This is a genomic window from Streptomyces sp. NPDC024017 (assembly GCF_040638895.1).
Lineage (GTDB): Bacteria > Actinomycetota > Actinomycetes > Streptomycetales > Streptomycetaceae > Streptomyces.
Window position 1 is genome coordinate 115,344 of the sequence record NZ_JBEZYZ010000010.1, and the last position, 57,208, is coordinate 172,551.

General features: G+C 71.1%; 51 protein-coding genes, 1 tRNA gene and 2 pseudogenes (1 of these 54 running past the window's edge). 12 read left to right on the forward strand and 42 right to left on the reverse strand.

Features of this window, described 5'->3' with window-relative positions; genetic code table 11:
- Both AB0G20_RS26585 and pyrR read right to left on the reverse strand, forming a co-directional pair.
- Positions 1-596, reverse strand: the 5' portion of a protein-coding gene (locus AB0G20_RS26585) for an aspartate carbamoyltransferase catalytic subunit (protein ID WP_031138961.1). The gene continues 382 nt to the left of window position 1, outside the view; the window shows 596 of its 978 coding nt (coding positions 1-596); its start codon is at positions 594-596; the stop codon falls past the left edge of the window.
- 102 nt (positions 597-698) lie between these two features.
- Positions 699-1,265: a bifunctional pyr operon transcriptional regulator/uracil phosphoribosyltransferase PyrR gene (gene pyrR / locus AB0G20_RS26590; RefSeq protein ID WP_062925757.1), complete on the reverse strand. Its 567-nt coding sequence runs from the start codon at positions 1,263-1,265 to the stop codon at positions 699-701.
- Positions 1,266-1,531: 266 nt separating this feature from the next.
- On the opposite strand from pyrR, the gene bldD reads away from it, so the two are divergent.
- Positions 1,532-2,035 carry a transcriptional regulator BldD gene (bldD, locus tag AB0G20_RS26595; protein ID WP_018570201.1) on the forward strand — a complete coding sequence of 168 codons (504 nt, stop codon included), beginning with the start codon at positions 1,532-1,534 and terminating at the stop codon, positions 2,033-2,035.
- A 200-nt stretch (positions 2,036-2,235) separates the two neighbouring features.
- On the opposite strand, the gene nusB is transcribed toward bldD, so the two are convergent.
- From nusB to AB0G20_RS26680, 17 genes are all read right to left on the reverse strand, one after another.
- Positions 2,236-2,670: a transcription antitermination factor NusB gene (gene nusB, locus AB0G20_RS26600; protein ID WP_361306665.1), complete on the reverse strand. Its 435-nt coding sequence runs from the start codon at positions 2,668-2,670 to the stop codon at positions 2,236-2,238.
- Between the two features lie 2 nt (positions 2,671-2,672).
- On the reverse strand, positions 2,673-3,239 hold the full coding sequence (gene efp / locus AB0G20_RS26605; RefSeq protein WP_030843148.1) for an elongation factor P: 567 nt from the start codon (positions 3,237-3,239) through the stop codon (positions 2,673-2,675).
- Positions 3,240-3,292: 53 nt separating this feature from the next.
- Entirely contained in the window at positions 3,293-4,408 is a 1,116-nt protein-coding gene (locus AB0G20_RS26610; RefSeq protein WP_361306666.1) for an aminopeptidase P family protein, read from the reverse strand.
- 181 nt (positions 4,409-4,589) lie between these two features.
- Complete coding sequence (locus AB0G20_RS26615; protein WP_361306667.1) at positions 4,590-5,441, reverse strand: Pro-rich N-terminal domain-containing protein; 852 nt, start codon at positions 5,439-5,441, stop codon at positions 4,590-4,592.
- Positions 5,442-5,606: 165 nt separating this feature from the next.
- Positions 5,607-6,698: a 3-dehydroquinate synthase gene (aroB, locus tag AB0G20_RS26620; protein WP_361306668.1), complete on the reverse strand. Its 1,092-nt coding sequence runs from the start codon at positions 6,696-6,698 to the stop codon at positions 5,607-5,609.
- A complete protein-coding gene (locus tag AB0G20_RS26625) occupies positions 6,695-7,210 on the reverse strand; it encodes a shikimate kinase (protein WP_361306669.1) in 516 nt (171 codons plus the stop codon). Before AB0G20_RS26625 ends, aroB begins: the two co-directional genes overlap by 4 nt.
- Entirely contained in the window at positions 7,207-8,391 is a 1,185-nt protein-coding gene (gene aroC / locus AB0G20_RS26630) for a chorismate synthase (RefSeq protein WP_142165052.1), read from the reverse strand. The genes AB0G20_RS26625 and aroC overlap by 4 nt, the downstream gene beginning before the upstream one ends.
- Before the next feature lie 141 nt (positions 8,392-8,532).
- Positions 8,533-8,955, reverse strand: a complete 423-nt coding sequence (locus AB0G20_RS26635; protein ID WP_361306670.1) for a hypothetical protein — start codon at positions 8,953-8,955, stop codon at positions 8,533-8,535.
- Between the two features lie 51 nt (positions 8,956-9,006).
- Positions 9,007-9,834 (reverse strand): shikimate dehydrogenase, encoded by an 828-nt coding sequence (locus AB0G20_RS26640; protein WP_361306671.1) that lies wholly within the window; start codon positions 9,832-9,834, stop codon positions 9,007-9,009.
- Positions 9,835-9,845: 11 nt separating this feature from the next.
- A complete protein-coding gene (mltG, locus tag AB0G20_RS26645) occupies positions 9,846-11,558 on the reverse strand; it encodes an endolytic transglycosylase MltG (RefSeq protein WP_361306672.1) in 1,713 nt (570 codons plus the stop codon).
- A gap of 121 nt (positions 11,559-11,679) precedes the next feature.
- Entirely contained in the window at positions 11,680-12,144 is a 465-nt protein-coding gene (gene ruvX / locus AB0G20_RS26650; RefSeq protein ID WP_248508224.1) for a Holliday junction resolvase RuvX, read from the reverse strand.
- Positions 12,145-12,161: 17 nt separating this feature from the next.
- Positions 12,162-14,834, reverse strand: a complete 2,673-nt coding sequence (alaS, locus tag AB0G20_RS26655; protein WP_361306673.1) for an alanine--tRNA ligase — start codon at positions 14,832-14,834, stop codon at positions 12,162-12,164.
- Positions 14,834-15,187: a hypothetical protein gene (locus tag AB0G20_RS26660; RefSeq protein WP_306923142.1), complete on the reverse strand. Its 354-nt coding sequence runs from the start codon at positions 15,185-15,187 to the stop codon at positions 14,834-14,836. Before AB0G20_RS26660 ends, alaS begins: the two co-directional genes overlap by 1 nt.
- A 9-nt stretch (positions 15,188-15,196) precedes the next feature.
- Entirely contained in the window at positions 15,197-15,637 is a 441-nt protein-coding gene (locus AB0G20_RS26665; RefSeq protein WP_361306674.1) for a DUF948 domain-containing protein, read from the reverse strand.
- A gap of 353 nt (positions 15,638-15,990) precedes the next feature.
- On the reverse strand, positions 15,991-16,605 hold the full coding sequence (gene rpsD / locus AB0G20_RS26670) for a 30S ribosomal protein S4 (RefSeq protein WP_031104240.1): 615 nt from the start codon (positions 16,603-16,605) through the stop codon (positions 15,991-15,993).
- A gap of 304 nt (positions 16,606-16,909) precedes the next feature.
- Entirely contained in the window at positions 16,910-18,262 is a 1,353-nt protein-coding gene (locus tag AB0G20_RS26675; RefSeq protein WP_361306675.1) for a replication-associated recombination protein A, read from the reverse strand.
- Between the two features lie 56 nt (positions 18,263-18,318).
- Positions 18,319-18,975 carry a vitamin K epoxide reductase family protein gene (locus AB0G20_RS26680; protein WP_361306676.1) on the reverse strand — a complete coding sequence of 219 codons (657 nt, stop codon included), beginning with the start codon at positions 18,973-18,975 and terminating at the stop codon, positions 18,319-18,321.
- Positions 18,976-19,117: 142 nt separating this feature from the next.
- On the opposite strand from AB0G20_RS26680, the gene AB0G20_RS26685 reads away from it, so the two are divergent.
- The 4 genes and pseudogenes from AB0G20_RS26685 to AB0G20_RS26700 all read left to right on the forward strand — a co-directional run bounded on the left by AB0G20_RS26685 (position 19,118) and on the right by AB0G20_RS26700 (position 22,601).
- Positions 19,118-19,990, forward strand: coding sequence for an ABC transporter ATP-binding protein (locus tag AB0G20_RS26685; RefSeq protein WP_361306677.1), 873 nt, complete (start codon positions 19,118-19,120; stop codon positions 19,988-19,990).
- Positions 19,987-20,829 carry an ABC transporter permease gene (locus AB0G20_RS26690; protein WP_361306678.1) on the forward strand — a complete coding sequence of 281 codons (843 nt, stop codon included), beginning with the start codon at positions 19,987-19,989 and terminating at the stop codon, positions 20,827-20,829. Before AB0G20_RS26685 ends, AB0G20_RS26690 begins: the two co-directional genes overlap by 4 nt.
- Positions 20,826-22,028 (forward strand): annotated as a pseudogene (locus tag AB0G20_RS26695) (sensor histidine kinase). The gene AB0G20_RS26690 and the pseudogene AB0G20_RS26695 overlap by 4 nt, the downstream one beginning before the upstream one ends.
- Positions 22,025-22,601 (forward strand): annotated as a pseudogene (locus tag AB0G20_RS26700) (response regulator transcription factor). Before AB0G20_RS26695 ends, AB0G20_RS26700 begins: the two co-directional pseudogenes overlap by 4 nt.
- A 40-nt stretch (positions 22,602-22,641) precedes the next feature.
- On the opposite strand, the gene hisS reads toward AB0G20_RS26700, so the two are convergent.
- Both hisS and AB0G20_RS26710 read right to left on the reverse strand, forming a co-directional pair.
- Positions 22,642-23,904, reverse strand: coding sequence for a histidine--tRNA ligase (gene hisS / locus AB0G20_RS26705; protein ID WP_361306679.1), 1,263 nt, complete (start codon positions 23,902-23,904; stop codon positions 22,642-22,644).
- 11 nt (positions 23,905-23,915) lie between these two features.
- On the reverse strand, positions 23,916-24,623 hold the full coding sequence (locus AB0G20_RS26710) for an MBL fold metallo-hydrolase (RefSeq protein WP_361306680.1): 708 nt from the start codon (positions 24,621-24,623) through the stop codon (positions 23,916-23,918).
- A gap of 167 nt (positions 24,624-24,790) precedes the next feature.
- Here AB0G20_RS26710 and AB0G20_RS26715 point away from each other — a divergent pair, with 167 nt between their 5' ends.
- Together AB0G20_RS26715 and AB0G20_RS26720 are read left to right on the forward strand one after the other, a co-directional pair.
- Positions 24,791-25,636 carry a peptidylprolyl isomerase gene (locus AB0G20_RS26715; protein WP_361306681.1) on the forward strand — a complete coding sequence of 282 codons (846 nt, stop codon included), beginning with the start codon at positions 24,791-24,793 and terminating at the stop codon, positions 25,634-25,636.
- 135 nt (positions 25,637-25,771) lie between these two features.
- On the forward strand, positions 25,772-27,001 hold the full coding sequence (locus AB0G20_RS26720; protein ID WP_361306682.1) for a DUF349 domain-containing protein: 1,230 nt from the start codon (positions 25,772-25,774) through the stop codon (positions 26,999-27,001).
- A gap of 73 nt (positions 27,002-27,074) precedes the next feature.
- Here the strand turns inward: AB0G20_RS26720 and relA are convergent, their stop codons facing one another.
- From relA to pgsA, 15 genes are all read right to left on the reverse strand, one after another.
- Positions 27,075-29,594, reverse strand: a complete 2,520-nt coding sequence (gene relA, locus AB0G20_RS26725) for a GTP pyrophosphokinase (protein WP_361306683.1) — start codon at positions 29,592-29,594, stop codon at positions 27,075-27,077.
- 192 nt (positions 29,595-29,786) lie between these two features.
- The gene (locus tag AB0G20_RS26730; protein WP_361306684.1) at positions 29,787-30,326 is read right to left on the reverse strand and encodes an adenine phosphoribosyltransferase; all 540 of its coding nucleotides are present in this window, start codon (positions 30,324-30,326) and stop codon (positions 29,787-29,789) included.
- Positions 30,323-31,438, reverse strand: a complete 1,116-nt coding sequence (gene secF / locus AB0G20_RS26735) for a protein translocase subunit SecF (RefSeq protein WP_361306685.1) — start codon at positions 31,436-31,438, stop codon at positions 30,323-30,325. The genes AB0G20_RS26730 and secF overlap by 4 nt, the downstream gene beginning before the upstream one ends.
- Position 31,439: 1 nt before the next feature.
- Positions 31,440-33,209 (reverse strand): protein translocase subunit SecD, encoded by a 1,770-nt coding sequence (gene secD, locus AB0G20_RS26740; RefSeq protein ID WP_361306686.1) that lies wholly within the window; start codon positions 33,207-33,209, stop codon positions 31,440-31,442.
- A 132-nt stretch (positions 33,210-33,341) separates the two neighbouring features.
- Positions 33,342-33,833: a preprotein translocase subunit YajC gene (gene yajC / locus AB0G20_RS26745; protein WP_361306687.1), complete on the reverse strand. Its 492-nt coding sequence runs from the start codon at positions 33,831-33,833 to the stop codon at positions 33,342-33,344.
- Positions 33,834-34,018: 185 nt separating this feature from the next.
- Positions 34,019-35,089: a Holliday junction branch migration DNA helicase RuvB gene (gene ruvB / locus AB0G20_RS26750; RefSeq protein WP_361306688.1), complete on the reverse strand. Its 1,071-nt coding sequence runs from the start codon at positions 35,087-35,089 to the stop codon at positions 34,019-34,021.
- Positions 35,090-35,134: 45 nt separating this feature from the next.
- Entirely contained in the window at positions 35,135-35,740 is a 606-nt protein-coding gene (ruvA, locus tag AB0G20_RS26755; protein ID WP_361306689.1) for a Holliday junction branch migration protein RuvA, read from the reverse strand.
- Positions 35,737-36,276 (reverse strand): crossover junction endodeoxyribonuclease RuvC, encoded by a 540-nt coding sequence (gene ruvC / locus AB0G20_RS26760; RefSeq protein ID WP_361306690.1) that lies wholly within the window; start codon positions 36,274-36,276, stop codon positions 35,737-35,739. Before ruvC ends, ruvA begins: the two co-directional genes overlap by 4 nt.
- A gap of 111 nt (positions 36,277-36,387) precedes the next feature.
- Entirely contained in the window at positions 36,388-37,140 is a 753-nt protein-coding gene (locus AB0G20_RS26765) for a YebC/PmpR family DNA-binding transcriptional regulator (protein WP_361306691.1), read from the reverse strand.
- A gap of 48 nt (positions 37,141-37,188) precedes the next feature.
- Positions 37,189-37,797: a pyridoxal 5'-phosphate synthase glutaminase subunit PdxT gene (pdxT, locus tag AB0G20_RS26770; protein ID WP_361306692.1), complete on the reverse strand. Its 609-nt coding sequence runs from the start codon at positions 37,795-37,797 to the stop codon at positions 37,189-37,191.
- Positions 37,798-37,810: 13 nt separating this feature from the next.
- Positions 37,811-38,716, reverse strand: a complete 906-nt coding sequence (pdxS, locus tag AB0G20_RS26775) for a pyridoxal 5'-phosphate synthase lyase subunit PdxS (RefSeq protein ID WP_031139038.1) — start codon at positions 38,714-38,716, stop codon at positions 37,811-37,813.
- 136 nt (positions 38,717-38,852) lie between these two features.
- Positions 38,853-39,395, reverse strand: a complete 543-nt coding sequence (locus tag AB0G20_RS26780; RefSeq protein WP_142165028.1) for a hypothetical protein — start codon at positions 39,393-39,395, stop codon at positions 38,853-38,855.
- A gap of 144 nt (positions 39,396-39,539) precedes the next feature.
- Complete coding sequence (locus AB0G20_RS26785; protein ID WP_361306693.1) at positions 39,540-40,703, reverse strand: glycosyltransferase family 4 protein; 1,164 nt, start codon at positions 40,701-40,703, stop codon at positions 39,540-39,542.
- Entirely contained in the window at positions 40,700-41,608 is a 909-nt protein-coding gene (locus AB0G20_RS26790; RefSeq protein ID WP_361306694.1) for a phosphatidylinositol mannoside acyltransferase, read from the reverse strand. The genes AB0G20_RS26785 and AB0G20_RS26790 overlap by 4 nt, the downstream gene beginning before the upstream one ends.
- The gene (gene pgsA, locus AB0G20_RS26795) at positions 41,605-42,396 is read right to left on the reverse strand and encodes a phosphatidylinositol phosphate synthase (protein WP_361306695.1); all 792 of its coding nucleotides are present in this window, start codon (positions 42,394-42,396) and stop codon (positions 41,605-41,607) included. The genes AB0G20_RS26790 and pgsA overlap by 4 nt, the downstream gene beginning before the upstream one ends.
- Before the next feature lie 219 nt (positions 42,397-42,615).
- On the opposite strand from pgsA, the gene AB0G20_RS26800 reads away from it, so the two are divergent.
- Positions 42,616-44,814, forward strand: coding sequence for an elongation factor G-like protein EF-G2 (locus tag AB0G20_RS26800; protein ID WP_361306696.1), 2,199 nt, complete (start codon positions 42,616-42,618; stop codon positions 44,812-44,814).
- Positions 44,815-44,985: 171 nt separating this feature from the next.
- Entirely contained in the window at positions 44,986-46,653 is a 1,668-nt protein-coding gene (locus tag AB0G20_RS26805; RefSeq protein WP_361306697.1) for a hypothetical protein, read from the forward strand.
- A 139-nt stretch (positions 46,654-46,792) separates the two neighbouring features.
- On the opposite strand, the gene AB0G20_RS26810 is transcribed toward AB0G20_RS26805, so the two are convergent.
- The 4 genes from AB0G20_RS26810 to AB0G20_RS26825 all read right to left on the reverse strand — a co-directional run bounded on the left by AB0G20_RS26810 (position 46,793) and on the right by AB0G20_RS26825 (position 51,281).
- On the reverse strand, positions 46,793-47,353 hold the full coding sequence (locus AB0G20_RS26810) for an HIT domain-containing protein (protein WP_361306698.1): 561 nt from the start codon (positions 47,351-47,353) through the stop codon (positions 46,793-46,795).
- A 66-nt stretch (positions 47,354-47,419) separates the two neighbouring features.
- Complete coding sequence (gene thrS, locus AB0G20_RS26815; RefSeq protein ID WP_361306699.1) at positions 47,420-49,396, reverse strand: threonine--tRNA ligase; 1,977 nt, start codon at positions 49,394-49,396, stop codon at positions 47,420-47,422.
- Between the two features lie 92 nt (positions 49,397-49,488).
- A complete protein-coding gene (locus AB0G20_RS26820; RefSeq protein ID WP_361306700.1) occupies positions 49,489-50,718 on the reverse strand; it encodes a hypothetical protein in 1,230 nt (409 codons plus the stop codon).
- Positions 50,715-51,281: a DUF4365 domain-containing protein gene (locus AB0G20_RS26825; protein WP_361306701.1), complete on the reverse strand. Its 567-nt coding sequence runs from the start codon at positions 51,279-51,281 to the stop codon at positions 50,715-50,717. The genes AB0G20_RS26820 and AB0G20_RS26825 overlap by 4 nt, the downstream gene beginning before the upstream one ends.
- A gap of 169 nt (positions 51,282-51,450) precedes the next feature.
- Between AB0G20_RS26825 and AB0G20_RS26830 the strand changes: the two genes are divergently transcribed.
- On the forward strand, positions 51,451-52,179 hold the full coding sequence (locus tag AB0G20_RS26830) for a 3'-5' exonuclease (protein WP_361306874.1): 729 nt from the start codon (positions 51,451-51,453) through the stop codon (positions 52,177-52,179).
- A gap of 59 nt (positions 52,180-52,238) precedes the next feature.
- Here AB0G20_RS26830 and AB0G20_RS26835 read toward each other — a convergent pair.
- Both AB0G20_RS26835 and AB0G20_RS26840 read right to left on the reverse strand, forming a co-directional pair.
- A tRNA-Val gene (locus AB0G20_RS26835) sits at positions 52,239-52,310 on the reverse strand.
- A 39-nt stretch (positions 52,311-52,349) separates the two neighbouring features.
- Positions 52,350-52,796: an SRPBCC family protein gene (locus AB0G20_RS26840; RefSeq protein ID WP_361306702.1), complete on the reverse strand. Its 447-nt coding sequence runs from the start codon at positions 52,794-52,796 to the stop codon at positions 52,350-52,352.
- 61 nt (positions 52,797-52,857) lie between these two features.
- Here AB0G20_RS26840 and AB0G20_RS26845 point away from each other — a divergent pair, with 61 nt between their 5' ends.
- Positions 52,858-55,278, forward strand: coding sequence for a hypothetical protein (locus tag AB0G20_RS26845; protein ID WP_361306703.1), 2,421 nt, complete (start codon positions 52,858-52,860; stop codon positions 55,276-55,278).
- Between the two features lie 125 nt (positions 55,279-55,403).
- Positions 55,404-57,065, forward strand: a complete 1,662-nt coding sequence (locus tag AB0G20_RS26850) for a helix-turn-helix domain-containing protein (RefSeq protein ID WP_361306704.1) — start codon at positions 55,404-55,406, stop codon at positions 57,063-57,065.
- Positions 57,066-57,208 lie beyond the last annotated feature (143 nt).

The following is a 57,208-nucleotide window of genomic DNA, read 5'->3' on the forward strand; positions in this document are numbered from 1 at the left end:
GTCGGCGGGGCGACGAGGGTGACCTCGGCGCCGAGGGTGTGCAGCAGGTCGACGTTGGAGCGGGCGACCCGGCTGTGCAGGACGTCGCCGACGAGCGTGATGCGCTTGCCTTCGAGGTCCTGGCCGAGTCCGGCGTCCGGGCCGATCAGGCGGCGGCGCATGGTGAAGGCGTCGAGCAGCGCCTGTGTGGGGTGCTGGTGGGTGCCGTCGCCTGCGTTGACGACGACGGCGTCGATCCAGCCGGAGTTGGCGAGGCGGTACGGGGCTCCGGAGGCGCCGTGCCGGATGACGACGGCGTCGACGCCCATGGCCTCCAGGGTCTGGGCGGTGTCCTTGAGGGACTCGCCCTTGGAGACGCTGGAGCCCTTGGCGGAGAAGTTGATGACGTCCGCGGACAGCCGCTTCTCTGCGGCCTCGAAGGAGATCCGGGTCCGGGTGGAGTCCTCGAAGAAGAGGTTGACGATCGTGCGGCCGCGCAGGGTCGGCAGCTTCTTGATCGGCCGGTCGGCGACCCGGGCCATCTCCTCGGCGGTGTCGAGGATCAGGACGGCGTCGTCGCGGGTGAGGTCGGCGGCCGAGATGAGATGACGCTGCATCTGTCAGGCTCCGTAAGGCAGTTCATTCGGGAGATTCGGGGCAGACGGGCGCGCGGGTGCGCGCACTGAGCCGGCGTACGACAGCGGCGTACGCCTGGAGCGCTACCGGGGGGTCGGCTTGGCACCGAGCAGCACGGTGTCGCGACCGTCCTCCTCGGCGAGCTGGACCTTGACCGTCTCCCGCAACGACGTGGGGAGGTTCTTGCCGACGTAGTCGGCGCGGATGGGCAGTTCGCGGTGTCCGCGGTCGACGAGGACGGCGAGCTGTACCGCGCGCGGGCGCCCGAGGTCGTTCAGCGCGTCGAGGGCGGCGCGGATGGTGCGGCCGGAGAAGAGCACGTCGTCGACGAGGACGACGAGCTTGCCGTCGAGGCCGTCACCGGGGATCTCGGTGCGGGCCAGCGCACGCGGCGGGTGCATGCGCAGGTCGTCGCGGTACATGGTGATGTCGAGCGAGCCGCACGGAACCTTGCGCTCGGTGATCTGCTCGAGCTTGTCGGCGATCCGCCGGGCGAGGAAGACGCCCCGGGTCGGAATGCCGAGGAGCACCACGTCGTCGGCACCCTTGGCGCGTTCGACGATCTCGTGGGCGATGCGGGTCAGTACCCGCGCGATGTCGGGCCCTTCGAGAACGGGCCGGGCATCGGACTGCGTGTCGTGCGTGTCCATATGAAACGGACCTCCTTCTCCGCCTCACGGGACGGACCTTAAAGGACGTCGGGATTGCGCCATACACGGTAGCAGGTCCCCACGATCGCTCCGATGGCCCCCTCGGATCACCCACTCGGCCTAACGGAACGCCGATACCACGGAAGAGTCGGTGCGGACCATTCGGCTTGACGCGGCAGAGTAACGCTGCGTAACCTCACAGTGAGTTACCAGCCGCGCGGCCTGGCACCCACGCCAGACGCGTCGACACAGTGCCGGGGAGCTATATGTCCAGCGAATACGCCAAACAGCTCGGGGCCAAGCTCCGGGCGATCCGCACCCAGCAGGGCCTTTCCCTCCACGGTGTCGAGGAGAAGTCCCAGGGACGCTGGAAGGCGGTCGTGGTCGGTTCGTACGAGCGCGGCGACCGTGCCGTGACCGTGCAGCGCCTTGCCGAGCTGGCGGACTTCTACGGCGTTCCGGTGCAGGAGCTGCTGCCGGGCACGACCCCGGGCGGAGCCGCCGAGCCGCCGCCGAAGCTGGTCCTGGACCTGGAGCGGCTGGCCACGGTGCCGGCCGAGAAGGCGGGCCCTCTTCAGCGCTACGCGGCCACGATCCAGTCGCAGCGCGGTGACTACAACGGCAAGGTGCTGTCGATCCGCCAGGACGACCTGCGCACACTCGCCGTCATCTACGACCAGTCGCCGTCCGTCCTCACGGAGCAGCTGATCAGCTGGGGTGTCCTGGACGCGGACGCGCGTCGCGCGGTGGCGTCCCACGAGGAGGCCTGACCGCTCCGCGGGTCCAGCAGAAACGTGCCGCCGGGGTGGCCGAAACCGTATGGTTTCGGCCACCCCGGCGGCGTTGTGCGCCCCTGACGGAGCTCGGCCGCCCAAGGGGCCCGCTGAGGCCCAGGGAGGCCCAGGGACCCAGGGGAATGCCGGAGGGCCCGCAGCGGTGACGCTGCGGGCCCTCCGGCATGTGGTCTGTCTCAGACCTCGTCGCGGCGGAGCGAGGGCTTGAGGTCCTTCAGCCGGCCGAGCAGGCCGTTCACGAACGAGGGCGACTCGTCCGTGGAGAACTCCTTCGCCAGTTGCACCATCTCGTCGAGGACGACGGCGTCCGGCGTCGCATCGACCCAGATCAGCTCGTAGGCGCCGAGCCGCAGGAGGTTGCGGTCGACGACGGGCATCCGGTCGAGGGTCCAGCCGACGGAGTACTGCGCGATCAGCTCGTCGATGCGCTTCGCGTGCCCCGCGTAGCCCTCGACCAGCTCCATCGTGTACTCGCTGACCGGCGGCTGCCGGGTGTCGGCCCGGGAGAGCCGGACCCAGTCCGCGAGGACGGTCAGCACATCGGCGCCGCGCTGGTCCCCCTCGAAGAGGATCTGGAAGGCGCGCTTACGGGCCGTGTTGCGGGCAGCCACGGTTAGCTGTTCACCCGGCCGAGGTAGTCGCTGGTGCGCGTGTCGACCTTGATCTTCTCACCGGTGGTGATGAAGAGGGGCACGTTGATCTGGTGGCCGGTCTCCAGGATGGCGGGCTTGGTGCCGCCGGTGGAGCGGTCGCCCTGGACGCCCGGCTCGGTCTCCTGGATCACGAGCTCGACGGCGGCGGGCAGCTCGACGAAGAGCACCTCGCCCTCGTGCTGCGCGACGGTGGCGGTGAAGCCCTCGATCAGGAAGTTCGCGGCGTCGCCGACGGCCTTCTTGTCGACGTGCAGCTGGTCGTAGGTCTCCATGTCCATGAAGACGAAGTACTCGCCGTCCATGTAGGAGAACTGCATGTCGCGCTTGTCGACGGTGGCCGTTTCGACCTTGACGCCGGCGTTGAAGGTCTTGTCGACGACCTTGCCGGAGAGCACGTTCTTGAGCTTGGTGCGCACGAAGGCCGGGCCCTTGCCGGGCTTGACGTGCTGGAACTCGACGACGGACCAGAGCTGGCCGCCTTCGAGCTTGAGCACCATGCCGTTCTTGAGGTCGTTCGTGGAAGCCACGGTTGCGGAATCTCCTGGACTGACGTACGACCCCGGGGCACGCACCTGCCTACCTACAGGGCGAGCAGCTCCTTGGTCGTGATGGTGAGTAGCTCGGGTCCGCCGTCCGCCTCGGGGCGGACGACGAGCGTGTCATCGATCCTGACACCGCCCCGGCCCGGGAGGTGGACCCCCGGTTCGACGGTGACCGGCACGCAAGCGTCCAGTTTACCCATGGCCGCGGGACTCAATTGAGGGTCCTCGTCGATTTCGAGCCCGACACCGTGTCCGGTCAGGACCGTGAGGCCCTCCGTGTACCCCGCGGAGTCCAGGACCTGGCGGGCTGCGCGGTCGACGTCCCGGCAGGCGGCGCCGGGTACCAGGCTCTCACGCCCGGCCCGCTGGGCGGCGAAGACCAGGTCGTACAACTCGATCTGCCAGTCCGCGGGAGCGGTGCCGATGACGAACGTGCGGCCGATCTCGCAGCGGTATCCGCGGTATGTCGCGCCGAGGCAGACGGAGAGGAAGTCGCCCTCCTCGACGCGGCGGTCGGTGGGCCGGTGGCCGGGACGGCCGGCGTTCGGGCCGGTGGCCACGGACGTCGGGAAGGCCGGCCCGTCCGCCCCGTGGTCCACGAGTCGTCTCTCGAGTTCCAGGGCGAGATGGCGCTCGGTGCGGCCGACGAGGATCGACTCCAGCAGTTCACCGAGGGCCTGGTCGGCGATCTCGGCACCGATGCGCAGGCAGGAGATCTCCTCCTCGTCCTTGACGACCCTGAGCTGCTCGACGGCGCTGCCGAGGTTGGCCAGGCGCAGCCGGGGGACGACCGAGCCGAGGGCTCGGTGGCGGGCCACGGTGAGGTGGTGCTCCTCCACGGCGAGGGAGTCGGCGCCCTGGCCCGCGGCGCGGCCGGCGGCCGCGACGGCCGGGTCGCCGCCGCCCACTCCGGGTAGGGTCTGGACGCGCAGGGCCTCGTCGGGGCGCTCCTGCGTGGGGCGGTCGGCCGTAGGTCCGGCACAGACCAGGAGGTCCTCCTCCTCGGTCCTGCCGAGCAGCAGAACGGCGCCGTGCGGGGCGGCGCCCGCGAGATAGCGCACGTTGGCGGGGCGGGAGACCAGCGCCGCCGCGCTGCCGCCCGCGTTGCAGTATTCCCTCAGACGCGTCCGGCGGGCCGCGTACACCTCTGACATGACCCGAGCGTATGGGCTCCGCCGGTTCGGCGCCGGTTGAGGGCGTCTGAGTGGGCGGTGCCTGGTGTCTCCGGGTGGGTGGGGTGCCGTTCGGCGAGAGCGCGTGCCGCGCGGGGTCGTGTGCCGTCCGCGCGTGTGTGGGGGGGCTTGTCGCGCAGTTCCCCGCGCCCCTAGGGGGCGCTCACCACTGGGGTGGGCTGGCGATCGACCTTGCCAGGACGTCGTCCAGGACCCTCGCCGTCTCCGGCACGTCCAGCTGGGAGTTGTCGATGATCGGCAGGCCGGACCCGTACCACCCGGCCATGCGGCCGTGGATGCGGGCGACCTCCTCGTCCGACAGGCGTCGGTTGCCCGAGCGCTCCGCGTTGCGTTCGAGGACGATGTCCAGCCCGGGGAGGAGGACGACCGGCAGCAGGCCCGGCCCGACGTGGCGTTTCCAGCCTCCGAGGCCCACGACCGGGCGGTCGGGGAAGACCGCGTCGTCGAGGATGCAGGAGATGCCGTTGGCCAGGAAGTTGCGGGCGGCGAAGCCGCAGGTGCGGCGGGCCAGGCGGTACTGCGCCTCGGAGTTGTCGTTCCACCCGGACTGGGGGTCGGCGAAGCCGGAGCGGACCCACTCGCGTACGTCGTCGAGGCTGATGTGGGCCGTGGGGACCCGGCGGTGGTCCGCCCAGTACTTGGCGACGCTGGTCTTGCCCGCACCCGCGGGGCCGATGAGCAGCACCGCGAGCGTCGTACCGGCGGGATCGGGAACCGCCGTGGCGGGCGGAGCCATCGGCATGGCGACCGGGCCGCCGGGCGGCAGCGGCACATGGCCGGTGGTCTCCGGCGCCGGCGGGGCGGAAGCCGGGGTCGGTCCGGGCGGGGGCGCCGGATATCCCGGTGCCGGGGGCGGCGGGGGCACGGGCACGGGGCCCTGGTGCGCGCCCGCGTTCGGCGGGCCCGGGTGGTGTGCGGCCGGCGACCAGCCGGTGGCCGGTCCGTGCCCCGGCTGATGGGGCGGCGGCAGCGGAGAACCCACTGCGTGCTGCATCCGGTGCCACTCCGTCTCGTACAGGCGATGGTCGCTGACAGCGGGGGCGGAACCCGCGTGCTACCGAACGGTACCGCCCCCGGTCGTCGATGTGTGAACGGCCGAGGGCGGCCCGAAGTGCCCGGCCCCGTAAGGCGATTTCGGGCGGAAGGCTCGCCGGAGGACTTACTCGCCCACTTCGCCGTACGCGGCGAGCAGCACGGCCGGATCGGGTCCCTCCAGGACGGTGGGCTTGGCCAGACCGTCGAGGACGATGAAGCGCAGCAGGTCGCCGCGGGACTTCTTGTCGACCTTCATGGTCTCCAGCAACTTGGGCCACTGGTCGTGCCGGTAGTGCAGGGGCAGTCCGACCGCTTCGAGGATCGTGCGGTGGCGGTCGGCCGTCGCGTCGTCCAGCCGGCCTGCCAGACGCCCCAGTTCGGCGGCGAAGTGCATGCCGACCGAGACCGCCGCGCCGTGGCGCCACTTGTAGCGCTCGTTCTTCTCGATGGCGTGGCCGAGCGTGTGGCCGTAGTTGAGGATCTCGCGCAGGCCCGACTCCTTCAGGTCCGACGACACCACGTCGGCCTTGACCCGGATGGAGCGCTCGATGAGCTCGGCGGTGTGCGGGCCGGCCGGGGTGCGGGCGGCCGCGGGGTCGGACTCGATGAGGTCCAGGATCACCGGGTCGGCGATGAAGCCGGCTTTGATGACCTCCGCGAGCCCGGAGACGTAGTCGTTGACCGCCAGGGAGTCCAGTGCGGCCAGGTCGCAGAGCACACCGGCGGGCGGGTGGAAGGCGCCGACGAGGTTCTTGCCCTCGGCGGTGTTGATGCCGGTCTTGCCGCCGACGGCCGCGTCCACCATGGCGAGCACGGTGGTCGGGATGGCGATCCAGCGCACCCCGCGCAGCCAGGTGGCGGCCACGAACCCGGCGAGGTCCGTGGTGGCGCCGCCGCCGACGCCGACGATGACGTCCGTGCGCGTGAACCCGGACTGGCCCAGGGCCTTCCAGCAGTAGGCGGCGACCTCGGCGGTCTTGGCCTCCTCCGCGTTGGGCACCTGGATGGCGACGACCTCGTAACCCTGATCGGCCAGGTCGGCGCGCAGCGCGTCACCGGTCTCGGCCAGCGCCTCGGGGTGGAGGATCGCGACCCGCTTGGCCCTGTCCCCGATCAGTCCGCCGAGTTCACCCAGCAGTTGCCGGCCCACCAGGACCTCGTACGGGTCGGTGCCCGCGGTGCCGGCGACCTGGATCCGCGTCACTGCCTCGCTCATGCTTTCTTCAACTCCAGTGCGTCCAGGGCGGCTTCGGTGACCTCTTCGGGCGTACGGCCGTCAGTGGCGACGACGGCCGTGGCGACCCCCTCGTACAGGTGGCGGCGGGCCTCCATCAGCTCGCGCCACTGCTTGCGCGGGTTGACCGCGAGCAGCGGGCGGGCGGCGTTGAGGCCGGTGCGCTTGACCGCCTCCTCGACGTCCATCGACAGGTACGCCACGCGCTGCCCGGCGAGCAGTGCGCGGGTGTCGGCGTCGAGGATCGCTCCGCCGCCCAGGGCCAGGACGCCGTCGTGCTCGGCGAGCGCCCGGTGCACGGCCGCCTTCTCGATCGCGCGGAAGGCGGGCTCGCCCTCGTCGACGAAGATCTCGGCGATGGTCCGGCCCTGCTCGGCGACGATGTCGTCGTCGGTGTCCCGGTAGGAGACGCCGAGCCGCTCGGCCAGCAGCTGTCCGACGGTGGACTTGCCCACGCCCATCGGGCCGACCAGGACGACCAGCGGGCCGCTCATCGGATGGCGAGGTTGTCGAGGTACGACGTCACGTTGCGGCGGGTCTCGGCCACCGAGTCGCCGCCGAACTTCTCCGCCACCGCGTCCGCGAGCACCAAGGCCACCATGGCCTCGGCCACGATGCCGGCGGCCGGCACCGCGGACACGTCGGAGCGCTGGTGGTGGGCCTGCGCCGCCTCACCGGTGGTGACGTCCACGGTCTGCAGGGCGCGCGGCACGGTCGCGATCGGCTTCATCGCGGCGCGGACCCGCAGCAGCTCACCGGTGGTCAGACCGCCCTCGGTGCCGCCCGAGCGGCCGGTGGTGCGGCGGATGCCGTCGTCGGTCTTCACGATCTCGTCGTGCGCCTTGGAGCCGGGCACCCGCGCCAGCTCGAAGCCGTCGCCGATCTCGACGCCCTTGATCGCCTGGATGCCCATGAGGGCACCGGCGAGCCGGGCGTCCAGCTTGCGGTCCCAGTGCACATGCGAACCCAGGCCGACGGGTACGCCGTAGGCCAGGATCTCCACCACGCCGCCGAGGGTGTCGCCGTCCTTGTGGGCCTGGTCGATCTCGGCGACCATCGCCTTCGACGCGTCGGCGTCCAGGCAGCGCACGGGGTCCGCGTCCAGCTTCTCGACGTCGGCCGGGGTCGGGTAGACGCCCCGCGGAGCCTTCGCCGCGGCCAGCTCCACGACGTGGCTGACGATCTCGACCCCGGTCGTCTCCTTGAGGTACGACCGGGCCACCGCGCCCAGCGCGACGCGGGCGGCCGTCTCACGCGCCGAGGCGCGCTCCAGGATCGGCCGGGCCTCGTCGAAGCCGTACTTCTGCATGCCCGCGAGGTCGGCGTGGCCGGGGCGCGGCCGGGTCAGCGGGGCGTTGCGGGCGAGCCCGTCGAGGATCTCCGGGTCGACCGGGTCGGCGGCCATGACCTGTTCCCACTTCGGCCACTCGGTGTTGCCCACCATGACCGCGACCGGGGAACCGAGGGTGAGGCCGTGCCGGACGCCGCCGAGGAAGGTGACCTCGTCCCGCTCGAACTTCATCCGGGCACCGCGCCCATAGCCCAGGCGCCGCCTCGCGAGATGGTCCGCCACCATGTCCGTGGTGATCGGCACACCGGCGGGAAGACCCTCCAGCGTCGCCACGAGTGCGGGACCGTGGGACTCCCCCGCGGTCAGCCAGCGCAACCTGCTCAACGGTGCTCCTCAGTGCTCGCGCCCTGGTACTGCCCTGCGTACGCGCCTCGTCGCGTACGGCGACGGCGCGACCGGGTGCGCGGCCCGGTCCGCCATCTCCGATCCTCCCACGCCGGGGCCGACTGCCCGGCGGGCGGTCCATCAAGCGGACGCGTTCGCGGACGGACCGTCGGCCTGACGCTGCTGGGGCGCGTACGACCCGAGGAAGTCGGCACCACTCGGCTGCTGCGCGGGCTGGGCCTGCTGCGGGGCGTACGACCCGAGGTGGTCGGCCCCACTGCCCTGCTGCTGGGACGGCTGCGGCTGCTGCGTCTGCTGCGGCGCGTACTGCCCCAGGTAGTCCGCGCCGCGCCCCTGCCCGAACTGGGCCGCGGCGTGGACCGGCTGTCCGGTGCGGACGGCGCGCCGGTGGGCGATCTTGCGCTTGATCTTGACGACCCAGGACGCCACGACGGCGAGCACGATCAGGGCGAGCACCGTGATCTGCACCCAGTCGGGCAGGAATCCCAGCAGTGACTCGAATATCTGGGACTTGACGGACGCCTGGGACAGGCCTGCGGACATGACGGACGTTCCCCTCCCCTGTTCCGCCCCCTGCGGAACCGAGAGCGGATCTTATCGGGCCGCGAGAGCCCGCTCGCCCGCTTTTCGCATGGCGTCCAGGGGCGCCGGGGCCAGCCCCGTCATCTGCTCAACCTGGAGCACGGCCTGGTGAACCAGCAGGTCGAGACCGCTGACGACGGCACCGCCGTACGCCGACCAGCGTGCGGCGAGGTCGGTCGGCCAGGGATCGTAGAGGACGTCGAAGAGGGCCGCCGGACGCTCCGGCACGGACCGGGCGAGGGCGTCGGTGACACCGGCCGGCGTGGTGCTGATCACCAGGGGGGCACGCAGGGCCTGCTCGGCATCGGCCCAGTCGGCGATGCGGACGGCGACGTCGAGTCGCTCGGCCCACTGCCGCATCTCGGCGGCCCGGGCCTCGCTGCGCACGTACACGGTGATGTCGCCCGGGCAGATCCGGGACAGCGCGGCCAGCGCGGAGGAGGCGGTGGCGCCCGCGCCGAGGACGGCGGCGGCGTCGACCTTGTCGATGCCGTGCTCACGCAGGGCCGCGACCATGCCCGGGATATCGGTGTTGTCCCCGATCCTGCGGCCGTCCTCGGTACGGACGACGGTGTTGACGGCGTCGACCGAGGCCGCGGTCCGGCTGATCTCGTCGAGCAACGGGATCACGGCCCGCTTCAGCGGCATGGTCAGCGAGAGCCCGGCCCACTCGGGTCCGAGGGTCTCGAAGAACGCGGGCAGCCCGGCCTCGTCGACCTCGAACCTGTCGTACGTCCAGCCGGCCAGGCCCAACTCCTGGTAGGCGGCGCGGTGCAGGACCGGGGAGAGCGAGTGAGTGATCGGGGAGCCGAGTACGGCGGCTCGGCGCGGTGCGGCCATCAGGGTCTTCCTCAGTTGTTCCGCGAGGCGTTGAACTGGTCGACCAGCTTCTGGTGTTCGGCGTTCGTCTTCGTGAACTTGCTGGTCTTGCCGTCGAGCGAGATGAAGTAGTACCAGCCGTCGTCCGTGGGCTTGAGGGCGCCCTTGATCGCGTCCTCGCCCGGGTTGTCGATCGGACCGGGCGGCAGGCCCTTGTGGAAGTACGTGTTGTACGGGTTGTCGTACGTCCGCAGTTCTTGCAGAGTCAGGTCGATCTTGCTCTGGTTCTTGATGTAGTTGTAGGTGGAGTCGAACTCCAGCATGCCGTTGGTCTGGGGGTTCCCGGGCTTCATGCGGTTGTAGACGACCTCCGCCATCTTGCGGAAGTCGTCGTGGCTCGTTCCCTCGGCCTGGACCAGGCTGGCGATGGTGACCAGCTGCCACGGGTCCTCAAGGCCGAGGCTCTCGGCCTTCTTCTCCACGCCGTACTTCTCGTACGTCGCGGTGGCCCGCTTGACCATCTGCTTCAGGACGTCCTCGGGCTTCTGGCCTTCCCGCACGCCGTAGCTGGAGGGGTAGAGGAAGCCTTCCAGCGGGTCCTTGACATCCGCGTGGTTCTGCGCCCAGGCGGGCAGGCCGAGCTTCTTGTAGTCCTTCTTGGCGACCGCGGCGGTAGTGCCGTCCTTGACCTCCAGCCGCTTGTCGATGAGCTGGTAGATGTCGGCGTTGCGCCGGCCCTCGGCGATGATCAGGTTGTCGCGGCTCTTCGGACTGAGCATCAGTTCGACCGCACTCGCGGCCGACATTTGCTTCTGCAGCGTGTAGACGCCGTCCTGGATGCTCTTGCCCTCGGGGTTGCTCTGCTGGGCCGCGACGAAGGCGTCGACGCTCTTGACGACCCCAGCGTCCTTGAGGACCTGACCGATCTTGTACCCGAGTGCTCCCTCGGGGATCTCGACCGTCACCTGCTGCCCGTTGCCCTCGCCCGCGAAGTCCGGGGCGTCGCCGAAACGATCCTGGTAGAACTGGTAGCCGAAGTAGCTGACGCCTGCCAGGCCGCCGCCGAGGATCACGACGACCAGCAGGCAGGCCATGCCGTTGCGGCGCTTCTTCGGTTTGCCACCGCCGCGCCCCCGCTTGTCCTCGCGCCCGCGCCGCTCCCCCGGCTCGTCATCGTCGTCCCCGCCCGCGAAGAAGGCGTGTTCGCCCTGGTCGGGGCCGGGGTCCCAGCCCGTCTCCGGTTCCTGCGCGGGCTCGGCCCCGCGCCGGCCGGGCGGCTCGGGGGGCGGATACGCCTCGGGCGTGCCGTAGTAGTCCTGCTGACCGCCGCCGTAGGCACCGGCCTGCTGCCCGTAAGGATCCCCCGGGTCGCCGGGGTACGAGACCTGCTGGTGCGGGTCGTTGGCCCAGCCGCCGGTGTTGTCGTACTGCTGCTGGTGGTAGCCCTGGGCATGCTGATGTCCGGGGTCCTGCTGCCCCGGGTACTGCTGCTGGCCGTGGGCCTGTGCCGCGTACTGCTGGTCGTACGGGTACTGCTGCTGCGCCTGACCGTATCCGGCCTGCTCACCGGTGCCCCAGTCGCCGTACTGCGGCTGCTGCGGCTGCTCTGGATAGTGCTGCGGCTGGCCGCCGTAGGGGGACTGCTGACCCTGATGGGCCTGCTGTCCGCCCCATCCGCCGTCCCCGTACAACGGGTCCTCCGGATGCCACGGTTCGGAGCCTTGGCCCCGGCCATACTCAGTCATCGATCCCCTAGAGCCGCGAGGCGGCGGTCACGCGGCTTCCGGCCCGGCTCCCGTCCCGCCTCTTGCTGTGCGGTGGCTGTTCGAATGCCGCCGCATCGCGCGGAACGTTACCGTATCGCGATCAGATGACCACTTCGACGCCTTCGCCGGGTGCTTTACCTGACACCCGTTCGGATTCGAGGGCCTGTTGCAGGATGATCACGGCTGCCGCCTGGTCGATGACGGACCGGCCCTTCTTGGATTTCACGCCCGAGGCGCGCAGTCCCTGGCTGGCCGTGACCGTCGTCATGCGTTCGTCGACGAGTCTCACCGGAACCGGGGAGATCATGCGGGCCAGTTCCTGGGTGAAGCCCCGGACCTTGACCGCGGCCGGGCCCTCGCCCCCCTTGAGGGAGCGCGGGAGACCGACCACGACCTCGATGGGCTCGTACTCCTCGACGAGTTGCTTCAACCGCCGCTGAGCCGCGGGGATGTCACGCCCCGGGACCGTCTCCACCGGGGTGGCGAGGATCCCGTCGGGGTCGCACGAGGCGACCCCGATGCGGGCGTCCCCGACGTCGATCGCGAGTCGACGTCCTCTGCGCATGCTGTCCGACCCGTCTCTTACTTGGCCGTCTCGGTGACGAGGCGCTCGACGGCGTCCACGGCGTCACCGATGGCGGCCGGGTTCTGACCGCCGCCCTGGGCGACGTCCGGCTTGCCGCCACCGCCGCCGCCGAGGGTCTTGGCGGCCGTACGCACCAGTTCGCCGGCCTTCAGGCCACGCTCGCGGGCGGCCTCGTTGGTGGCGATGACCGTCAGCGGCTTGCCGTTCGCCACCGTGAACAGGGCGACGACGGCGGCCCGTCCGCCCTGGATGCGTCCGCGCACGTCAAGGACCAGCTTGCGCAGGTCGTCGGCGGTCGTGCCGTCCGGGACCTGACCGGTCACGACAGCAACGCCACGGATGTCCTTGGCGGACTCGGCGAGACCGGCGGCGGCCTGCAGGACCTTCTCGGCGCGGAACTTCTCGATCTCCTTCTCGGCGTCCTTCAGCTTGCCGAGCATGGCGGAGACCTTCTCCGGGAGCTCCTCCGGGCGGCCCTTGATCAGCTCCTGGAGCTGAGCGACGACCGTGTGCTCCCGGGCGAGGAAGTTGTAGGCGTCGACGCCTACGAGGGCCTCGATGCGGCGGACACCGGAGCCGATGGAGGACTCGCCGAGCAGCTTGACCAGGCCGAGCTGGGCGGTGTTGTGCACGTGGGTGCCGCCGCACAGCTCCTTGGAGAAGTCGCCGATGGTGACCACGCGGACGCGCTCGCCGTACTTCTCGCCGAACTCGGCGATGGCGCCCTGCTTCTTGGCCTCGTCGATGCCCATGACGTCGGCGCGGACGTCGAGGTCGCGGGCGAGCACCTCGTTGATCTTCTGCTCGACGTCGGTCATCACGGCCGTCGGAACGGCGGACGGGGAACCGAAGTCGAAGCGGAAGCGGCCGGGCTGGTTCTCGGAACCGGCCTGGGCGGCCGTCGGGCCGAGGGCGTCGCGCAGGGCCTGGTGGGTCAGGTGCGTGGCCGAGTGGGCACGGGCGATGGCCTTGCGGCGGCGGTCGTCGATCGAGGCGTGGGCCTTGGCACCGACGGTGACCTCGCCGACCTGGACGACGCCCTTGTGGACGTAGACCCCTGGGACCGGCTTCTGGCAGTCGCGGATCTCGATGACGGCACCGGTGTCGACCTTGATGCGGCCGGTGTCGCCGATCTGGCCGCCGCCCTCGGCGTAGAAGGGCGTGCGGTCGAGGACGATCTCGACCTCGTCGCCCTCGGTGGCGGCCGGGGAGGAGGCGCCGTCGACCAGGATGCCGACGATCGTGGACTCGCTCTCGGTGTCGGTGTAGCCGATGAAGTCGGTGGCACCGGCCTTGTCGGCGATCTCGCGGTAGGCGCCGGCGCCGGCGTGCCCGGTCTTCTTGGCCTGGGCGTCGGCCTTGGCGCGCTCCCGCTGCTCCTTCATCAGGCGGCGGAAGCCGTCCTCGTCCACGGAGAGGCCCTGCTCGGCGGCCATCTCCAGGGTGAGGTCGATCGGGAAGCCCCAGGTGTCGTGGAGCAGGAAGGCCTTGTCGCCGGGCAGGACGGTGCCGCCGGCGGCCTTGGTGTCGGTGACGGCCGTGTCGAGGATGTTGGTGCCGGCCTTCAGCGTCTTGAGGAAGGCGTTCTCCTCGGCGAGGGCGACCTTCTCGATGCGCTCGCGGTCGGTGATGAGCTCGGGGTACTGCTGGCCCATCATGCCGATCACGGTGTCGATGAGGTCCTTGACGACCGGGCCGGTGGCGCCGAGCAGGCGCATGTTGCGGATGGCACGGCGCATGATGCGGCGCAGCACGTAGCCGCGGCCCTCGTTGCCGGGGGTGACACCGTCGCCGATGAGCATCACGGAGGTGCGCATGTGGTCGGTGACCACGCGCAGGGAGACGTCCGAGTCGTGGGCGTCGCCGTAGCGGACGCCGGTCAGTTCGGTGGCCGTGTTGATGACGGCCATCGAGGTGTCGATCTCGTACATGTTCTGCACGCCCTGCAGAATCATGGCGAGGCGCTCCATGCCGAGGCCGGTGTCGATGTTCTTGCTGGGCAGGTCGCCGAGGATCTCGAAGTTGTCCTTGCCGGTGCCCTCGCCGCGCTCGTACTGCATGAAGACGAGGTTCCAGATCTCCACGTACCGCTCGTCGTTGACGGCGGGGCCGCCCTCGGCGCCGAACTCGGGGCCGCGGTCGTAGTTGATCTCGGAACACGGGCCGCAGGGGCCGGGGACGCCCATGGACCAGTAGTTGTCCTTCATGCCGAGGCGCTGGATGCGCTCCTTCGGCACTCCGACGACCTCGTGCCAGATGCGCTCGGCCTCGTCGTCGTCCTTGTAGACGGTGATCCAGAGCTTCTCCGGCTCCAGGCCGTAACCGCCCTTGTCCTGGGGGTTGGTGAGCAGCTCCCAGGCGAGCTTGATGGCGCCTTCCTTGAAGTAGTCGCCGAAGGAGAAGTTGCCGCACATCTGGAAGAACGTGCCGTGGCGGGTGGTCTTGCCGACCTCTTCGATGTCGGGCGTACGCACGCACTTCTGCACGCTGGTGGCGCGGCTGAAGGGCGGCTTGACCTCGCCGAGGAAGTAGGGCTTGAAGGGCACCATGCCGGCCGGGACGAGGAGCAGAGTCGGGTCGTCCGCGATGAGCGACGCCGAAGGGACGACGGTGTGACCGCGCTCCTCGAAGAAGCTCAACCAGCGGCGGCGAATCTCAGCCGACTCCATCAGTGGTCCTCATTCCGGTTGTACGGGTACGTCTGGTACGTCGAACCCTCGACGTACTTCGGGTTGTTGCGGTTCTCGATGGCGATGTGACGCCGGGGGCCGGGAAGCTCGGGATTCTCGTTGATCCCGAGGGCGTCGCCCAGTTCGGCCTCTCGCACGGCCATGTTGTCCCGGACGTCGAGCGCGAAGCCCACGGCACGGTCCTTGATGCGGTGACCGGCCTCGATCGCCTTGTTGCCGGCGGTTCTGGCGAGGCTCTCGGGGGTCAGCTGCTTCAGCTTGCGATTGACCTTGGTGGTGGCCCACACACCGGCGGCGACGCCCGTGGTGAACCAGAAGGTGCGGCGGAACATCGCTGGCTCTCAGTCCCTCTTCCCTCGGGCGCTGCGCCGGGTGACCGTACGGCCCACGATCACGGTACGCCTGGACGCCTTGTCGGGCACGTCCTCCTTGCGGCCGCCGAGGGCCCGGCGCACGCCGTAGCCGAAGGCGGCGACCTTGACCAGGGGGCCGCCGAAGGTGGAGGCGACGGTGGTCGACAGCGCCGAGGCGTTCGACGTGACCTCCTGGACGTCGGAGGCGATCGAGTCGACCCGGTCGATCTGGGTCTGCGCGGAGCGCACCGCCGCGGAGGCGTCGGCCAGCAGCGGGACGGCCTGGTCGGTCACCTCCGCCACGAGCTTGGTGGTCGCCTTGAGCGTCTGGGCCACCCTCGCCAGCGCGACGGCGAGGAAGGAGACCAGGATCGCCCAGAAGACGGCCACCAGGATCCCGGCAACCTCTCCACCGGACACTGTGTGCACCCGCTCCCTGAAACGTGCGTGAACATCGAAAAAGTCGTGCGACGAGCCTATCGCGACCGCGACGGCACTCCGTACCGGATTTGGCTTCGCCGGTCGTGCGCGGTGCCGGGGGCGGACTGCGGCGGCGGGCGGGGCGGGACCGGTCGCCTCAGCCGAGGGCGCGGGTTGCGGCGAGCCGGCCCCTGTTGTCCGTGCCGTTCACGTAACAGGCGTAGGAGCCCGCCTGGTTGGAGCCTCTCCCCTTGGGCGAGTCGAGGGGGCGGCCGGTGACGAAAAACCCGCTGCCTCCCACCGTGAGGGTGGGAGGCAGCGGGTTCGGCGCCAGGCCGGTGGTACGGCGTCGCTGAGGAAGATCAGCGGGCGTAGTACTCGACGACGAGCTGCTCGTCGCAGATCACCGGGATCTCCTTGCGGTTCGGCTCGCGGTCCAGGCGGAACGCCAGGCCCTTGAGGTTCACCTGGAGGTAGCGCGGGGTCTCACCGTCGGGGGCGAAGCCACCCTCACGAGCGATCGTGAAGAGGGTCTTCTCCTTGGAGCGCTCGCGAACCTGCACGACGTCGTCCGGACGGACACGGAAGGAGGGCTTGTCGACCTTCTTGCCGTTGACCGCGATGTGGCCGTGGACGACCATCTGGCGGGCCTGGTAGATCGTGCGGGCGATGCCCGAACGAAGCACCAGCGCGTCGAGACGACGCTCGAGCTCGATGATCAGGGCCTCACCGGTCTTGCCCTGGACCTTGGAGGCACGCTCGTAGGCGCGGACGAGCTGGCGCTCGGACACGTCGTACTGCGCGCGCAGACGCTGCTTCTCGAGCAGACGGACCTTGTAGTCCGAGTTCTGCTTGCGGCCGCGGCCGTGCTCACCCGGCGGGTAGGGGCGGGCCTCGAAGTACTTGACGGCCTTCGGGGTCAGCGCGATGCCGAGGGCACGCGACTTCTTGACCTTGGGGCGGGACTGGTTCGCCACTGTTTTTCGCTTTCGTTGTATCGGCTTGTCAGGGTTGAGGGAGGTCGCATCCGCAGCCGGGGAAACCCGCCTCACGCCCTGATGGGCCTGGGGTGGGCAGCCGCTCCCCTGGTCTGGGCACATACGTGCAGCACGCGAGTGGCCCACCGACCGTTCCCGTAAGCACCGGGTGGTGGTGGGCTGCCCGCGACACCGTTCGACGGTGCGCGACGCTCCTGGAGCCGATCCCGGAGGATCGGGCTCCGGCCGACTGTCCCGTTCTGACTGCACGGGACGCGGCACTCCGGACGAGTTTACAGGGTCTTCAGGACCGCTTTCGACCGAGGTTCTTCCGGGTCCACTCCACCGCGTCCGCGTAACGGGCCTCCGACCCGTGCCGGGTCGGCTCGTAGTACTCGCGGTCCTTCAGTTCGTCCGGGGCGTACTGCTGGGCCGCGATGCCCTCGGGCAGGTCGTGCGGGTAGACGTAGCCCTGGCCGTGGCCGAGCTTGGTCGCGCCCTTGTAGTGGCTGTCGCGCAGGTGGGCGGGGACGGGCCCGGCCAGGCCCTTGCGGACGTCCTCCAGGGCGGCGCCGATCGCGGTGGTCGCCGCGTTGGACTTGGGCGCCAGGGCGAGGGCGATCGTGGCGTGGCTGAGGGTGAGGGCGGCCTCGGGGAAGCCGATCATGGCGACGGCCTGGGCGGCGGCAACCGCCGTCTGCAGCGCGGTCGGGTCGGCCAGGCCGATGTCCTCGCTGGCGGAGATCATCAGGCGCCGGGCGATGAAGCGGGGGTCCTCGCCGGCCTCGATCATCCGGGCCAGGTAGTGCAGGGCCGCGTCGACGTCGGAGCCGCGGATGGACTTGATCAGGGCGCTGGCCACGTCGTAGTGCTGGTCGCCGTCGCGGTCGTACTTCACGGCGGCCCGGTCGACCGTCTCCTCCAGGGTGGTCAGGCCGATCTCCGCCTCGCCCTTGTCGAGGGCGGCTCCGGCGGCCGCCTCCAAGGCGGTCAGGGCGCGTCGGGCGTCGCCGCCGGCGATGCGCAGGAGGTGGCTCTCGGTCTCCTCGGGGAGGGTGACGGCGCCCCCCAGGCCACGCTCGTCGGTGAGGGCGCGGCGGATGAGGCTTCTGATGTCCTCGTCCGTGAGCGGTTCGAGGGTGAGCAGCAAGGAGCGGGACAGCAAGGGGGAGATCACCGAGAAGTACGGGTTCTCCGTCGTCGCCGCGATGAGCGTCACCCAGCGGTTCTCGACGGCCGGGAGCAGGGAGTCCTGCTGGGCCTTGCTGAAGCGGTGGATCTCGTCGAGGAAGAGGACGGTCTCCTTGCCGTAGCCGCCGGACGCGCGGCGGGCGCCGTCGATGACCGCGCGGACCTCCTTGACGCCGGCGGTGATCGCGGACAGCTCCACGAAGCGGGCGTCGGTCGCCTTGGAGACGACGTAGGCCAGGGTGGTCTTGCCGGTGCCGGGCGGGCCCCAGAGGAGCACCGAGGAGGGTCCGGCCGGGCCGGAGGCCTCCCCGACCAGTCTGCGCAGGGGTGAGCCCGGCTTCAGCAGATGCTGCTGGCCCACGACCTCGTCGAGGGTGCGCGGGCGCATCCGCACCGCCAGGGGGCTGCTGGACGGCTCCTTCTCCTGGCGTTCTTCGGCTGCGGCGGTGAACAGGTCGGGCTCCACGTCAGAAACCCTAAATCACGGCACTGACAATCCGGCCGGGCCCCGGAACGCCGGCGTCAGCTGAGCCAGAAGTCCCACCAGCGGGTCAGGATCAGCATGCCGATGATGCCGATGTGCAGCACGGGCATGACCCACGTGAACTCGCCGAAGAAGCTCTTGAGCCAGCTCGGGGCGGGCAGGAAGCCCTTGCGGATGTTGAAGGACGTCACGTACCAGAACATCAGGATCGTGGCGACCCAGGCCAGGCTGCACCACAGGCAGAGCGCGTTGATCCGGTACAGGGACTGGAACATCAGCCAGGCGCAGAAGCTCACGCCGAAGAGGCAGCCGGCGTTGAAGGTGAGCCAGTACCAGCGCGGGAAGCGGGCGCGGGCGAGCAGGCTGATGCCGACGCAGATGACGATGCCGTAGGCGACGAGGCCGAGCATCGGGTTCGGGAAGCCGAAGACCGCGGCCTGCTTGCTCTCCATGACGCTGCCGCAGGAGACGACCGGGTTGAGGCTGCAGCCGGGCGTGAAGGTCTTGCCCTCGACCTTGGCCTCGAGAAGCTTGAACTTGTCGATCGTGATGACCCACGCGGCGAGCAGTCCGGCGGCGCCGGTGATCACCAGCAGCAGGGCGAGGGCCCGGCTGCCGCCCTCCGCGCGGGGCGCGATCTCGGCGCGCTCCGGCTCGGGCTCTGTGGAGACGTCCCTGACTGTCGTCTTGCTCATCACGCCGATTCCGTCACTTGAGACCTGAACATCTTCGGGCAGGGCCATTGTGCCGCACCAGTGCCTCTGTCCACCGTTCAGTGGACATAAGGATGTCCGCCCGGTCGTCCCTGAGGGTTGTGTTCCGGCCGACGCTCGTCGCATGACAGCACAGGGGTACGAACTCGCCGTGGACGTGCGGGGGCTGCGCAAGCGCTACGGGGGCGTGACCGCCGTCGACGGCATCGATCTCGGCATCCGGCGGGGCGAGGTGTTCGGCCTGCTCGGGCCCAACGGCGCGGGCAAGAGCACCACGGTGGAGATCCTCCAGGGCAACCGGGACCGGGACGCCGGCGAGGTGTCCGTGCTCGGGTCGGACCCGGCGGCCGGCACGCGCGCGTGGCGTTCACGTGTCGGGATCGTCTGGCAGGACGAATCGGCGCCCGCCGAGTTGACGGTCCGGGAGACCGTGCGGCACTTCGCCCGCTACTACCCCCGGCCACGGAACCCGGAGGAGGTCATCGGCCTGGTCGGTCTGGGGACGAAGGCGGACAGCCGGATCAAGGCGCTGTCCGGCGGCCAGCGCAGGCGCCTGGACGTGGCTCTCGGCGTCATCGGAGGTCCCGACCTGCTGCTCTTGGACGAACCGACGACCGGGTTCGATCCGGCGGCCCGGCGCCGGTTCTGGTCGCTGATCCGCGCCCTGGCCGACGACGGCACGACCATCCTGCTGACCACGCACTACCTGGACGAGGCGGAAGCCCTCGTGCACCGGCTGGCCATCGTCGCCAGGGGCCGGATCGTCGCCGAGGGCGAACCCGGAACCCTGCGGGAGCAGTACGGCACCGAGGCCACCGTCGCCTGGACCGAGCCGGACGGCACCCCGCGCGCGGAGCGCACCGGGACGCCCACCCGGACCGTCGCCGGGCTCATGCACCGCTTCGGCGGCGAGATCCCGGGGCTGACGGTGACCCGCCCCACGCTGGAGGACGTCTACCTCCGGCTGACCGGACAGTCCCAGGAGGACGCGCGATGAGCACGACCGTCGTACGAGAGCGTGGTGAGGTGGGCGTCGGACGGCTGCCCGGTGCGTGGGGGCTCGGGCAGCGGCGGGGCGCCCTGGAGATCAGGCAGTTCTTCCGGCAGCGCGACCAGGTGGTGTTCACGTTCGCCTTCCCGGTCGTCCTGCTGTTCCTGTTCGCGTCGATCTTCCGGGACGACGTGGAGGGCGCGGGCGTCACCGCCTCGCAGTTGTACGTGCCGGCGATGATGGCCGCCGGGATCATGTCGACGAGCTTCCAGGCGCTCGGCATCTCGATCGCGATCGAGCGGCAGGACAAGGTGCTGCGCCGGCTGCGGGGCACGCCGATGCCTCCTGCGGCCTACTTCCTCGGGAAGATCTGGCTGGTTCTCTTCACCGGTGCGCTGGAGACGGTGATCCTCGTCGTCGGCACGACCTGTTACGGCGTGGACCTGCCCGCGGACGCGGGCCGCTGGTTCGACCTGGTGTGGATCTTCGTGCTGGGCATCACGGCCTGCGCCCTGCTCGGCATCGCGATCAGCTCGGTCCCGGACTCCGCGAACAGCGCGGGCTCGGTGGTGGTCCTGCCCTTCCTGGTGCTGCAGTTCATCTCCGGGGTGTACATCGCCATCGGCACCATCCCGGACTGGATGCTGACCATCGGCGCGCTGTTCCCGCTGAAGTGGATGTGCCAGGGGCTGCGCGGCGTGTTCCTGCCGGAGTCGGCGCAGGTGCTGGAGCAGGCGGGGAGCTGGGAGTCGGGACGCGTGGCTCTGGTGCTGGCCGCGTGGTGCGTCGGAGGATTGGCCCTGTGTCTGCTGACGTTCCGCTGGAAGGACCGGCGCACCGGATGAGCGTGGCCGCGGACGCCGGCAGCGCTTATCACTGGGAGCGCTCGTTCCGGCTCTGGGACACGTACTTCGCGCTGATCTGGGTCGCCACGGTGGCCTACGTGCTCACCACGGAGCAGCCCGGCTGGCCGCTCCGCGCGGTCGCGGCGGCGCTGCTCGTCCCGCTGGTCCCGCTGTACGTGGTGGCCGGGCGGCGTCTGATCCGGGGCGATCCGCCCGACCAGCGGCAGGCGATCGGGTATCTGGCGGCGGTGCTCGCCGGTGAGACGCGGGTGCTGACCTTCGCGCTGGTCCCGCAGTGCTTCATGACGCTGCGGTTGCGGTCGGCGCTGGCGGCGGTGGCCGTGATGAACCTCGTGCCCGTGGCGGGCTGGGCACTGCTGTGGTGGCCCGGTGCGCGGGAGTTGGCCTTCGACGCGCTGTTCTCGGTGGTCACCCTGGTGTTCTCGGTGGCCCTCGGCATTTGGGTCATCCGCATCATCGAACAGAGCCAGGAGCGGGCGGAGTTGATCGCGGAGCTGGACGCGAGCCGTCATGAGGTCGGCCGGCTGTCCGAGGCCCACGGTGCGCTGGCCGAGCGGGAGCGGCTGGCCCGGGAGATCCTCCCCCATAGCCCGAAAGGCATGGGGGGGGACCCCCATCACGCTGGCGCAGGGGTTCACCAGCCTGGTGATGCTGATCCAGGCGGTCGAGGCGGAGCTGGACCATGACGTGCCCCAGGCGCGGCGTCATCTGCGGCTCATGGACGAGACGGCCCGGCAGAACCTCGCCGAGGCCCGGGCGTTGGTCGCCGGGGGGCGCCCGCCGACCTGGACGGGGCGTTGCTGCCGGACGCTCTGGGCCGGCTCGCCGCGCGTCACGACGCCGCGCTGGAGGTGACCGGCCCGGTGCGCACGCTGCCCGCGGGCCCGGAGGTGGTCGCGCTGCGCGCCTGCCAGGAGGCGCTGGCCAACGCCCGTAAGCACGCGGGGAGTCCGGTGGCGGTCGGCGTGTCGCTGGCGTACGCCGACGACTCCCTGACGGTGTCGGTACGGGACGACGGCCGCGGCTTCGACCCCACTGCCGTCCGCGGCGGGTACGGTCTCGCGGGGCTGCGGTCCCGGGCCGCCGAGGTGGGCGGCACCGCCGAGGTGCGCAGCGCCCCGGGCGACGGCACGGTCGTGACCGTCCGGCTGCCGGTTGTCAGGAGGCGGACACCGTGATCCGGATCATCCTGGCCGACGACCATCCCGTGGTGCGGGAGGGGCTGCGGGCGATGCTCAGTGCGGAGTCCGACCTGGAGGTCGTCGCCGACGCCTCCAGTGGGCCGCAGGCGGAGGCGCTGGCGGCGCGGTTGCGGCCCGACATCGTGCTGATGGACCTGCGGATGCCGGACGGTGGCGGCGTGGACTCGATCGTGCGAAACGGACCGGGACATTTTGCGGGCCGTGGAGGCCGGGGCCGCGGGCTATCTTCTGAAGGACCTGCCGCGTGCCGAACTCGCGGAGGCCGTACGGGCGGCGGCACGCGGCGAGACGGTGCTGGCCCCGTCCGTCGCGGCCCGGCTGGTGGACCGGCTCCGGACGAGACCGGAACGGCCCCGGCTGTCGGAGCGCGAGACGGCGGTGCTGCGGCTGGTCGCCGAGGGGTGCACGAACGCGGAGATCGGGCGCAGGCTGTTCATCGGGGAGTCGACGGTGAAGACGTATCTGCTGCGGGTCTTCGGCAAGTTGGGGGTGGACGACCGGACGGCGGCCGTCACCAGCGCGATGCGGTACGGGTTGCTGGAGCCGTGAGGAAGGCGCCGGACGTCTCTCCGGCGCCTTCGGACTCACGTCAGCCCAGCCGGGCTTCCAGTTCCGCCACGATCTCGTTCACGCCCACCGCCGTCTGCTCGCCCGACTCCATGTCCTTGAGCTGGACGACGCCCTCGGCGAGGTCGCGTTCGCCGGCGACGACCGTGTAGCGGGCGCCGCTGCGGTTGGCGTTCTTCATGGCGCCCTTGAGGCCCTTGCCGCCGTAGGAGAAGTCGGCCGCGATGCCGTTCTTGCGCAGCTCCGTGACCTTGGCGAACAGGACGCGGCGGGCCTCCTCGCCGAGCGGGACGGCGAACACGCTGGTGGTGGCGGGCAGTTCGAGTTCGACGCCCTCCGCTTCCAGGGCGAGGACCGTGCGGTCGACGCCGAGGGCCCAGCCGACGGACGGCAGCGCGGGGCCGCCGATCATCTCGGACAGTCCGTCGTAGCGGCCGCCGCCGCCCACCGCGGACTGCGAGCCGAGGCCGTCGTGGACGAACTCGAAGGTGGTGCGGGTGTAGTAGTCCAGGCCGCGGACCAGCTTCGGGTCGTCCTCGAAGGTGACGCCCGCCGCCGTGATCAGCTCGCGGACCTCCTCGTGGTACGCCTTGCAGGCGTCACACAGGTAGTCACGCAGCAGCGGCGCGTCCCCCAGCTGCTTCTGGACCGACTCGCGCTTGTCGTCCAGGACGCGCAGCGGGTTGATCTCCGCACGCCGCAGGGTGTCCTCGTCCAGGTCCAGGCCGCGCAGGAACTCCTGCAGCGCCGACCGGTAGACCGGGCGGCACTCCTGGTCGCCGAGGCTGTTGAGCAGGATCCGGAAGTTGCTCAGACCCAGCGAGCGGTAGGCCTGGTCGGCCAGGATGATCAGCTCGGCGTCAAGCGCCGGGTCCTCCGCGCCGATCGCCTCGGCACCGACCTGGGAGAAGTGGCGGTAGCGGCCCTTCTGGGGACGCTCGTAGCGGTAGTACGAGCCGGAGTACCAGAGCTTGACCGGGAGGTTGCCGGCCTTGTGCAGGTTGGCCTCCAGCGCCGCGCGCAGGACGGAGGCCGTGCCCTCGGGGCGCAGGGCGAGCCGGTCGCCGCCCTTGGTCTCGAAGGCGTACATCTCCTTGGTCACGATGTCGGTGGACTCACCGACCCCGCGCGCGAAGAGTTCGACGTTCTCGAAGCCGGGCGTCTCGATGTAGCCGTAGCCGGAGTTGCGCAGCGGAGCGGCGATCGCCTCACGGACGGCGAGGTACTTGGCGCTGTCCGGCGGGATCAGGTCGTACGTGCCCTTGGGGGCCTTGAAGGTGCTCACGGAAGGTCTCGTCACATTCCTCGTCGGGGAGCCCGAGCGGGTCCCTGGCCGGCGGCCACCTGCCGCAGATACGGGTTGGTGGAGCGCTCCTGGCCGATGGTCGTCTGGGGTCCGTGGCCGGACAGCACCACGGTCGAGTCGTCGAGCGGCAGGCACACACGGGCCAGCGAGTCGAGCATCTCGGCCATGTCACCGCCGGGCAGGTCGGTGCGTCCGATGGAGCCGGCGAACAGCAGGTCGCCCGAGAAGAGGATCGGCGGGATGTCCGCCGCCTCGGGCATGCCGAAGGTCACCGACCCCTTGGTATGGCCGGGTGCGTGCGCGACGGACAGCTCCAGGCCCGCCAGCTCCAGCTTCGCCCCGTCGGTCAGCTCCTTGACGTCGTCGGGCTCCCCCACGGTCAGCTCGCCCAGCAGCGGCATCCCGATGGACCGGCCGATCCCCTTCTCGGGGTCGTTCATCATGTACCGGTCGTCGGGGTGGATCCAGGCCGGCACGTCGTGCGCGCCGCACACCGGGACGACCGAGGCCACGTGGTCGATGTGGCCGTGGGTGAGGACGACGGCGACGGGCTTGAGCCGATGCTTCCTGACCGCTTCCGCGACGCCGTCGGCGGCCTGATGGCCGGGGTCGATGATCACGCACTCCTCACCGGCGGCGGGGGCGACGAGGTAGCAGTTCGTCCCCCAGGCCCCGGCGGGGAACCCGGCAATGAGCACGATCGTCCTTCGTTGTGTCGATACGGGCGGCTACGGCTGCTCACAGAGCCTACCGGCGCTGCCGATTCCTCAGCGAACCCATATACGGTACGGGGCACACGCAGGCGGTCGGCACACAGGACGCACGCGTACCGGTCGACGTTCGAGACCCATGAGGAGAGAACCCGGTGGTCAGCCAGGAACAGCGGCGGCGTCAGCTCGCCCGGGAGAAGTTCTTGCGGCAGCAGCAGCGACGCACTGACGCGCGACGCAAGGCCCGTATCCGCAACTCCGTGATCGCCTCGACTCTCGGCGTGATCGTGGTGCTCTCGGTGACGGTCTTCCTGACCAAGCCGTTCGAGGACGACGGCAAGACGGAGAACGCGAACGCGGACGTCACCCCGAGCGCCACGCCCAGCAAGGCCCCGGACCCGTGCGAGAAGCCGGCTCCGGGCAAGGTCAAGTCGGAGACCTGGAAGAAGGAACCGGCGATGGCCATCGACGAGTCGGCGAAGTACACGATGAAGCTGGACACGACCTGCGGCGAGATAGACGTCGCGCTGAAGGCGTCGGCGGCGCCGCACACCGTCAACTCGTTCAACTTCCTTCTGGGCAAGGGCTACCTGGACCACAGCAAGTGCCACCGGCTCACGGACCAGGGCATCTACGTCCTGCAGTGCGGCGACCCGAAGGGCACCGGCATGGGCGGACCGGGCTACACCATCCCGGACGAGAACCTCAAGGACAAGAGCCTCAAGGGCGGGATGTACCCGGCGGGCACGGTCGCGATGGCGAACCAGTACAACGCGCAGACGAAGCAGGGCCGCAACAGCGGCGGCAGCCAGTTCTTCCTCGTCTACCAGGACAGTCAGCTTCCGCCCGACTACACACCGTTCGGCACGGTGTCGGAAGCGGGCATGAAGATCCTGAAGAAAATCGCGGGTGCCGGAGCGCAGGCCCCCGACCCTCAGACGGGCAATACGGCGCCCAACGCGACGGTCGTGATCAACAAGGCCACGATCACGAAATCCTGACCCCCAACTGCGAAATTTCGGTCGCGCGGGATGCGGACACGCCCCCCGCCGGTCGCCTATGTTGGCCGTGACGAAACTGTGGACGATGCCCGGGGGAGCTGAGGCCCCCCGCAGGCATCATGTGGAGGAGGCGCTGTGAGCAGCGACCCGTGGGGCCGCGTCGACGAGACGGGGACCGTGTACGTGCGTACGGCCGACGGCGAGCAGGTCGTCGGTTCCTGGCAGGCAGGCTCCCCCGAGGAGGCGCTGGCCTACTTCGAGCGCAAGTACGAGGGCCTGGTTGTCGAGATCGGCCTCCTCGAGAAGCGAGTGAAGACCACCGACCTGTCGGCGAAGGACGCCCAGGCCGCCATCGACCACATCCGGGAACAGGTGGACGCGCACCACGTGGTGGGCGACCTGGACGCCCTGCGGGTCCGGCTGGACAAGCTCGTGGAGCTGGTGGAGGCGCGCCGCGAGGAGCGCAAGGCGCAGCGGGCGAAGCAGTCCGACGAGGCGCGCAAGTCCAAGGAGGCGCTGGTCGCCGAGGCGGAGGAGCTGTCGCAGTCCGACCAGTGGCGGGCGGCCGGTGAGCGGCTGAGGGCCCTGGTGGACACCTGGAAGGGTCTGCCGCGTCTGGACCGCAAGTCCGACGACGAGCTGTGGCACCGGTTCTCGCACGCGCGGTCGGCGTTCTCCAAGCGGCGCAAGCAGCACTTCGCGCAGCTGGACGCGCAGCGCGAGGAGGCCCGCAAGACCAAGGAGCGGCTGGTCACCGAGGCCGAGGCGCTGTCGAACTCGACGGACTGGGGCGTGACGGCGGCGCGCTACCGCGAGCTGATGTCGGAATGGAAGGCCGCGGGCCGCGCCCAGCGCGAGCACGAGGACGACCTCTGGAACCGCTTCCGCGGCGCCCAGGACGTCTTCTTCGCGGCCCGCAGCTCGGTCTTCGCCGAGCGGGACGCCGAGCAGTCGGAGAACCTGAAGCTCAAGGAGGAGCTGGCCGAGGAGGCCGAGAAGCTCCTGCCGATCACGGACCTGAAGGCGGCCCGGGCCGCTTTCCGGAACGTGAACGAGCGCTGGGAGGCCATCGGCCATGTGCCGCGCGACGCCCGGCCCAAGGTCGAGGGCCGTATGCACGCGGTCGAGCGGGCCATCCAGGAGGCCGAGGAGGCCGAGTGGCGCCGGACGAACCCGGAGGCCCGCGCGCGTGCCGAGGGTCTGACCGGCCAGCTCCAGGCCGCGGTGGACAAGCTGCAGGGCCAGATCGAGCAGGCGCGGGCACAGGGCAACAACGCCAAGGCCGACAAGCTCCAGCGTGAGCTCGACGGCCGGCAGGCGCTGCTGGACCAGGCGCTGAAGGGCCTGCAGGAGTTCGGAGGCTGAGCAGCCGATCGAAAGGGGCTCCCGTACACGGTGTACGGGAGCCCCTTTCGTGTGGTTCGTGTGCGACGACCGGTTACGACCTGCTGCGCGCCGACGTCACCCGGTACACGTCGTAGACGCCCTCCACGCCCCGGACCGCCTTGAGCACATGGCCGAGGTGCTTGGGATCGCCCATCTCGAAGGTGAAGCGGGAGGTGGCCACCCGGTCGCGGGAGGTCTGGACGGCCGCGGAGAGGATGTTGACGTGCTGGTCGGACAGCACGCGGGTGACATCCGAGAGGAGCCGGGAGCGGTCCAGGGCCTCGACCTGGATGGCGACCAGGAAGACCGAGGACTGGGTGGGCGCCCACTCGACCTCGAGGATGCGCTCGGGCTCGCGTGACAGTGAGTCGACGTTCACGCAGTCGCTGCGGTGAACCGATACGCCACTACCGCGGGTGACGAAGCCGATGATGGGGTCGCCCGGGACGGGCGTGCAGCAGCGGGCCAGCTTGACCCACACGTCCTCGACGCCCTTGACGACGACGCCCGGGTCGGCACTGGAGCGCCGCTTGCGGCCGCGCCCGCGGGCCGGCGGGACCGACTCGTCGATCTCCTCGGTGGCGGCCTCCTCGCCGCCGAGGGCCTGGACCAGCTTCTGCACGATGTTCTGTGCGGAGACATGGCCCTCGCCGATCGCCGCGTACAGCGCGGAGATGTCGGCGTAGCGCATCTCGTGCGCGAGGGTCACCAGGGAGTCGCCGGTCAGGATGCGCTGGATCGGCAGGTTCTGCTTGCGCATCGCGCGGACGATGGCGTCCTTGCCCTGCTCGATCGCCTCGTCGCGGCGTTCCTTGGAGAACCAGGCCCGGATCTTGTTGCGGGCGCGCGGTGACTTGACGAAGCCGAGCCAGTCGCGGGAGGGGCCGGCCCCGGCCGCCTTGGAGGTGAAGACCTCCACCAGGTCGCCGTTGTCGAGGGTGGACTCCAGCGGGACCAGCCGGCCGTTGACACGGGCGCCGATCGTGCGGTGCCCGACCTCGGTGTGCACGGCGTACGCGAAGTCGACCGGGGTCGCACCGGCCGGGAGCGCTATGACGTCGCCCTTGGGGGTGAAGACGAAGACCTCGTTGCGCGAGAGGTCGAAGCGCAGGGACTCCAGGAACTCGCCCGGGTCCTCGGTCTCCTTCTGCCAGTCCAGGAGTTGGCGCAGCCACGCCATGTCGTTGAGGTGGTCGTCCTTGCCCTTGCCGGACGACTTGGGGGCGTCGCTGCGCACCTTGGACGCGCCGGCGACGGCCTCCTGCTTGTACTTCCAGTGCGCGGCGATGCCGTACTCGGCGCGGCGGTGCATGTCGAACGTGCGGATCTGCAGCTCGACCGGCTTGCCGCCGGGGCCGATGACCGTCGTGTGCAGCGACTGGTACATGTTGAACTTGGGCATCGCGATGTAGTCCTTGAACCGGCCGGGGACCGGGTTCCATCGCGCGTGCACGGTGCCGAGGGCCGCGTAGCAGTCGCGGACGGTGTCCACGAGGACGCGGATGCCCACCAGGTCGTAGATCTCCGCGAAGTCACGGCCGCGGACGATCATCTTCTGGTAGACGCTGTAGTAGTGCTTCGGGCGGCCGGTGACCGTCGCCTTGATCCGGGCCGCGCGCAGGTCCTGCTGGACCTCGTCGGTGACGATCGCCAGGTACTCGTCGCGCTTCGGTGCCCGCTCGGCGACCAGCCGGACGATCTCGTCGTACATCTTGGGGTAGAGGATCGCGAAGGCGAGGTCCTCCAGCTCCCACTTGATGGTGTTCATGCCCAGGCGGTGGGCGAGCGGCGCGTAGATCTCGAGGGTCTCGCGCGCCTTCTTCTCCTGCTTCTCGCGCTTGAGGTAGCGCATGGTGCGCATGTTGTGCAGGCGGTCGGCGAGCTTGATGACCAGGACGCGCGGGTCCTTGGCCATGGCGACGACCATCTTGCGCACGGTCTCGGCCTGGGCGGCCTCACCGAACTTGACCTTGTCGAGCTTGGTGACGCCGTCGACGAGCAGGGTGACGACGTCGCCGAAGTCGCGGCGCAGGTCGTCCAGGCCGTACTCGGTGTCCTCGACCGTGTCGTGCAGCAGGCCGGCCATCAGCGTGGCCGGATCCATGCCCAGCTCGGCGAGGATGGTCGTCACGGCGAGGGGGTGCGTGATGTACGGGTCGCCGCTCTTGCGCTTCTGGCCTCGGTGCCAGCGCTCGGCGACCTGGTAGGCGCGCTCGATCTGGCGGAGCGTGGCCGTCTCGATCTTCGGGTCGTTGCCGCGCACTATCCGCAGCAGCGGCTCGAGCACCGGGTTGTACGGATTCGCGCGCTGCACGCCGAGCCGGGCCAGACGGGCGCGGACGCGGTTGGAGGAGCCGGAGCGGGCCGGCTGGCCGGCCGCCTGCCGCACCGCGGGCGGGGTGGGCTTGGGCCGCGACTGCTCGGCGGGCTTGTCGACCGGCGCCGCCTGGGCGTGCTCGACCGGCCCACGGGCGTCGTTCTTCGCGTGGGGCGTGGTCGGCGCGGGCTTGGCCGCGGCCGCCGAGGCGGACTCGGGCTTGGCGGCGGTCAGGTGCTGGGCCTCGTCTGGCAAGAGGGCTCCTCGTGCGCGATCCGGGTCCCCGGTCAGGCTCCGGAGCACCCATGGTAGCGATCCTGGGCCCCAGGATCGCCTTCAGGCCAATGTGAGGACCGTCTACCCGGGAAACGCACGAGGCGGGCACCGGATCGTCCGGGCCCGCCTGCGCGGTGTCGTGCCGGTGCCCACCGGGGCGCCGCACGGTGGCTAGACCGTGAGCAGCGCCTCCAGCGGAGCGCCGTTCAGCGCCGGCTCCAGGCGGGCGCGGCCGCTCAAGAAGCCGAGCTCCATGAGGACGGCGAGACCCGCGACCCCGGCACCGGCCCGGCGGATGAGCTGGACCGCGGCCTCGGCGGTGCCGCCCGTGGCGAGGACGTCGTCGACGATCAGGACGCAGTCCTCGGCGGTGAGGTCCTCGGCGTGCACCTCGATCTCCGCCGAGCCGTACTCCAGGTCGTAGGCCTGGGCGAGGGTGGCTCCGGGGAGCTTGCCCGCCTTGCGTACCGGGATGAAGCCGAGGCCGGCGCGGACGGCGACCGGGGCGCCGAGGATGAAGCCCCGGGCCTCCAGACCGACGACCTTGGTGGCGCCGGCGCGCTCGGCGATCTCGGCGAGGGCGTCGGTCAGGGCGGTGAACGCCGCCGGGTCCGCCAGGAGCGGGGTGATGTCCTTGAACATCACGCCCGGCTCCGGGTAGTCGGCCACGTCGCGGATGCGGCTGAGCAGCAGCTCCCTGATGTCGGTCATCGGCGCTTCCCCGAGGGGCGGCCGCGGCCACGGGTGCGGGAGGCGGGCTGGTTGCGCGGCCCGACCACCGCGGGTGCGGCGTCCTCGGGCTCGTCGGCGTACGCCTCGTCGTCGCCCTGGGGCTGGGTGTCGCCCTTGGCGGCGGACTGGGCCCGCTTGGCCAGGACGCGCTTCCTCAGGGCCTTCATCGCCGGCTCGCGCTCCTTGAGGTCGGCGACGAGCGGCGTGGCGATGAAGATCGAGGAGTACGCACCGGCGGCGAGGCCGACGAACAGCGACAGCGAGATGTCGTTCAGCATGCCGGCGCCGAGGACACCGCCGCCGATGAACAGCAGGCCCGCGACCGGCAGCAGCGCGACCACCGTGGTGTTGATGGAGCGGACCAGGGTGCTGTTGATCGAGCGGTTGGCGACGTCGCTGTAGGTCCAGCGGGTCTGCTTGGTGAGGTCCCGGGTCTGTTCCTTGAGGCTGTCGAAGACCACGACCGTGTCGTAGAGCGAGTAGCCGAGGATGGTCAGCAGACCGATCACCGTGCCCGGTGTGACCTCGAAGCCGACGAGGGCGTAGATGCCGACCGTGATGGTGATGTCGTGGATCAGTGCGACGAACGCGGCGAGCGCCATGCGCCATTCGAAGGCGATCGCCAGGTAGATCACCACGAGCACCAGGAAGATGCCGAGGCCCTGCCACGCCTTGTTGGCGATCTGCTCACCCCAGCTGGGGCCGACCAGCTCGGCGTTGATCTGCTCCGAGTCGATCTTGAGGTCGTCGGCGAGCGTGTTCTTGATCTCGTTGGCCGCGCCGGTGTCGATGCCGGCGACCTGGATGCGCAGGCTGCCGTCGCCGAGCTTCTGGACGATCGCGTCGTGGCCGGAGGCCGCTTCCGCGTACTCCTCCGCCTGGGACACCGAAGCCGAGGTGTTCTTCGGCGTGTTGAAGACGGCGCCGCCCTGGAACTCGATACCCATGTTCAGGCCGCGGACCGCCAGGCCGGCGATGGCCAGGATGGTGATCAGGATGGAGAGGCCGTACCAGATCTTGCGGTTTTTGACGAAGTCGTAGCCGATTTCGCCACGGTGCAGCCGGGCGCCGAGGTTGCCGAGCTTCGACATCTCACGCCTCCTTCGTCTCGACGGGGGCGGAGGGACGGCGGGTGCGGCGCAGCGGCGGCTGGGCACCCAGGCTCTTCGGGTCGAGGCCGGACCACTTGTGGCCGTTCGCGAAGAACGGGCGGCGGGCCATGAGTGTCAGCAGCGGCTTGGTGAAGAGGAACACCACGACCACGTCGAGCAGGGTGGTCAGGCCGAGCGTGAACGCGAAGCCCTGGACCTTGCCGACGGTGACGATGAAGAGCACCGCGGCGGCGAGGAACGACACGAAGTCGGAGACCAGGATGGTGCGCCGGGCACGCGGCCAGGCCCGCTCGACGGCGGGGCGCAGCGAGCGGCCCTCTCGGATCTCGTCGCGGACGCGTTCGAAGTACACGATGAACGAGTCCGCCGTGATGCCGATGGCGACGATGGCGCCGCAGACGGCCGGCAGGTTCAGCGCGAAGCCGATGGCCGGGCCGAGCAGGGCCATGAGCGTGTAGGTGAGGGCGGCGGAGACCAGCAGCGAGAGGATCGCGATGAACGACAGACCGCGGTAGTAGGCCAGCAGATAGATGATGACCAGCGCGAGACCAATCGCGCCGGCGATCAGACCTGCCTGCAGCTGGTCACCGCCCAGCGCGGCGGTCACGGTCGTCATGCTGTCGACCTTGAAGGTCAGCGGCAGTGCGCCGTAAGACAGCATGTTGGAGAGGTCCTGGGCGGACTGCTGGTTGAAGTTGCCGGAGATCTCGGCGTTGCCGCCGGTCAGGGCCTGCCGGACGTACGGATCGGAGACGACCTCGCCGTCCAGGACGATCGCGAACTGGTTCTGCGGGGACTGGTTCTGCGCCAGCTTGCCGGTGATGTTCGCGAACTTCTTGGCGCCACCGTTGGTGAAGTCCATCGTGACGGTCCAGCCGGCACCGGTCTGGGTGTTCAGGGCGGCCTGGGCCTTGTCGACGTCCGTGCCGTCGACCTCGGCGGGGCCGAGGATGTACTTCTGCCACTGGCCCTGCGAGTTCTTGCCGCACGCCAGCGTCGGGTCGGAGGCCTTCACGCCGTCGCCGACGGTGGAGCGGGTCTTCTCGTCGGTGCAGTCGAGCTTGGCGTACTTCGCCTGCAGCGCGCTCGCGTCGGCCTCGGCGGTGCCGCCGCTCCCCGACGGGGAGGGGCTGGCCTTGTCGCCCTTGTCCGAGGCGCTCGCGGAGGGCGTCGCGTCGGCCTTCAGCGCGTCCGTGACCGCACGGCCCTGCGTGGTGGGAGAGGCGGACGGGGACGCGGATCCCTTGTCGGTGGCCTCGGGCTTGTCGGTGGCCTTGCCGGACGGCTTGTCCGTGGGGCTGCCGGTGGGGCTCGGGGAGGGGCTGGCCGTGCCCTTGCCGCCGGCGATCTCGGTGGCGAGGACCGGACGGAAGTAGAGCTTGGCGGTGGTACCGACCTGCTTGCGCGCCTGCTCCGAGTTGGTGCCCTTGGGAATGTTGACGATGATGTTTTCCCGGCCCTGCGTCTGGACCTCGGACTCGGAGACGCCCAGACCATTGACACGGCGCTCCATGATGGAGACTGCGGTGTCCATGTTGGTCTTGTTGATCGCCGCCTCGTTGCCGGCCTCGGGGACCGCGCGGAGCGTGATGCTCGTACCGCCGGCAAGGTCGATGCCGAGACGGGGCTTCGTGTGCCCCGAGGCGAACATCCCACCGGTGAGCGCCGCGATGGCGATCAGGATCAGGGCCAGCGAGCGCCCCGGCTTGCTCTGGGCGCTCGCGTTCCTGCCCTTTTTAGGTGTGGCCACCTTCTCGTACTCCCTCTCGGGCCACCTCGCTCCGGATCGGCGGACGGGCGGCCATGACATGGTGTCGGGACTCCGTGCGAGCTGGGCGTGTCCCGGGGCGCGCGGGCAGGACCCGCGCGCCCCGGGACACGACTACTTCGCCTCGGAGTCGCCGTCGGTCTTCTTCGGCTCTGCGTCCGGCTTGGCCTCGGCCGCCTCGTCGGCCGGTTCGTCGGCCGCGTCCTTCTTGCCGAGGTCGACGGCCTTGTCGTCAGCGGGGGCGTCGGCTGCGGAGTCGTCGGTCTCGGTGAGGGAGGAGGCGTCGTCCGGGACGATGTCGGCGTCGGACTTCAGGTCGTGCTCGATGCCGTGGACGATGCGGTTGTACTCGTCGTCGGTGAGGACGGCACCGATGGCGTTCTTGGCGAAGAGGAGATCGACGCCGGGACCGGCGTCGACGAGGACGGTGTCCTCGTTCACTTCCTTGACCGTGGCGTACATGCCCCCGATGGTGCGGATACCGCTGCCGGGCTGCATCTGGTTCCGCATGTCGGCGGCCTGCTGCTGCTTCTTCTTGGCCGACCGGGTCATCAGGAACATGGCCCCGATGAGCACGATGAACGGGAGGAGGGTCAGGAGACTCACGGGTCGGTACTTCCTTCACACGACCGCGCTGTGAGCGGCCAGATGGTTGGGGGTGTGTACGCCGCCGACAAAGGCGGCATCGGCGGAGTCTAAGCGAGTCCGCGCGCATGGAACAACGCTCAGCATGGCACCGGGGTTCCTGCTCCGGCCACTGACCTCGCCGCCCCGGAGCCGTGACGGCGCCGTCACGCCCCGAACAGGTCCCCTTGTCCGTTTCCGGCGCTCTGGGAGCGTGGCGGGGTGAGGCCGAGATGCGCCCATGCGGCGGGGGTGGCGACCCTGCCGCGGGGGGTGCGGGCCAGCAGGCCCTCCCTCACGAGGAAGGGCTCGGCGACCTCCTCCACGGTCTCACGTTCCTCCCCGACCGCGACAGCGAGTGTGGAGAGGCCGACCGGTCCGCCGCCGAACAGCTTGAGCAGGGCTTCCAGCACACCCCGGTCGAGGCGGTCCAGGCCCCGCGCGTCCACCTCGTACACGGCGAGGGCCGCCGCCGCGATGTCCCTGGTGATCAGCCCGTCGGCCTTGACCTGGGCGTAGTCGCGGACGCGGCGCAGCAGGCGGTTGGCGATACGGGGCGTGCCGCGGGAGCGGCCGGCGATCTCAGCGGCGCCCTCCGGCTCGACCTCGACCTCCAGGAGGCTGGCCGAGCGGTGGATGACCCGCTCCAGTTCGGCCGGTTCGTAGAACTCCATGTGCGCGGTGAAGCCGAAGCGGTCGCGCAGCGGGGGCGGCAGCAGGCCCGCACGGGTGGTGGCGCCGACCAGGGTGAAGGGGGGCAGCTCCAGGGGGATGGCCGTGGCGCCGGGGCCCTTGCCGACGATGACGTCGACGCGGAAGTCCTCCATCGCCATGTACAGCATCTCCTCGGCGGGCCGGGACATGCGGTGGATCTCGTCGAGGAAGAGGACCTCGCCCTCCTGGAGGGAGGAGAGGATCGCGGCGAGGTCGCCGGCGTGCTGGATGGCGGGGCCCGAGGTGATGCGGATCGGGGCGCCCATCTCGGCCGCGATGATCATCGACAGGGTGGTCTTGCCGAGGCCCGGGGCACCGGAGAGCAGCACGTGGTCGGCCGTCGCGCCACGCGCGCGTGCGGCGCGCAGCACGAGGTCGAGCTGCTCGCGGACCTTCTCCTGGCCGATGAACTCGTCCAGGTCCTTGGGGCGCAGGGCGGCCTCGACGGCCTGGTCCTCACGGTCGGCGGACGCACCGACGAGCCGCTCGGCGGCATCGGCGTCGGTCGTGTCGTCCCAGTTCATGGAGTGTGCCTCGGAATCTCGGTACGGGGGTGCGGACTGCTCGGGCTAGCGGGCGCGGTTCAGCGTCTGCAGGGCCGCCTTCAGCAGCTGCCCCACCTGGGGCGTGCCCTCGGCGGCCTCGGCCTGCGGGGCCACGGCGGTCACGGCCTCGTCGGCCTCCCGGGTCGCGTAGCCGAGGCCGATCAGGGCCGCGTGCAGCTGGTCGCGCCAGCCGGTGCTGACCGGTGCGCCGACCGCGGGTGCCCCGACCGGCGCGCCGAGCCGGTCCTTCAGCTCCAGGAGCAGCTTCTGCGCACCCTTCTTCCCGATGCCGGGGACGGCGGTGAGGGCCTTCTCGTCGGCGGTCGCGACGGCCCGGCGCAGCGCGTCCGGACTGTGCACGGCGAGCATGGCCTGGGCCAGCCGGGGGCCGACACCGCTGGCCGTCTGGAGCAGTTCGAAGACCTGCCGCTCGTCGTCGTCCGCGAAGCCGTACAGGGTGAGGGAGTCCTCGCGGACGACCAGGGAGGTGTGCAGCTTGGCCGGTTGGCCCATGCGGAGCGTGGACAGCGTGTTCGGCGTGCACTGGACGGCCATGCCGACGCCGCCGACCTCGACGACCGCGGCGTCCGGAGCGAGTGCGGCCACTGTGCCGCTGACGAAGGCGATCATGCCGTCCGGCCTTTCGGTGCTTTGGCGTGGTGCAGGGCGACGGCCTGCTGGAGTCGGTTCTGCGCGGGGGCGCGCCAGATGTGGCAGATGGCGAGGGCGAGGGCGTCGGCGGCGTCGGCGGGCTTGGGCGGTGCGCTGAGCCGGAGCAGGCGGGTCACCATGGCGCCCACCTGCGCCTTGTCGGCCCGGCCGCTGCCGGTGACGGCGGCCTTGACCTCGCTCGGGGTGTGCAGAGCGACCGGGATCCCGCGGCGGGCGGCGCAGAGCATGGCGACGGCACTGGCCTGGGCGGTGCCCATCACCGTACGGACGTTGTGCTGGCTGAAGACGCGCTCGACGGCGACGAACTCGGGCCGGTGCTCGTCGAGCCACTGCTCGATGCCCTGCTCGACGGCGACGAGGCGGTGGCCCAACTCGGCGTCCGCCGGCGTGCGGACGACGCCGACGCCCAGCATCGTCAACGGCCGGCCCGCGACCCCCTCGACGACGCCCACACCACACCGCGTCAGTCCGGGGTCCACCCCGAGTACGCGCACCGCCCCTCCTTCGCTCACCTGTTTGTGCAGGCTATCGGGTAGCGCTGACAATGCGACGGGCCGACGGGTGTGTCCCGTCGGCCCGTTGAGCCCGTGCAGCTCTCGGCAGCGTTACGCGTCGACCTTCTCCATGACCTCGTCGCTGACGTCGAAGTTGGCGAAGACGTTCTGCACGTCGTCGCTGTCCTCCAGCGCGTCGATCAGCTTGAAGATCTTCTTGGCGCCCTCCTCGTCCAGCTCGACCTGCATGGTCGGGACGAAGTTGGCGTCGGCGGAGTCGTAGTCGATGCCGGCGTCCTGGAGGGCGGTGCGGACCGCGACCAGGTCGGTGGCCTCGCTGAGGACCTCGAAGCTCTCGCCGAGGTCGTTGACCTCCTCGGCGCCCGCGTCGAGCACCGCGGTCAGCACGTCGTCCTCGGACAGCTCGCCCTTGGGGACGATCACGACGCCCTTGCGGTTGAAGAGGTACGACACCGAGCCCGGGTCGGCCATGGAGCCACCGTTGCGGGTCATGGCGACACGGACCTCGGAGGCGGCGCGGTTGCGGTTGTCGGTGAGGCACTCGATGAGCACCGCGACACCGTTGGGGCCGTAGCCCTCATACATGATCGTCTCGTAGTCGGCACCGCCGGCCTCGAGTCCGCCGCCGCGCTTGACCGCGGAGTCGATGTTCTTGTTCGGGACCGACTGCTTCTTGGCCTTCTGGATGGCGTCGTAGAGAGTGGGGTTGCCCTCGATGTCGACGCCGCCCATCCGGGCAGCCACCTCGATGTTCTTGATCAGCTTCGCGAAGAGCTTGCCGCGCTTGGCGTCGATCACGGCCTTCTTGTGCTTCGTCGTAGCCCATTTAGAGTGGCCGGACATCTGCCTGTCTCCTTCGCGTAACCCATCTCAGCAACGAACGCAGGAATCCTACAAGGACTCGGCTGTCCGGTTCGCCCGCACCATGTCGACGAACAGGGCGTGGACGCGGTGGTCGCCGGTCAGCTCCGGATGGAACGACGTGGCCAGCACGGCGCCCTGGCGGACCGCGACGATGTGGCCGCCGTGCTCGGCGAGCACCTCGGCCCGGGCGCCGACGGACTCCACCCAGGGGGCACGGATGAAGACGCCCTCCACCGGGTCACCCTCGATGCCCCGGACGGCGACGGCCGCTTCGAAGGACTCGTTCTGCCGTCCGAAGGCGTTGCGGCGCACGATCATGTCGATGCCGCCGATGGTCTCCTGGCCCGACCGCGGGTCGAGGATCTTGTCGGCGAGCATGATCATGCCGGCGCAGGTGCCGTAGACGGGCATACCGTCCCGCACGCGCGCGCGGAGGGGCTCCATCAGGCCGAACAGGACGGCCAGCTTGGAGATGGTGGTGGACTCGCCGCCGGGGATGACGAGGCCGTCGACCTCGGCGAGCTCTTCGGGGCGCCGCACCGGCCTGGCCACGGCATCGGCCGCGGCCAGGGCGACGAGGTGCTCCCGTACGTCGCCCTGGAGGGCCAGGACGCCTATGACGGGGGTGTCGCTCATGGATTCCTGTGCCTTACCAGCCGCGGTTGGCGTAGCGCTCGGCCTCGGGGAGGGTGTCGCAGTTGATGCCGACCATGGCCTCGCCGAGGTTGCGGGAGGCGTCCGCGATGATCTTCGGGTCGTCGTAGAAGGTGGTGGCCTTCACGATGGCGGCGGCGCGCTTGGCCGGGTCGCCGGACTTGAAGATGCCGGAGCCGACGAAGACGCCCTCGGCGCCGAGCTGGCGCATCAGGGCCGCGTCGGCCGGGGTGGCGACACCGCCGGCGGAGAACAGCACCACGGGGAGCTTGCCGAGCTCGGAGACTTCCTTGACGAGCTCGTACGGCGCGCGCAGCTCCTTGGCGGCGGCGTACAGCTCGTTGTTGTCGTAGCCGCGCAGGCGGGCGATCTCGTTCTTGATCTGGCGCAGGTGGCGGACGGCCTCGACGACGTTGCCGGTGCCGGCCTCGCCCTTGGAGCGGATCATCGCGGCGCCCTCGGCGATGCGGCGCAGGGCCTCGCCCAGGTTGGTGGCGCCACAGACGAACGGCGTGGTGAAGGCCCACTTGTCGGAGTGGTTGACCTCGTCGGCCGGGGTGAGGACCTCGGACTCGTCGATGTAGTCGACGCCGAGGGACTGCAGGACCTGGGCCTCGACGAAGTGGCCGATGCGGGACTTGGCCATGACCGGGATCGAGACGGCTTCGATGATGCCCTCGATCATGTCCGGGTCGGACATGCGGGCCACGCCGCCGTCCTTGCGGATGTCGGCCGGGACCCGCTCCAGGGCCATGACGGCCACGGCGCCCGCGTCCTCGGCGATCTTCGCCTGCTCCGGTGTGACGACGTCCATGATGACGCCGCCCTTGAGCTGCTCGGCCATGCCGCGCTTCACACGGGCGGTGCCGGTCTCGGGAGCCTGGTTTTCGGAGATGGACACGGGTGACCTCGCTGAGGGGAAAGAGGATTTCTGCAGCACTGAGGAAACGTGAGAGAACCAGGCCACAGCAAGGGCCAATGGGAAGGCCGTGGATCCTTTTGCGACGGACGGCCGGAAAACGACCCGTGAAGAGGGCTCAGGCGGCCCGGTCCACCAGGGCCACCGGAGGCTCGTCGTCCATTTCGAAGGCCATCGGGAAGGGCGCGTGACCGGCCAGGCGGAACCAGCGCACCTTGCGGTGCCGGCGCAGGGCCCGGGCCGCCCGCACGGCGTCGTTGTGGAAGCGCCGGGCCATCGGCACCCTGCGGACCGCCTCGGTGAGTTCCCGGGCGGCTTCCTCTCCCCCGGGCGCCTCCCGCACCGCCTCCACCTGCGGGGCCTCTCCGAAGACGGCCCGCAGCGCCTGGCTCAGGTCGCTCTCGGCGACCTCCCGCTGCTCCTCCTCGGCCTGCCGGGCGGCGTGCGCGGCCTCGTACAGCACGATCGAGGCGGCCGGGTCCAGGACCCCCGACGTCGCCAGTTCCTGCGCCACCGAGGCCCGGCGCAGCAACTGCGCGTCCAGGGCGGCCCGGGCGGCGTCGATCCGGGCGTGGAGACGGTCGAGCCGGCCGGCGGTCCAGCTCAGATAGAGCCCGATCGCGACCAGGGCGACGGCGATCCAGATGAGAGTGGTGGTCACGGGCGGCAAGGCTAGCGGCACGGCGGGGCCGTCCGTTCACCCCGCCCTGCCCGCGGTCAGCGGGGGCGGTCCCCCGACAGCGGCGGGATGGACATCAGTGTCTTGAAGTGCCCCCTGGGGTGGCCCTCGCCGACGAGCTGCTGGTCAGTCCCGGGCGAACCCCAGCCGCCCCCACAGCCCGGTCGTCCGCTCGTCCTCGGCCACCGCCGCCGCCCCGGCCGTCACCGTCTCGTAGACGGACAGGATGTCCGCGCCGACGGTCGACCAGTCGAAGCGCCTTACGTGGGCACTTCCCCGCTTGCGCAGCTCCGCCCGCCGCTCCGGGTCCGCCAGGAGCCGCACGGCCATGTCGGCCAGGGCGTCGGCGTCCTCGTTGGGGAACAGTTCGCCGGCCGCCCCGCGGTCCAGGACCTGGGCGAAGGCGTCCAGGTCGGAGGCGAGGACGGGAGCTCCGGCGGACATGGCCTCGACGAGGATGATGCCGAAGCTCTCGCCGCCGGTGTTGGGCGCGACGTACAGGTCGACGCTGCGCAGGAAGCGGGCCTTGTCCTCGTCGCTGACCATGCCGAGGAACTCGACGCGGGAGCGCAGCTCGGCCGGCAGGGACTCCACGGCCTCCTCCTCGTCGCCGCGTCCGGCGACCAGCAGCCGCGACTGCGGGCGCGCGGCGAGGATCTTCGGCAGGGCCTTCATCAGCACCGGCAGTCCCTTGCGGGGCTCGTCGATGCGCCCTATGAAGCCGATCGTGTCGCCCTGCCACTCGGCCTTGGGCTCGGCCTCGGCGAAGAAGTCGACATCGACGCCGTTCGGGATCACCACCGCGTCGCCGCCGAGGTGTTCCACCAGCGTGCGGCGGGCGTACTCGCTCACCGCGATCCGGGCGCTGATCTTCTCCAGGGCGGCCTGGAGGATCGAGTACGCGGCGATCATCGCGCGCGAGCGCGGGTTGGACGTGTGGAACGTGGCCACGATCGGGCCCTGGGCGGCCCAGCAGGTCAGCAGCCCCAGCGACGGCGAGGTCGGCTCGTGGATGTGGATCACGTCGAACGCGCCGTCGTGCAGCCAGCGGCGCACCCGGGCGGCGCTCAGGAAGCCGAAGTTCAGCCGGGCCACCGACCCGTTGTACGGCACCGGCACCGCGCGCCCGGCCGAGACGACGTACGGCGGCAGCGGGGTGTCGTCGTCGGCGGGGGCCAGGACGGAGACCTCGTGGCCGAGGCGGAGGAAGTACTCGGCGAGGTCACGGATGTGGAACTGGACGCCCCCCGGTACGTCCCAGGAGTACGGGCAGACGATGCCGATCCTCACGTGGTTCCCTTCGCTGGATCGAGGTCCGCGAGCCACAGCCGCTGCAGCATGTGCCAGTCCTGCGGATGGTCGGCGATCCCCGTGGCGAAGGCGTCGGCCAGCGCCTGTGTCATGACGGACGTCTTCTCGGCGCGCGTACCCGACTCGGGCACGTCGACCGGCGTGTGGACGCGGCCCCGCATCACGGGCGAGTCGTCGTACCAGAGGGTGACAGGGAGCAGCAGGGCGCCCGTCTGCTGGGCGAGCAGGGCCGGTCCGGCCGGCATGCGGGCCGTGTCGCCGAAGAAGTCGACCTCGACACCGGAGGCGGACAGGTCGCGGTCGGCGACCAGGCAGACCAGGCCGCCGTCGCGCAGCCGCCGGGCCAGGGTCCCGAAGGTGGTGCCTCCGCTGTGCGGCAGGACCTCCATGCCGAGGCCCTCGCGGTAGGCGACGAACCGGTCGTACAGCGTCTCGGGCTTCAGGCGCTCGGCGACCGTCGTGAAGGGGATGCCCAGCTTGGTGGTGACCCAGGCGCCGGCCAGGTCCCAGTTGGCCAGGTGCGGCAGGGCGAGGACGACGCCCTTGCCGGCGGCCAGGCCCTCGGTGAGGTGGTGCAGGTCCTTGACCTCGACGCCGCCCTTGATCCGCTCAGCGCTCCAGGCCGGGAGGCGGAACGACTCCATCCAGTAGCGCAGGTAGGAGCGCATGCCCGCGCGGGACAGCTCGGCGAGGCGCTCGGGGCTCGCGCCGGGCACCACGCGCGCGTAGTTGCTCTCCAGGCGCTGGACGCCCTTGCCGCGCTGCTTCCAGGCCAGGTCGGCGATGGTCCGGCCGAGTCGTACGGCGGCCGGCTCGGGGAGCTTCCTGACGGTGCTCCAGCCCAGGCCGTACAGCCCGTCCGTCAGCCGGTCCTGTGCGCTCACGTGGCCGCCTCGCTCCCGTGGGAGGCGTTCTGCTGCTTGCCTTCATTGTCCTGCGCGGGCGCCTCGTCCTGGGCGGCAGCCGCCGCCTCGGCCCCCTCGGCTTCCTCGGCCTCCGCGGACTCGCGGCGGACCGTGACGACCCGCTGGATCAGCGTGACGAGGCTGCCCACGGCGACGATCCACAGGGCGACGGGCAGCAGGTACTGGATGCCGGGCACACCGAACGCGTGCAGGCCCGCGAGACCGGCCGCGACCAGGGAGATCACCAGACGCTCGGCACGTTCGACGAGCCCGTTGACGGCGACCGGCAGGCCGATCGACTCGCCCCGGGCCTTGGTGTACGACACCACCTGGCCGCTGGCCAGGCAGAAGATCGAGACGGCGCACAGGACGAGGTCGTCGCCCCCGCCGGCGTACCAGAGGATGAAGCCGCCGAAGATCGCGCCGTCGGCGACCCGGTCGAGCGTGGAGTCCAGGAAGGCGCCCCAGCGGCTGGAGCGGCCGAGCTGACGGGCCATGTTGCCGTCGACGAGGTCGGAGAACACGAAGAGCGTGATCACGACCGTGCCCCAGAAGAACTCGCCCATGGGGTAGAAGACCAGCGCGCCCGCGACCACACCGGCGGTGCCGATGAGCGTGACGGTGTCGGGGCTGACGCCCCGGCGGATCAGAAACGCGGCGAACGGTGTGAGGACACGCGTGAAGAATGCACGCGCGTACTTGTTCAGCATGGCCTTCCCGAGGGTCGGTGTCGCCGTCTGGCCCCTGCTGGCCACCGGCTGGCCCATCGTAGTCACGCGCGCGCGTGGCCGAGGTGCGGGCACCCGCACCCCTTTCGGGGGAACCCCCGAGCCGCTGGTGGGCGGGGGGATCACGTCGTTCGTATGGACGCACCGTGACGGGAGTGGGAAGGTCGAATGACCGCGGGCGTCGCCGGAGCCGCCATCGCACGCGGATCCCGCGTGTCCGCGCCCACAGTGACCTCACCGTGCACGGGAGGCAGGATCATGGGCGACAAGGCACAGACACACCCTGGGGCCGCCGGCAGGGCACGAGCGGCCGACCACCCTCAGTCCGTACGGAATGTGGTGCTGGTCGGCCACTCCGGATCGGGCAAGACCACCTTGGTGGAGGCCCTCGCACTGACGGCGGGGGCGGTGAACCGGGCGGGCCGCGTGGAGGACGGCGGCACCGTATCCGACTACGACGACATCGAGCACCGGCAGCAGCGCTCGGTACAGCTCTCCCTGGTGCCCGTCGAGTGGGACGGCATCAAGATCAATCTTCTGGACACCCCCGGATACGCCGACTTCGTCGGTGAACTCAGGGCCGGTCTGCGCGCGGCGGACGCGGCCCTCTTCGTCGTCTCGGCCTCGGACGGCGTGGACGGCTCGACCCGCATGGTGTGGGAGGAGTGCGCGGCCGTGGGCATGCCCCGGGCCATCGTCGTCACGCACCTGGAGTCGGCGCGTTCCGACTTCGAGGAGATGACCCGGTCCTGCGCGGAGGCCTTCGGCGCGGACGACCCCGACGCGGTCCTGCCCCTCTACCTGCCGCTGCACGGCCCCCAGGCACCCGACGGGCACGCGCCCGTGACCGGGCTGATCGCTCTGCTGTCGCAGAAGCTGTTCGACTACTCGACCGGCGAGCGCAAGGAGTCCGAGCCGGGCGAGGACCAGCTGCCGCTGATCGAGGAGGCCCGCAACCGGCTCATCGAGGGGATCATCTCGGAGAGCGAGGACGAGACCCTCATGGACCGCTACCTCGGCGGGGAACCGGTCGACGTCAAGACGCTCATCGAGGACCTGGAGCGGGCCGTCGCGCGCGGGGTCTTCTTCCCCGTCCTGGCCGCCGCCCCCGCGGGTGACGGAGCCCGGCAGGGGCTCGGCACCCTGGAGCTGCTGGAGCTGATCACGCGGGGCTTCCCGACGCCGCTGGAGCACGAGACGGTGCGGGTCACCACCATCGACGGCAGACCGCGCGAGCTCAAGCCGTGCGACCCCGGCGCTCCGCTGGTCGCGGAGGTCGTGAAGACCTCCTCGGACCCGTACGTGGGCCGGCTGTCGCTGATCCGCCTGTTCTCCGGCACCCTGCGCGCCGACCAGACGGTCCACGTCTCCGGGCACGGGCTGGCCGACCGCGGGCACGAGGACCACGACGTCGACGAGCGGATCGGCGCCCTGTCCACGCCCTTCGGCAAGCAGCAGCGCCCGGTGTCGCACGTCATCGCGGGTGACCTGGCCTGCGTGGCGAAGCTGAGCCGCGCCGAGACCGGCGACACCCTGTCCGCCAAGGACGACCCGCTGCTCATGGAGCCGTGGCAGATGCCGGACCCCCTGCTGCCGCTGGCCATCCAGGCGCACAGCAAACCGGACGAGGACAAGCTGTCCCAGGGCCTGGCCCGGCTGGTCGCCGAGGACCCGACAATGCGGCTGGAGCAGAACCAGGACACCCACCAGGTGGTCCTGTGGTGCCTGGGCGAGGCACACGCCGACGTCGCCCTGGAGCGGCTGCGCAGCCGGTACGGCGTCCAGGTCGACGTGGTCCCGCACCGGGTGTCCCTGCGCGAGACGTTCGCCGAGAAGTCCGCCGGCCGGGGCCGGCACGTCAAACAGTCCGGCGGGCACGGGCAGTTCGCGATCTGCGAGATCGAGGTCGAGCCGCTGCCCGGCGGGTCCGGCATCGAGTTCGTCGACAAGGTCGTGGGCGGCGCGGTGCCCCGGCAGTTCATCCCGTCGGTGGAGAAGGGCATACGGGCCCAGGCGGCCAAGGGAGTGGTGGCCGGATACCCGCTCATCGACGTACGGGTGACCCTCCTGGACGGCAAGGCGCACTCGGTGGACTCTTCCGACGCCGCCTTCCAGACGGCCGGGGCCCTCGCGCTGCGGGAGGCCGCCGCCGACGCGAAGATCCATCTGCTGGAGCCGGTGGCCGAGGTGTCGGTGCTGGTCGGCGACGACTTCGTGGGCGCCGTGATGAGCGACCTGTCGGGGCGGCGCGGCCGGGTGCTCGGCACCGAGCAGACACCCGGCGGCCGCACCCTGATCCGGGCCGAGGTGCCCGAGATCGAGATCGGCCGGTACGCGATCGACCTGCGGTCGATGGCGCACGGCACGGCGGGGTTCAGCCGCCGGTACGCGCGGCACGAGCCGATGCCGCAGCAGGTGGCGGACCGGGTGCGTGAAGAGGAGCGCAAGGCCTCGTAGTTGGCGCCGGGCGCCACCAAGTGCCCTCCTGAGGGCCCCCCTCCGCGGGGGCGGGCGGCTTGACGGGCCGCCCGCCCCCGCATGCCGGTCCGGACGGATACGCTGATGACCTGATCAACAGGTGTGCGGAGCGCGGAAGTCGGGAAGGCCGCAGATGCGGATGCGGCAGCGATGGGGGCGGCAGTGACGGACGGATTCGACTTCAGCCCGGGGGCCCAGGTGCCTCTGGCGGGTGCGAGCGGCCAGACAGCGGCGACCTACGCGCTGGCCGCGGCGGCGTACCGGGACGACGAGGTCACCAAGATCCTGGCCGCCGACAACGAGTGGCACCAGTCCAAGGTGACTCCCCCGCGCTCCTGGGCGAAGATCTTCCGCCCCCGGTTCGGCGAGGCCTTCTCCCGCGCGGTCATCGACCGGATGCTGGGTGCCGGGCGCAAGCCGGTCATCCAGTCCTTCGGCATCGAGCCCCAGGTCGTCGTGGAGCACTGCCTGGCGGCCCACCGCATCCGCCGCGACCGCGACAACTGGCTCTCGGCGATCACGGTGATCTGCGGGGTGCTCTTCCTGCCCGGCTTCCTCGTGTGGCTGCTGGTGTTCACCCTGCGCACCACCATGGCCAAGCGCGAGGACAAGCGCGCGGGCGCCCTCGCCACGACCCTGCTGGTCGCCGTGGGCGCGCTCGCCGTGCTGTTCCTGATCCGCATGCCGTTCGAAGGATTCTGGGCCCTGTACGGGCGCGCGGCGGTCGTCATGCCGGTCGTCGGCTGGTTCTGGGCCAAGCAGATCTGCGAGCGGACGGCCCGCGATCTGCGGGAGCGCTGGTCGAGCCTGCTGTCGGGCGGCGGCGTGGGCGCCAAGATCCCCGAGGCCGTCCCCGGCAACCCCGGTGACGCGGCCGAGCAGGTCCGCAAGGAGCTGGCCCGCCTCGCCGCCGAGCAGCGGTCCAACTCGGTCTTCTACGCCGGGCCCAAGGGCATACTCGGCATGGGCACGCGGTGGGGCAGCTGGCAGCTGGCCGAGGAGCTGGTGTCGGCCGATCCGGGCAAGGAGTTCCACCCCTTCCGCAGCTGGGACGTCATCGTGGCGATCCAGGGCGGTCTCGGCATGCTGGAGCGTACGTCCATCAACACCGGCGGTTTCCCCAAGCCGTCCATCACGCACTGGGTCGTCTCGCCGATCGGCGAGAAGGCGACGGACGTGTCCCGGCCGAGCGGCACGGACGTCGACGCGTACACGGTCCGGACGCACGCCATACAGGACATCTGCAACAAGCAGCAGTTCGGCAGCGGCGACCGGCACTACCTGGGCGTGCAGTGGACCCTGTGGGACGGCCACCTGGTGATCACCATGCTGATCACGGTGACCGTGCTGCACGACACGCTGCGCATCGAGGTCACCGGGCACGCCCTGGGGCCGGTCAACTCCCTGTTCAACGAGAAGCCGGCGGCCAAGGAGAAGACGGTCCAGAAGGCCTTCCGCTTCTGGGAGACCCGCACCGTGAAGATGCCCCTCATCGACGCGGACGAGGTGGTACGGCTGGCCGCGCGCGCCCCGCTGACCTGGTATCCGCCGCTGCTGAACTGGCTCGGGGGCAGTCTGACGCTGCCGGAGCCGTTCGGTCTGCGGCACGCGTGGGCCGACCAGCCGTGGCGGCACCGGTTCATGGCCGACGATGCGCTGCGGGCGGCCACGCCGGTGCTGCGCGTGGTGCACACGGCGGCGTTGAAGGTGCTGCGGGAGAACGGGGTGGACGTGGAGAAGTTCGGGTCCAGGTCGGCGGCGCTGAGTGGGGCGGTGCAGGAGGCTTCGCCCAAGAAGGCGGATGTGTACGACGCGTAGGCCTCCGGCGGTCGAGCCGATCAGCCGCGGGCCGGCTGTGGCTGGTGTCCCTGGGGGCTGCGCCCCCAGACCCCCATCGGCCTGAACGGCCTCGTCCTCAAACGCCGGACGGGCTGAGAAGGGCCCGACCCCGCCGAAGTCAGCTGGCCGGCCAGGCTTCCGCCAGCATCTTCCTCGTGTCGGCCAGGAGCTGCGGGAGCACCCGCGTGTGCCCCACCACCGGCATGAAGTTCGTGTCCCCGCCCCAGCGCGGCACGATGTGCTGGTGCAGGTGCGCGGCGATGCCCGCGCCGGCGACCGTGCCCTGGTTCATGCCGATGTTGAAGCCGTGCGCGCCGGAGGCGGTGCGCAGGGCCGTCATGGCCTGCTTGGTGAGTTCGCCGAGCTCGGCGGTCTCCCCCGCCGTGAGGTCGGTGTAGTCGGCGACGTGCCGGTAGGGCACGGTCATCAGGTGCCCGCCGTTGTACGGGTAGAGGTTGAGCACCGCGTAGACCTGCTCGCCGCGCCGGACGACGAGCCCGTCCTCGTCGGACTTGGCCGGGATCGAGCAGAAGGGGCAGCCGTCGCCGGCGCCCGGGCCGGTCGGCTTGTTCTCGCCCTGGATGTAGGCCATCCGATGGGGCGTCCACAGACGCTGGAACGCGTCCTGCGTCCCTACTCCCAGCTGCTGCTCCGGCTCACTCGTCATGCAGTGCAGCATATGGCGTCGAGCTGGGGGGACGGCAAAGGCCCCCGGGATCTCCCCGGGGGCCCGTGCACCGTCTGATCAGACCTGAGCGCGCTCCTCGACGACCTTCAGGATCTTCGCGATGGCCTCGTCGAAGGGGATGCCGTTCTCCTGCGAGCCGTCGCGGTAGCGGAAGGACACGGACTCGTGGGACATGTCCTCGTCGCCCGCGATGACCATGAAGGGCACCTTCTGCTTCTGGGCGTTGCGGATCTTCTTCTGCATGCGGTCGGAGGAGGAGTCGACCTCGACGCGCAGGCCCTTCTTCTTGGCCGCGGCGGCGAACTTCTCCAGGTACTCCACGTGTGCGTCGCCGATCGGGATGCCGACCGCCTGGACGGGGGCCAGCCACGCCGGGAAGGCGCCCGCGTAGTGCTCCAGGAGCACCGCGAAGAAGCGCTCGATCGAGCCGAACAGCGCGCGGTGGATCATGACGGGGCGCTGCTTGGCGCCGTCCGGGCCCGTGTACTCCAGGTCGAAGCGCTCCGGCAGGTTGAAGTCGAGCTGGATGGTCGACATCTGCCAGGTGCGGCCGATGGCGTCCTTCGTCTGCACGGAGATCTTCGGGCCGTAGAAGGCGGCACCGCCCGGGTCGGGGACGAGCGGCAGGCCCTGCTTCTCGGCGACCTGGCGCAGCGTCTCCGTGGCCTCCTCCCAGGCCTCGTCCGAGCCGACGAACTTCTCCGGGTCCTTGGTGGACAGCTCCAGGTAGAAGTCGGTCAGACCGTAGTCGCGCAGCAGGCCGAGGACGAAGGTGAGCGTCTTGTCGAGCTCCTCCGACATCTGCTCGCGCGTGCAGTAGATGTGCGCGTCGTCCTGGGTGAAGCCGCGGGCCCGGGTCAGGCCGTGCACGACGCCCGACTTCTCGTACCGGTACACGGTCCCGAACTCGAAGAAGCGCAGCGGCAGTTCACGGTAGGAACGCCCGCGCGCGTCGAAGATCAGGTTGTGCATCGGGCAGTTCATGGGCTTGAGGTAGTAGTCCACGCCCTCGTCGAGCTGCATGGGCGGGTACATGCCGTCGGCGTACCAGTCCAGGTGGCCCGAGGTCTCGAAGAGCTTCCCCTTCGTCGCGTGCGGGGTGTAGACGAACTCGTAGCCCTCTTCCTCGTGGCGGCGCCGCGAGTAGTCCTCCATGACCCGGCGGATGATGCCGCCCTTGGGGTGGAAGACGGCGAGGCCGGAGCCGATCTGCTCCGGGACGGAGAACAGGTCCAGCTCGCTGCCGAGCTTGCGGTGGTCGCGCTTCTCGGCCTCGGCGAGGAACTCCAGGTGCGCCTTCAGCTCGTCCTTGGTGGGCCAGGCGGTGCCGTAGATGCGCTGGAGCATGGGGTTCTTCTCGCTGCCGCGCCAGTAGGCGGCGGCGTTGCGCATCAGCTTGAACGCCGGGATCGCCCGGGTCGACGGCAGGTGGGGGCCTCGGCAGAGGTCCTTCCAGCACAGGTCGCCGGTCTTGGCGTCCAGGTTGTCGTAGATCGTCAGCTCACCGGCGCCGACCTCGACGTCCGCGCCGTCGTCGGACGAGGCGGAGCCCTTGAGGCCGATCAGCTCCAGCTTGTAGGGCTCGTCGGCCAGCTCCTCGCGGGCGGCGTCGTCGGTGACGACACGGCGGGAGAACTTCTGCCCGCGCTTCTGGATCTCCTGCATCTTCTTCTCGATGGCCTTGAGATCCTCGGGCGTGAACGGCTTCTCGACGTCGAAGTCGTAGTAGAAGCCGTCCTTGACGGGCGGGCCGATGCCGAGCTTGGCCTCGGGGAAGAGCTCCTGCACGGCCTGCGCCATGACGTGCGCGGTGGAGTGGCGCAGGATGTTCAGGCCGTCCTCGGAGGAGATCTCGACGCCCTCGACCTCGTCGCCCTCGGACAGGGCGTACGACAGGTCCCTGAGCTCGCCGGCCACCCGCGCGGCGATGATCGAGCGCTCGCCGGCGAAGAGCTCGGCGGCCGTAGTGCCCGTCGTCACCACGCGTTCTTCCCGCTCGGAATCGCGCTGGATGATCACACGGACGTCTGACACCGGTCTCTCCTGACTGAAGGGGGCTGCGGGCGCCATACCGGAGCGCGCGCACGAGTAAGGATCGTACCGACCCGGGACCCCCCTCCGCGAAATCAGTCCCCGCAGTCCCCTCCGCAGGCCTCCTCGAAGAAGTCGAGGTTCTCGTGGAGCTCCTTCATCAGCCGGTCCCGCTCGGCGTCGTCGACCTGTACGGGGACGACCCCGTGGGCGCCGGTGAGGCGGCGGAATCCGCCCCGGCTCTCCAGGCGCCCCTGCACCCGCACCGGGAGTCCGACGAGGTGGGCGTGCCCGGCGATCCGGTACGCCTCCTCGTCGAGGGTGATCCGGACGTTCGGCACATCGGCCCCGGCCAGTACGCGCAGCCGTACGGTGCCGTCGCCGCGCGGCCCGGACCTGCGCAGCCGTACCACCGCTCCCGTGATCCGCACCGGGACGGCGGGTTCCTCGCGCAGGTAGCGGGCGCCCGCCTCGCGCAGCACGGCGAGGTCGCCGGGCGAGAACTCGACAGGCTCGGCGGAGGGTGCGCAGCCCTCGGGCACACCGGCCGCCGGAGCCCACTCGACGGCGATCCGGGCGCCCTCGGTGCCCCGGACGAGGGCGACGACGGCCTCGGTGAGCTCGTGGCTCACTCCCGCCTCGACGGCGGCGTCGAAGGCGTCCATGCCGCCGGTCGCCCGCTGGTAGTCGATGGCCTCCCGGGCGGCGAACAGGGCCTGGTGGAGGCGTACGGCGAGGGGGCGGCCGCCCGCGACCGGCACGAAGGCGGTGAGCCGGCCGTCGGCGGCGGAGCCGACGAGGACGTTCTCCAGGGCCGCGGCGGCGGAGCGGCGGTGACGGGCGCCGTGGTAGCCGGCCCGGGCGCGGGTGGCGAGGGCCGCTGCGAGCAGCATCCGGCGGGCGGCGCCGCGCAGCCGGTCCTCGACGGTCCAGGACGCGGCGCCCGCGGGTCCGGCGGGGACGTCGTGCCACCAGCGGATCTCGTCGCTGGGCACCGCGAGGGAGACGAGGACCTCACGGGCGGAGGGCGAGCCGCTGCGGGACAGGGCGAGCAGGGCCTCGCCGAGCAGGTCGTCGCTGTCGGGGAAGGCGCGGCTCTCGGGCACCAGGAGGCTGGTGGCGCCGCCGCCGGGGCCGGGTGGGGTCCAGCGGCCGTAGCGTCCAGGGGCGCCGCCGCGCCGCTGCCAGCCGTGCCGGCGCAGCAGGGCGCTGAGCACGGCCGGGTCGACATCGGCGGGCTCGGGCGGGTGGTCGTTCCGTCCCCGTGTCTCGACGGGGTGCGGCCGGAGCTGCCTCAGTGGCTCCTCGGTCGGGCGGTGCGTCACGGTTTCCCTCCCGTCCCGACCCGCGTCATGATCTCGCAGAGGGCCCGGTCGTCGAAGATGCGCGAGGTCGGGATGCGCACGGTGGTGCGGCGGCGGCCGGTGATCGGTTGTCCCGCGAGGTTGATCCAGTAGCAGCAGTGCCTCAGGTCGAGCCGGTCGTGGCTGGCGCGCAGCCAGTCGTCCTGCGAACGCGGCACCAGCATCACCACCAGGATCTTGTGCACGGACACGGGTGTGCGGGCGAGCTTCGCCAGGTGGTCGTTGTCGAGCGTGAAGGAGAAGGTGCGGCCGGGTGGGTTGGGCGGCACCTGGTAGGTGGCCTTGAGCTGCACCTTGATGGTGACCTCGTCGTCGACCGTGTGCCCGGGGGCGCTGTGGCTGACGTGCCAGTCGATGCCGTTGTCGGGAAAGGGCTGGGACAGCGAGCAGCCGGCGGCCGCCGCGACGGCGTGCAGATAGCCGACCTGCAGTGTCTCCATGCAGGCGGTGGTGGCGAGAGTGCCGCGAGAGGGAGCCGTGCGCTCGGGCAGCAGCCCGCCCCGTTCGGGCTGCGCAATGGCCATGGCCAACAGCCTTCCAGAACAAGTGATTCCCCACTGCGGGCCGTTGAACTGCAACAACCCGTACTCCTGTTGTCTCCTTCCGGCGTACGGCGCAAACAGCCCGGGTATCACCGAATCGGGCAGCGGACGGTGCGTCAACTGCCGAAGGTGAACGAGGGGTTGTGTGGCTATGACGACGTGCTGGTACGAGGGGCCGCTGGCCGCCTTCGACACGGAGACGACGGGCGTGGACGTCGAGACCGACCGGATCGTGTCGGCCGCCGTGGTCGTCCAGGATGCCCCGGGCGTCCGGCCGCGGGTGAGCCGCTGGCTGGTGAACCCGGGGGTGCCGGTGCCCGCGGAGGCGACGGCGGTGCACGGGCTGACGGAGGAGCACCTGCGGCTCAACGGCCGGTGGCCGGCGCCGGTGATGTACGAGATAGCGCAGGCGCTGGCCGAGCAGGCGCACGCCGGGCGCCCGGTCGTGGTGATGAACGCGCCGTTCGATCTGACCATGCTGGACCGGGAGTTGCGCCGTCATCGCGCCTCGGCGCTCGGCCGCTGGTTCGAGTCGGCGCCGCTGTCCGTGCTCGACCCGCGGGTCCTGGACAAGCATCTGGACCGCTACCGCAAGGGCCGCCGCACCCTGACCGACCTGTGCGCGCACTACGGCGTCGCCCTGGAGGGCGCGCACGACGCGGCGGCCGACGCCGTGGCGGCGCTGGAGGTCACCCGGGCGGTGGGCCGCCGGTTCGCCTCCCGGCTGGAACGGCTCGCCCCGGGTGAGCTGCACACCCTGCAGGCGGTCTGGCACGCGGCGCAGGCACGGGGCCTGCAGGCGTGGTTCGCGCGCAGCGGTGTGGACGAGGCGGTCGACCCGGCGTGGCCGCTGCGTCCGGACCTGCCGGCGGCGGCCTGAGCCGGGCCGTCCCGAACATGAAAAAACCGGTCCGTCTGTGACGGACCGGCTGTTTCCGGTGGGCGATACTGGGTTCGAACCAGTGACCTCTTCGGTGTGAACGAAGCGCTCTCCCACTGAGCTAATCGCCCGGGAACGCACTGAACAATACAGGCCCGGGCACGCTTCCTTCAAACCGCTTGGAGGTGCCTGAGGAGTCCGCGCCGCCCGGACCGCATCATCAGTGTGTGGTTGGCGCGGAAGGCGGGCCGTCCCGGTACGGCGAGCCGCCTCAGCAGCGGCTTGTTCACGCTGACGACCTGGTCGTACCGCGCGAGACTGCCCGTCCCGTGCGGCGTGACGGTCCAGCGTGCCCAGCCCTCGAGGTCCCCGGACAGGGCGGTCTCCAGCACGCCGGCCGCGGCATCGCGCCGCACCTCCCGCGCCGTGAAGGTCATGCCGTACGGCAGGACGGAGCGGACGTGGATCACCCCGGTGGTGTCGTCGAGCCGGGTCACCTCCCGGACCTGGCGCCACCAGTGCGGGTAGTCCTCGGGGCGTTCCAGCACGTCGTACACGGTGGCGGGGGGTGCGGGCAGGGCCCACAGACTGCGGAAGCGGTAATGGTTCCAGTCCATGCCGGCAGTCTGCCCACTCGCGGCGCGAACCGTCTGAGTACGCGCCTGAGTATCCGCGCTCATGCCGTGCGGGGTGACGCGGACCACACTGCGATGCATGACCCACCTTCCGCCCCCGGCCGAGGAATTGCGGCTCCTCGATGCCGAACTCTGGCAACTGGACGCCCGGCGTGCCCAGTTGCTGTCCCGTCGCGCCTGGCTGGTCGCGGCCCTGCACCAGACGCAGCAGCAGCCGCGGGCCCAGGCCTCGACGCAGCCGCCGCCCACCGCCCCGCCTCGCCCGGAGGCGGCCGCGCCCAGCGTGCAGAACGTGCTGCTGGTCCTCGGCGGTGTCCTGCTCACGCTGGCGGCGGCGGTGTTCACGCTGGTCAGCTGGGGGAGCATGGGAATCGCCGGGCGGGCCCTGGTGCTCGGCGCGGTCACGCTGGCCACGCTCGCCGCGCCCGTGGCCCTGCTGAAGCGGGGCCTGCGGTCGACGGCCGAGTCCGTGGCGGGCCTCGGGCTCGCCCTGACCGTCCTGGACGCCTACGCGCTGCACGCGGCGGCCCTCTCCGGGACGGACGGGACCGGGTACGCGGCCGCCGCGTCGGCGGTGCTGGCGGCGACCTGGTCGGCGTACGGTCTGCTGCCGGCCACGTCCGCGCTGCGCCTGCCCCTGCCCTCCGCCCTGGTCGCGGCCCAGTTCCCGCTGCTGCTGTGGGCCCTGGCAGGCGACGCGAGTCCGTATGTGATCACGGCCGCGTTGCTGGTCACGGCCGGGCTCGACGCCGTGGCGGTGGTGCGGTTGACGGCCGGGGCCGCGCGGATCACCGCCGTCGTCGGTGCCTACGGCATGGGCGGCTGGGGTGTTCTGGGTGCCGGCTGGCTGTCCTCGACGGCCGACGGTCCGGGTGACGCTTCCCGTGCCGGGGCGCTGCTCCTGCTCGCGGCGGCGATCGCCCTGGGTGCGGCCTGGCGAGGGCCGGGCGTCAAGCACGCCCTCGGCCTCGCGATCACGTCCGGTCTGCTCGTCGTGGGTGCGCTCGGTGGGGTGGCTCGTCCCGGGTTGCCGTCGGAGTGGGTGGTTCCGGCGCATCTGGCCGTCGGCATCGCCCTGTTGGCGGCGGTGCGCGTCGAGCGGCTGCCGGACGCGATGCGGACGGGCTTCGCGTGGGCCTCCGGTGCCGTACAGGCGCTGGCGGTGCTGTGGGCGCTGCCCGTCGTCGCCGTGGTGCTGCTGGGCCCGGCCGGCCGGCCGGGCCGGGTGTGGAGCGGTGCGCCGTCGGATGCCCGTGCGGCGGTGGTCGTCGAGGCGCCCTGGCCGCCGCACGCGGCAATGGCTCCCCTCGTGCTGGTGGCCGTCGCCACCGTTCTCGCCCTGGCCGTCCGCGCGGAGCAGTGGCGCGGGCGGGCCCGGCTCGGCTCCCTCGGGCTGCTCTGGGCCACGGCCCTGACTCTTCCGGCGGTCTTCGAGGCTCCTTACCTCGCGGGGATGCTGGTCCTGGGCGTCATGACGGCGGCCGCGCTGTACGCATGCCGCGTCACGACATCGGCCGCGCAGGTCACGGCCCTCGTCCTCGCCCTGGTCACGGCCGTCAGCCTCACCCTGGTCGCTCTCGCCTCCCAGTCCGCGACCCTCGTCGTGCTGTCCGTCCTGACGGCGCTGTTCGCCGCGGCCTCGTGGCGGTCGGGCGTCGCCCCCTTCACGGCTCCGGTGGCTCTCGGGTACGCCGCCGCGCTGGCCTCGGCGTCCGGTGCCGCCGTGGACTGGGCGCCGGCCCGAACCGCCCTGCTGGTTCTGGTGGTTCCCGCTGCCGCCGCCCTGCTGGCGCCGCGTCTCGGCGCGTCCCGGGCGACGGTGCCCGTCGAGGCCGTGGGAGCCGCCCTCGGGCTGTTCGCCGTGACTCTCGCCGTCACCGACCCGCCGATGCTCGCGCTGGTGCTGGCCCTGTGCGGGGTGATCGCCGCGGGCACGGCCCTGCGTGCCGAGCGGCGTCCCGTCGGCTATGCGGCCACGGCCCTGTTCGTGCTGGCCGCCTGGGTCCGGCTGGCCGCCTGGGACGTCGGCACGCCCGAGGCCTACACCCTCCCGGTGACCGTCCCGGCGCTGCTCGTCGGAGCGCTGCGCCGGCGCCGCGACCCGCAGGCCTCCTCCTGGACCGCGTACGGCCCCGGGCTCGCCGCCACCCTCGTGCCGAGCCTCGTCGCGGCCTGGGCCGATCCGCACTGGACGCGGCCCCTGCTGCTGGGCGTCGCGGCGCTGCTGGTCACCCTGCTGGGCGCCCGGCACCACCTCCGGGCGCCGCTGGTGCTCGGCGGCTCGGTGCTGGCCCTGGTCACGCTGCACGAACTCGCCCCGTACGTCGTGCAGGTGACGGGGGCCCTGCCCCGCTGGGCGCCTCCCGCCCTCGCCGGGCTCCTGCTGCTCGCCCTCGGGGCGACGTACGAACAGCGGATCCGGGACGTCCGGCGGGTCCGGGAGGTCCTGGGGAGGATGAACTAGCCCCGTCGCGCCGTCGGTCCCTCCGCGTGCCGCAGGGGCGTCTCGACTGCGGACAAAGCCCGTGATGTCATACGTTCTCCGATCGGCCGCCGACGGCACGGTCGGGCGGGGACGGGGGAGGCATCATGACGGACCTGGGGGAGTCACCGGGCCGGGGGACGGGCGCCGAGGGCCAGGGGACCCTGGAGCGGCTGCTCTCGGTGGTGGGTGCGGGAGCCGTGGAGCTGCACACGGCCCCGGAGGGGCTGGGGGCGAGCGTCACCGGTGTCCATGTGCTGGATGCCCTGGAACCCCTGATCAGACCGCGGGAGTTACTGCTCGCGGTGGGCGTCGACCCGCGGTCGGCGCATGCGGTCGACGTGGTGCGCCGGGCCGGTGAGGCCGGTGCGGCGGGCGTGGTGTTCGGCCCGGGGCGGCCGGAGCCCACCGCGCGGGCGTTGCAGGCGGCCGCGGAGGAGAGCGGCACGGCGGTGCTCTTCCGTACGGCCTGGTGCACCTGGGCACAGCTCGTGGGGGTGCTGAGGGCGGCGCTGGCCGCCGCGGGCGTTCCCCCGGTGCCGGCGACCCACGGCGTGCGCCTGGGCGATCTGGACTCACTGGCCGATGCGGTGGCGGCCCTGGTGGGTGGCTCGGTGACCGTCGAGGACACCGAGTCGCGGGTGCTGGCGTACTCGTCCACCGAGGAGAACGTGGACGAGATGCGGCGGCTGACCATCCTCGGCCGTCGTGTGCCGCCGTGGCGGGTGGCGGCCATGCGGGAGGCGGGGTTCTTCCAGGCGCTGTGGGGTGCGGGTGATGTGCTGCACCGGCCCGCCCACGGCCAGGATCCGGAACGTCTGGTCGGCGCCGTGCGGGCGGGCGGAGAGGCGCTGGGGTCCATCTGGGTGGCGGCTGTCGCCGGCCGGCCGCTCGCGCCGAACGCCGCGGAGACGCTGCGCGCGGCGGCCCGGGCCGCCGCCGCCCACCTGCTGCACCACCGCACCCACAGCTCGGACGGCCGTCTGGTGGAGGACGCGGCTCGGGCGCTGCTGGAGGACCGTGGATCCGTCGAGGTGCTCGCGGAGCGGGCCTCGCTGCCGCCCCGGGAGCCCTGTGCCGTCCTGGCGGTGGGAACCGGGCCCGCCCGGCACGGGGACGACGACCCGTCCGGGCTGTACGGGCTGCTGACCCTGCACTGCGCGGCGTTGGGCCACCGAGTGGTGGTGGTTCCGGCGGGCGCCAGGATCCTGGTGCTGCTGAGCGGGCTGGAGCGCGACCCGGGGCGGGCCGACGGCCAGGTGCGCCGGCTCGGGGAATCACTGGCCGATCAGCTGTCGGCGACGATCGGCCCGGCGGTGAGGGTGGGGCTCGGCGACGTGGTCCCCGGCCTGGCGGGGGCGCCCGCATCACGCCGGTCGGCCGAGCGGACCCTGCAGGCGCTCATCGCCGCCGCCGGGCCACGCACGGTCGCGCGGAGCGAGGACGTCGCGGACACCGTGGGCATCCTGCAAGTCGTCGACGCCCTGCGGGAGGTGGCGCTGCCACCGCGGACCTCGGTGGCTCGGCTGAGGGAGTTCGACGCCGATCACAGCGGCAGTTGCCTGGTGGAGACCCTGCGCGCCTACCTCGACCACTTCGGTGACGTGTCCGCCGCCTCGCGCGCGCTGGGCGTGCATTCCAACAGCCTGCGCTACCGGTTGCGCCGGATCACGCAGGTGTCGGGACTGGACCTGGAGAGTCCCGACGCCCGGCTGCTCGCCCAGGTGCAGTTGCGTCTGGGCCAGGACGCCGACGGCGCACGCCCCTGAGCGGCCGGCGCCGAGGCGCGGCCGCGCGCGTGCCGCCCGCCGTTTGGCCGCGGCCACCATCGAAGGGCCTCTCCTTCGTCGTACCGCACAACACCCTTGCCCGGCACGGGGGTTGTTGCGTTCAACCGCCGTGGGCGAGGCCC

Coding starts and splice junctions, on each gene's coding strand:
- AB0G20_RS26850 (WP_361306704.1), top strand. CDS start 55,404: ATGACGGACCTGGGGGAGTCACCGGGCCGGGGGACGGGCGCCGAGGGC.
- AB0G20_RS26825 (WP_361306701.1), bottom strand. CDS start 51,281: ATGGCCATTGCGCAGCCCGAACGGGGCGGGCTGCTGCCCGAGCGCACG.
- alaS (WP_361306673.1), bottom strand. CDS start 14,834: ATGGAGTCGGCTGAGATTCGCCGCCGCTGGTTGAGCTTCTTCGAGGAG.
- AB0G20_RS26845 (WP_361306703.1), top strand. CDS start 52,858: ATGCCGTGCGGGGTGACGCGGACCACACTGCGATGCATGACCCACCTT.
- pgsA (WP_361306695.1), bottom strand. CDS start 42,396: ATGGGCCAGCCGGTGGCCAGCAGGGGCCAGACGGCGACACCGACCCTC.
- AB0G20_RS26840 (WP_361306702.1), bottom strand. CDS start 52,796: ATGGACTGGAACCATTACCGCTTCCGCAGTCTGTGGGCCCTGCCCGCA.
- AB0G20_RS26680 (WP_361306676.1), bottom strand. CDS start 18,975: ATGAGCAAGACGACAGTCAGGGACGTCTCCACAGAGCCCGAGCCGGAG.
- AB0G20_RS26640 (WP_361306671.1), bottom strand. CDS start 9,834: ATGGCCGCACCGCGCCGAGCCGCCGTACTCGGCTCCCCGATCACTCAC.
- AB0G20_RS26610 (WP_361306666.1), bottom strand. CDS start 4,408: ATGTCAGAGGTGTACGCGGCCCGCCGGACGCGTCTGAGGGAATACTGC.
- secF (WP_361306685.1), bottom strand. CDS start 31,438: ATGTCGAAGCTCGGCAACCTCGGCGCCCGGCTGCACCGTGGCGAAATC.
- aroB (WP_361306668.1), bottom strand. CDS start 6,698: ATGAGCGAGGCAGTGACGCGGATCCAGGTCGCCGGCACCGCGGGCACC.
- ruvA (WP_361306689.1), bottom strand. CDS start 35,740: ATGATCGCCTTCGTCAGCGGCACAGTGGCCGCACTCGCTCCGGACGCC.
- AB0G20_RS26810 (WP_361306698.1), bottom strand. CDS start 47,353: ATGCTGCACTGCATGACGAGTGAGCCGGAGCAGCAGCTGGGAGTAGGG.
- ruvB (WP_361306688.1), bottom strand. CDS start 35,089: ATGAACTGGGACGACACGACCGACGCCGATGCCGCCGAGCGGCTCGTC.
- pdxT (WP_361306692.1), bottom strand. CDS start 37,797: ATGAGCGACACCCCCGTCATAGGCGTCCTGGCCCTCCAGGGCGACGTA.
- AB0G20_RS26830 (WP_361306874.1), top strand. CDS start 51,451: ATGACGACGTGCTGGTACGAGGGGCCGCTGGCCGCCTTCGACACGGAG.
- AB0G20_RS26685 (WP_361306677.1), top strand. CDS start 19,118: ATGACAGCACAGGGGTACGAACTCGCCGTGGACGTGCGGGGGCTGCGC.
- AB0G20_RS26690 (WP_361306678.1), top strand. CDS start 19,987: ATGAGCACGACCGTCGTACGAGAGCGTGGTGAGGTGGGCGTCGGACGG.
- AB0G20_RS26615 (WP_361306667.1), bottom strand. CDS start 5,441: ATGCAGCACGCAGTGGGTTCTCCGCTGCCGCCGCCCCATCAGCCGGGG.
- pyrR (WP_062925757.1), bottom strand. CDS start 1,265: ATGGACACGCACGACACGCAGTCCGATGCCCGGCCCGTTCTCGAAGGG.
- bldD (WP_018570201.1), top strand. CDS start 1,532: ATGTCCAGCGAATACGCCAAACAGCTCGGGGCCAAGCTCCGGGCGATC.
- ruvX (WP_248508224.1), bottom strand. CDS start 12,144: ATGCGCAGAGGACGTCGACTCGCGATCGACGTCGGGGACGCCCGCATC.
- mltG (WP_361306672.1), bottom strand. CDS start 11,558: ATGACTGAGTATGGCCGGGGCCAAGGCTCCGAACCGTGGCATCCGGAG.
- AB0G20_RS26635 (WP_361306670.1), bottom strand. CDS start 8,955: ATGTCCGCAGGCCTGTCCCAGGCGTCCGTCAAGTCCCAGATATTCGAG.
- AB0G20_RS26730 (WP_361306684.1), bottom strand. CDS start 30,326: ATGACCGACATCAGGGAGCTGCTGCTCAGCCGCATCCGCGACGTGGCC.
- AB0G20_RS26800 (WP_361306696.1), top strand. CDS start 42,616: ATGGGCGACAAGGCACAGACACACCCTGGGGCCGCCGGCAGGGCACGA.
- AB0G20_RS26805 (WP_361306697.1), top strand. CDS start 44,986: ATGGGGGCGGCAGTGACGGACGGATTCGACTTCAGCCCGGGGGCCCAG.
- AB0G20_RS26765 (WP_361306691.1), bottom strand. CDS start 37,140: ATGTCCGGCCACTCTAAATGGGCTACGACGAAGCACAAGAAGGCCGTG.
- AB0G20_RS26625 (WP_361306669.1), bottom strand. CDS start 7,210: ATGAGCGGCCCGCTGGTCGTCCTGGTCGGCCCGATGGGCGTGGGCAAG.
- AB0G20_RS26660 (WP_306923142.1), bottom strand. CDS start 15,187: ATGTTCCGCCGCACCTTCTGGTTCACCACGGGCGTCGCCGCCGGTGTG.